Raw genomic sequence first — 55455 nt, 5'->3', positions numbered from 1 at the left:
CACTCGACGAACAGCACGGCCGTCTCGTCGGCGAAAGCGGCGCTCCGCAGCGGGTCGAACCCGGCGCGCTCGAGCGCGCCCTCGACGCCCGCCAGCGACTTCTCGAGCTGGGGGTACAGCTGGTCCTCGACGACGTCGGGCGTCTCGAAGCGCACCGCGACGGGCGTCGTTTCGCGGGCCGCGACCGCCTCCCGGACCGCCTCGGCGGACATCGGGTCCGGGTCGCGCGGCTCGAAGAGTTCGACGCGGGGGTCCGCCAGCAGTTCGCGGGCGTAGTGGACCACCCGACCGACGTTGCGGGCCGAGCAGACTGCCGCGACGTTGCGCTCCGGGTCGGTCGGGTCGATCACGACCAGGGGGTCGCTGAAGGACTCCTGACCGTGGTCCTCGGGGTCGAACCTCACGGGCGGCTGCCAGTCCGCGACGGCCTCGACGAACTCCCGGAACCCCCCGTACTCGAGGACGAGCAGTTCGGTCAGGAAGCCCGAGAACCCCTTCGTCCGGAGGTCGCTGCCGTAGGCGCCGATGCCCGAGAGGAACGCCTTCGCCAGCCGGACGTCGTCGGCCAGCGGCTCGATACGGCCCTCGAGGTAGTCGGTGTGGAACGGCGTTCGGTCGACCGCAGAGCGGATCTCCGTCGCGTCCTCGACGGCGTAGCAGGGGACGCAGTCGACGTCGAAGCCGCGGTACTCCCCCTTCACATAGGGGTGTTCGGCGAACTCCTCGTGGCCCTCCGGGAGGACCGCGTGGCCGACCTCGAGCCCGTAGCGCTCCAGTTCCTCGCGGGCGAGGTCGGTCGGGAACCGGACGAAGAGGTCCACGTCGCGGTCGCCCACGAGCCAGGTGCCGCGGGCGGTCGACCCGACGAGCAGCACGTCGGCGTTGACGGGCAGGTCCGCGACGGCCGCCTCGGCGCGGTCGGTGAGGTCGGCGACGACCGACTCCAAGTCGGCGACCTCCGCGGGGTCGGGGACGACCCGGTCGCGAACCTCCTTTTCGACCGACTCGAACGACATACTCGCGGTTGCGCCGTCGACTGGTAAAGCATGTCGGTGCGTGGCGGCAGGTGACGGCGGCCGTCCGGGGGTGTGGGACCAACGGACAGCGGAGGGGCGAAAGCGAAAGTCATATGAACCAATTCCGGTTAGGCATGAGTGCAGTGGGCCGCCGTAGCTCAGCTGGTAGAGCACCTCGCTGTTAAGGTCTCACAGTTCTCTGTGGACCGCAGACACGAGGTTGTCCCAGGTTCGAGCCCTGGCGGCGGCGTACTTCTTCCGAGAGTCACCCCGGACAGCGAGAGCTGTGTTCGTCCTACCGGGCGTGAATCGTCTCCCCGCTCGCCGGTAAGCTCCGAATACGGGGACTGGTTCGAGAGAGATGGGTTTGGTTGGACGTTAACTAAGGGGCAGCCGGCAGTAGGCTACCCTGGGGTTCGCCCCCAGCCGTGCTGGGTGGAGACCGTCCACCCTTTCGATGCGGAGAACCCACACCCGCCAGCGGCAGCGTCGTCCGGCCCGTCTCTCTCCTACCTCGAGACCGACCGCGGGTCGCTGTGCCAGCAGTCCTTTCCCGTCGGCTCCCGACGGTCGCGTCATGGCCACCGAGGCGACCTTCACGGTCCCGTCCGACCAGTTCCCACTGGGGACGATATTCGAACAGCTACCCGGCGTGACCGTCGAGCTCGAGCGGATCATCCCCGCGCGGGACGTGGTGATCCCCTACTTCTGGGTCCGGGGGACGGAGGTCGACGACGTCGAGGGGGCGTTCTCGGAGCACCCGGGCGTGAAGGCCATCCAGTTCGTCGACTCCGTCGACGGCGAGCATCTGCTCCGCGTCGAGTGGGCGCTGGACTACGACGACGTCCTCACGACGCTGACGGAGACGGATGTCGCGCTCATCGAGGCCGTCGGCACGAACCGGCAGTGGACCTTCGACATCCGGGGTGAGAACCGCCGGAACATCGCGGCCTTCCAGCAGCGCTGCCGGGAGCTCGATATCCCGATTACGCTCACCAAACTGCACGCGCTGACGCCCATCGAGTCGGCGACCGAGGCCGCACTCACCGATACCCAGCAGGCGACGCTCCAGCTCGCCTACGAGCGGGGCTACTTCAACACGCCGCGGGACGTGACGATGGCCGAACTGGGCGAGGAACTCGGCGTCTCACAGCAGGCCGTGGCGTCCCGTCTCCGGCGCGGAATCGAGACGATCATCGCCAGCACACTCGCGGAGTCGTCCGCGAGCCGATAACCCTACTTATAAATGGATTGTATAGTCAACAACAGCCGGCAACCGTCTTGGAGCCTACTTCCCGGTATGGTTGGGACCCAGATAGATTTCGACACCCTACTCGCCCTCTGTCGGGACGAACACAGACGGATCGTCCTCGGGACGCTCCTCGACGAACGGCGGGCGCTGACGATGCGGGACCTCTCGGAGGCGATCGTCGAGTACAACCACCACGCGCCGCTCCAGGAGGTCTCCGGCGAGACGATGACGCGAATCCGGATCGAGCTTCACCACGTCCACGTCCCGAAGTTGGTGGCGGCAGGCCTCGTCGAGTACGACGACGACCGGGAGTTGGTGGAGCCGACGGCGGACCTCCAGAGCGTGGCACCCCGCCTGACGGAGATCCTGCGGGCCGACCCCGAGTTCGAGGCACCGCTCAACGCGTAGCGTGCACCATCTCGGCCGCCGGCGCCGTCCGCCCACTTCTCGCGACGATCCTTCGACCCGAGTCCTCTGGCTCAGCTCCCGCTGGGTTCGGCCGGCGTGACGTCGGGTTGCTCGCGGACCAGCCCCAGCGCCCGCCCGACGTCGGCGGGGGTGGGTGCGTCACGCGACTGGACGTCCTCGAGGGTCTCGTTGGCCGACTCCTGTTTCCCGCGTGCGCGTACGATGTTGCCGTCGGCCCGCGCCTCGGCGGCCGCCCGCATGTCCTCGGCGACCTGGACCAGCATGTCGGTCAGCGTCCGCGTCGTCTCGAAGTAGTCGGCGAGGCGCGCGCGGTCCACCGTCTCCGGCCGGTCCATCCCCTCGAATGCGGTGGCCGCGTCTTCGGCGGTCGCCACGTGGTCGTGGATCGAGCGGTAGTGGTCCGCGGCGCGGGCGAACGGCTCGACGGCCTGCTCGTAGTCGCCGTCGTTCCAGTACTGGATGCCCTCGTTGTAGGTCCGGGTGCCCTCGTTGCGGGCGTCCCAGCCGGCCTGGAAGGCCTCCAGCACCGCGACCCGGGTCTCGTACTCCGGGAGGCGGTCCTGGATGCGGTTGGACATGATGTACGCCGGCTCGTCGGCGTGGCCGAGGCCGAGCATGTGGCCGAGTTCGTGCTGGGTCGTCGCCAGCACCTCCCCGTAGGGGCGGTCGGTGGCGACGACCTCGGCGACCGCGGGCCGGTCGATGCGGTTGTGCTCGCGGATGAGCGGCGCGCAGCCGAGGACGTTCTCGGAGCTGTGCTCCTGGCAGCCGTCCAGCTCCGAGCGGTCGTTCAGGAACTCGATCTCGACGTCCGGCGACGCGTCGCGGTCGACCCGGTCGAACGCCACCTCGAAGCCGGCGTACCGCGGGGCGCTCTCGTTCCAGAAGGCCAGCGCCTCGTCGGTCAGCGCCGCGAGGTCGTGGGTGGCCCGGCTCCGGTTCACCACCGCGACCGTCGTCTCGCCGGCGAGCGGGTGGCCGAGCGGCGCGTTGTCCTCGACGAACTCGCGGGCGTCCGCACAGCCCGCCAGCGCGACCGCCGCGCCGGCCAGCAGTTCCCGCCGTCTCACAGCCATACCACCCGTTGCCGCCGCCCGTTTGTATACTATCTGGCTACCACGCGTCCCGAAGCACGCCCTCGATGTCGCCGACCGAGGGGTCCAGTCCTTCCGGGCAGTACGGCATCAGGCCGTCGCCGTGGACGTCCTCGGCGACGTCGGGCAGGTCCGACTCGGCCATGTCGTCGATCTCGCGGAGCCGCGTCGGCAACCCGAGGGCGTCGCGGACGCGCTCGACCTCGCGGACGACGGCATCGGCGGTCTCCTCCGGCGTCCCCGGAGCGACCCCGAAGCCCTCCGCCAGCAACGCCCGGCTGCCGTCGACCTCCGAGAAGAGGTACCGGAGGGCGTGCGGCGCGATGATGCCGTGGGCGCCGCCCTGCTGGACGTCGTACCCGCGGGCGATGCCGTGGCCGAAGGCGTGGATCAGCGACAGCGTCAGGCCGTCGGTCCGCGAGCAGCCATACTGTGCGAGGATCGTCCCGACGACCGCGTCGTGCATCGTCTCGTCGCTCCGGTTGCCGTCGCCGAGCGCCGGCAACCCCCGCGAGAGCAGCCGGAGCGCCCGGACCGCCGTCCCGTCGGTGATCGGCGTCGCGGTGCTGGCGTACAGCGTCTCGACGGCCTTGTCGAAGCCGTTCATCGCCGACGCGCAGAGCACGCCGTGCGGCGTCGTCCGGAACAGCTCCGGGTCGTAGAACAGCGCGGCGGGCAGCAGCCGCTCGTCGTAGGCGCCGCCGCGGACGAGGTCGCCGTCCTCCGTCGCGGTGACGCCGCCGATCATCGAGAGGTCCGCGCCGGCGAGCGTCGTCGGCACCGCCACGACCGGCCGTAACTCGCCGTCGGGGACATCCACGGAGCTGGTCTCCTCGAACGTCTCGCGGATCTCGCTCCGGGAGTCGTCCGATGCCGCGATGGCGGCGGCGACCTTGGCGATATCGAGGCTGCTCCCGCCGCCGACCGCCACCAGCGCGTCGGCGTCGACCTCGTCGGCCAGCGCCGCGGCCCGGAATGCCGTCGAAATCCGCTTCTCGGGGGTCGTCTCCGCGAAGGTCTCCACGAGGCGGTCGCCCAGTCCCTTGCGGAGCGGGTCCATCACCGCGTCGGTCTCTCCGACGGTCCGGCCGGTGATCACGAGCGCGCGCTTGGCGCCGAGGGTATCGAGCTCCTCGCCGAGGTCGGCGACGCAGTCCGCCCCGTACCGGATCGTCCCCGGCTGGTAGTCGAACCTGAACATAGTGGGTGGTCGGCCGGGAGCGGTTTGGGTCTTGGTGTCGCGATCGAGTCTCCGTACCCGCGCCGATTCTCCGTTCCTCCGAACGAGGTCCCGATCGCTGCCACGCCGAACTGCGCTCCGATTCCATAACCGGGTACGGTGGTATTACCGTCGAATTACAGGTATAGGGGCGTTCTATACGACTTCCATAATCGGGCGGGTATCCGGAAGAATGGTCACTGTCGCCTCGCGAACCGCGGCTAGGAAAATATCGCGCAACTAGGTGAATCACAGAACCGTGACTAGAGGCCTGCTATCCGTGGAATCTCCACCTCTCGGGCTATCGTTCGCGGTTCGCTATACCCACGAAAATCCCATAATCGGTTGCCGTCCTGCGGTTTTGATTTCGCCGACTGTTCCGGTGTCGATGGTGGCCACCAGGACCGATGCTGAAGTCCCGCTCTCACCCATCTCGGTGGCTTCTATGCCGACAATCGAATCTCCTCCTATACCCTGCTTACTGGATTGATACTCGAATTCACACGCCGGTGTCACCGTTACTTGCGGACCTGAATCCGAGTCTGGAGAGTGAATTGCTTGATCCGTGGGCCGGAACTGTCCCTCTCCGGACGTGCTACGCCACGGTGGGTTCTGTGGGGCACCCCGATGGGTGCGGTGCCTCGAGATACGCGGTCACAGACGAGCATTGATTGCAGAAGACGCGGGCAAAGAGGGGTGAGCCACGATGGGTAAATTCTACGGCAATCAGCATACGGAGTCGGAGTACGATGAATACACCTACGAGGAACTGGTGGACGATGTCGCGCAGTTGGCCGAGGAACTCGGTGAGGCGCCGACGACGAGAGATGCGGAAGCAGACGACCGATTACCGTGTCTGAGTCGAATGTACGATATCATCGAGGAGGACTGGGCGACCGTACTGGCGGATGCTGGACTCGAATCGAACGAGCTCCAAGTTGGCGAGTACGACTCCAACAATCATGACGAGATGCTCGCGGACCTACGACGGGTCAACAAAAAGACGGCGGGTGAGAATCTAACCATGCGCGAATATGACGATTACGGCGAGTTCGCCACGAGTACTGTGAAGAAGCACCTCGGGTCTTGGGCTGAGGCATGTGAGGCTGCCGGTATTGACTGTGGCCAACGACATGGCGAACAGTGCCTCGGTCCGAACGGCAACAACCTCGACAGTCGCCATGAACTGGCTATCGCACGATATTTGGACGATCTCGGATACGACTATGAGACCCATGTACGATTGGGTGTGACCCTCTGGACTTGCGACTTCCACGTTCCGAGCATTGACCTGTGGATCGAAGTCGATGGCTACGTTGAAGATGGACGACCAAACGAACGGTCCTTCACACAGAAACTCGGCTACTACGCGTTCCGAAGCATGGACTACGCGGTCGTGACGACACCTGCTGAGTTGGAAGCTGAACTACGGGAGAGGGACGTACTGTCGGCATAGTTCTCCCGGCAAACTAAAGAGGGGGCAGTGGATATTCCCAGGTAGAAGGGCCCTTAGCTCAGTCTGGTCTTACAGCACCCGGCTCATATTTCCGACAGTAATAATCGGGGGTTGTCCCCGCGGAATGGGACACCGGGCGATCGCTGGTTCAAATCCGGCAGGGCCCATCCACAAGCTGCACGATTGTGAGCCAAGGGCATCAGCGGATACAAGCCCTCTTTCTAGAAACTCTCAGTTCACGCCAGATCGAGGTCTCGACGCGGTGGCCCCTTACGCCGTGGTCACCGTCCTCGTCGCCAGCCGATCGCCGTGCCGGACAGCAGGAGCGCCAGCGGGACGACCGACCCGCCGGCCTGCAGCGGGAGCAGCGAGGAAATCCGGTCGGCGGCGCCCGTCAATAGGGAAACGACCGTGTCGGTCATCCCGAGCGAGGCGGCCCCGCTGTTACCGGCCGGGCCGTCGCAGGTCTCGACAGTGTCCTCCTGTGGGAAGGTACCATCGGGCGAGTAGTCGTACGTGCACATGTCGCCGCCGGCGCCCACGACGACGCCGGTGACGTTGTAGGTCTCGGAGGTCCAGACGGCGGTGACCGGTTCGTCCTCGTCGTCTTTGAACTCGGTCGCGGTCACGGTCGTCCCCTGGGGGTCGTCCTCCGCAGCGAACGAGTTCCCCTTCCGCTCATACCTGACGAACGGCTCGCCGTCGGGACACTGGTCGGCGCCCGCCCCTCCGGAACCGATTCGTTCAGCACCGTCGTCGTTCGTACAGAGGAGAACGTAGCTGATCGCGCCACGCTTATCGGGCGTCTCGGCTGGTGTGTCAGTTGGTGTTGCCGTCGGTGTTTCTGTGGGCGTTTCAGTGGGGGTGTCAGTCGGTGTGTCGGCCGGTGTTCCTGGGGGCGTCTCGGTCGGTGTCTCAGTTGGCGTTTCTGTTGGCGTATCTGTCGGCGTCTCGGTTGGTGTCTCCGTTGGGGTATCTGTCGGTGTTTCTGTCGGCGTATCTGTCGGTGTCTGAGTCTCGGCCGGAGTCTCGGTTGGGGTGCCAGACGGTGTTGGTGTCGGTGTATCCTTTTCTTTGTCCTGGTCTGACTGCGTTGGCGTCGGCGTGTCCTTATCTTTGTCCTGGTCCGACGGTGTTGGCGTCGGTGTGTCCTTCTCCTTTTCTTGCTCACAGACCGTCGGAGTCGGTGTCTCCTTCTCCTTGTCCTGATCTGCAGCAGTTGGTGTCTCCGTCGGCGTCTGCGTCGATGCCTCCAGAGACTCGTTGGAATCGGTTGGCGTCGGCGTCGTCTGGTCGCCGGTCGCGGACATCGGCGCCTCGTCGCCGAAGACCCCGATGAGTCCGGTACCGAGCACCCCGACCGCGAGCGCTATCGTAAAAACCCCGAAGGGCGATCGCGAGTGTCCCTGTCGTGCCTCCCCTGGTGCAGCTGCGGAACCTGTGGCCCATGCCCGCGTTTCGACTATCTCCTATATCGTTATGGATTTGTACACGATAGTTAAACGATTAGATATGGTTAGAGAGACGATGATTTGGTCTCTATACTGGTGACAGACCGCCACCGGGGAAATCCGTCGTAGCGACACGCTGGCTGGCTGTGAGAATCCCACCAGGAAGGTGGGATTAGCTATCTATACTAGGCGATATGGACGAACTACCTATCATTTCGTTGCACTATCGGGTGAACGAACCGCTGGCTGGTCTCTCAGGTGTCGTCTAACTGCCACGAATCTAGACACCGGAGGAATCGGGTCTGTACGGCCTGCTGAGTCTTTCTAGTGGGTGCATAAGGAAATAGAAAATAGGGATAGCAGATATATATTATTGTAGTCGTGTGGGGTCAGATATATTCGCATGCGTACTGTCATCCCCGCTGCCGGACGAGGAAGCCGCCTCGGTCCCCGCACGGCGAACAAGCCGAAGCTCTTCCTCCAACTCAACGGCAAGACCCTCTACGAGTACCAGCGCAACGTCATCGACGAGTACACTGACGACGTCACGGTCGTCCTCGGGCACGGCTTCGAGGACGCGAACGGCCAGATCGACGAGGCCGTCGACCTCGGGACCGACGTCGACTCCCGGGGGCTCTACCTCGAGAACTGGCAGGACGTCGAGAACGCGGCCTCCCTGGAGCGGGCGCTCCGGGCCTTCGAGGCCGAGGGGTGCGACGAGCACGTCCTCGTGGTCTGCGGGGACGTCCTGTTCTCGGCGGACGCGCTGGGGAAGATCGTCCAGCGCTTCCGGGCCCGGTACCGCCACGAGGGGTACAACGCCGTCGGCTGCATCGAGGGCGTCCAGGACGAGATGACCGCGGTCCGGTACGACGACGAGGGTGTCATCACGGACTACGGGGCGATCGCGGGCCACCAGGAGGTCGGCCTGTTCGTCCTCCACAACGACAACGTCCCCGTGGCCCTCGAGACCCTCCAGGAGAACCCCGACGACTGGTTCCCCATCGTGTTCACCGAGACCCCCTCGAAGCGCGTGACGGTGCCGGCCGACGAACGCCACGAGATCAACACGCCCGAGCACCTCGCCGAGGTCGAATCGGGCACCGCCCTCCAGTAGGATGGCCCGTAATCGGGCACTCGCGGTCGCGACGACGATCCTCACCCGCCTCTGCACCCTCGCGGCGTACGGCGCCTCGTCGCTCGCCCCCTCCCGAGCGGGACGCTGGGTCTACGGCGCCGACGGCGGGGATCGCTTCGTCGGCAACCCGAAGTACGCGTTCCTCCACGCGGCGACCGAGCGGGACGACGTCCGCGCTATCTGGCTCTCGACGGACGGCGACGTCGTCGAGACGCTGCGCGAGGCCGGCTACGAGGCCTACGACGCCGGAAGTGCCCGCGGCCTCCTGCACACGCTCCTCGCCGAGTACGTCTTCGTGTCCCACGGACCCGCGGACGTGACGTGGTGGGCGACCGGCGGCGCCGACGTCGTCCAGCTCTGGCACGGCGTCCCCATCAAGACGGTCGGCGACCACCTCGACCGCGAGTGGTCCCTCGTCGGGCGGTTCTTCTTCCGGCTCACGGGCTCGAACTGGGCGTACCACGTCACGACGGGGGAGGCGGTGGGCCCCGTCGTCCAGGAGGCGTACAGGCAGCCCGAGGAGTCGGTCCTTCCCGTCGGCTATCCCCGGAACGACGTCCTCCGCGGTGAGGTCGAAGACGCCGACCTCGGGGTCGACGACGCGGTCCTCCGGCGCGTCCGCGACCTCGGCCGCGACCACCCCGTCGCGTTCTACATGCCGACGTGGCGAGAGTGGAGCGACGACGTCGACCACGGCGGCGTCCCGCTCGACGACGCCGTCGACTTCCGGGCCCTCGACGAGTCGTTCGCGGCCCGCGACGCGTACCTCATCGTCAAGCTCCACCCCCGGGAACGGCTCGCCGTCGACCTCGACGAACTCGAGCACGTCGTCGAACTCCCCGCGGACACCGACCCGTACCCGCTCTTGGAGCACGTCGACGCCCTGGTCACCGACTACTCGTCGATCTACGTCGACTTCCTCGTCACCGACGACCCGGTCGTGTTCTACCCCTACGACCTCCCCAGCTACCGGGACCACCCCGGCTTCGAGTTCGACTACGGCGAGGTCACCCCGGGTCCGACCCCCACCGACTTCGCGGCGTTCCAGGGCGCGCTCCTGGAGGCCATCGACGGCACCGACGAGTACGCCGCCGACCGCGCCCGCGTGCGCGACCGCTTCGTCGACCACCCCGACGGATCCGCCGCTGCGCGACTCGCGCGCCGACTCCTGGACGAACCGCCGACGAGCACGACGGAGAACCAGCATCGTCCCGCTACCTGAACTTGAGGGTCCGCCGTCCTCGCCCCAGAGGAAAAATCAGCAGCAGTTTCGATTTGAAGCCCGCTACTGCTCGGCCGGGGGAGTCTCCGCGGCGCCGGTCAGTTCGAACCCGTCGTAGTCGTCCTCGGCGACGCGGTCGCAGATGTCGCGGTACATCTCGAGGCCGCCGGGGAACGGCGTGAAGATGTTCGGCTTGCCGGGAACGTTCTCGCCGCGGTACCACGACTCGGCCTCCGAGAACAGCATGTTGTCGGCGAGCATGTTGGTCTGGGAGACCCACTGCGATTCGGACTCCTCGGTGGGTTCGATGGTCCGGTAGCCGCGCTCGTCCATGTAGGCGATGCAGTCGGCGATCCACTCGACGTGCTGTTCGATGGACATCGGCATGTTCGTGAGGACGGAGGGGCTCTGCGGCCCGGTGATGGTGAACATGTTGGGGAAGCCGTGGACCCCGAGGCCGAGGTAGGTCTTCGGCCCGTCGGCCCACTTCTCGGCCAGCGACAGGCCGTCGCGGCCGGTGACGTCGAACGCCAGCAGCGCGCCGGTCATCGCGTCGAAGCCGGTGGCGAAGACGAAGACGTCGAGGTCGTAGTGGTCGTCAGCCGTCCGGACGCCGTCCGGGGTGAACTCGGTTATCGGGTTCGCGTCGACGTCGACGAGCCGGACGTCGTCGCGGTTGTACGTCTCGTAGTAGCCGCCGTAGTCCATCGGCGGGCGCTTCGAGCCGTAGGGGTGGTCGGTCGGGGCGAGCGTCTCGGCGGTCTCGGGGTCGTCGACCCGCTCGCGGATCTTCGAGCGGATGAACTCCGAGATCGTCTCGTTCGTATCGGCGTCCGAGAGGACGTGGCCGGGCTGGAACGTGTGGAGGAACCGGAAGCCGCCCTGCTGCCAGCGCTTCTCCAGTAGCGCCTCGATCTCGTCGTCGTCGAGCGTCCGCGCGGAGTTCTCCTCGGTGTCGAACGGCATCCCCAGCCGGGAGTTGCGCGCCTTCGTCCAGATCTCGTCGTAGTTCTCGCGGATCTCCGCGTACTCCTCGTCGTCGAGCGGGCGGTTCCGCGCCGGGACGGCGTAGTTCGGCGTCCGCTGGAAGACCGTGAGGTGGCCGGCGCGGTCGGCGACCTCCGGGATGAGCTGGATGCCGGTCGAGCCGGTGCCGACGACGCCGACGCGCTCGCCGTCGAGGTCGACGCCGTCGTGGGGCCACCGGGCCGTGTGGTACCACTCACCCTCGAAGCGCTCGAGGCCGTCGAAGTCCGGCCGGAACGGCTCCGAGAGGCAGCCGACGGCGCTGATGAAGAACCGGCTGGTCACGCGCTCCCCGTCGTCGGTGCCGATCGTCCAGGTCGCGGTGTCGTCGTCGTAGGCCGCCTCGGTCACGGCCGTCTCGAACTCGATGTCGCGACGCAGGTCCAGGTGGTCGGCGGCGAACCGGAGGTACTCGAGGATCTCCGGTTGCTCGGGGTACCGCTCGCTCCACTCCCAGGACTCGAGCAGTTCGTCGTCGAACGAGTAACAGTAGATGTGGCTCTCGCTGTCGCAGCGGGCGCCCGGGTAGCGGTTCCAGTACCACGTCCCGCCGACGTCGTCGGCCTTCTCGTAGACGCGGACCGAGAGCCCCTGCTCCCGGAGCCGGTGGAGCATGTAGAGTCCCGAGAAGCCCGCGCCGACGACGACGGCGTCGACGGCCGCCGCGTCGCGTTCGCCCGTCCCCGCGTGGGTATCGTCATCGGTTACCATCGGTCACGGTTCAACCTGCGGCGGTATCCCAATAGGTCTGCTACCTGTCCTCCCAGGCTGTTTAAAGTGGTCGCCCTCGCTCGCCAGTCTCCTCCGGGTCACCGCACCCGGGTCGACGGCCGTGACGACCTGCCGCTGCGTTCACCCGGCGAACTCGTCGAGGCCCGTCTGTTCGCCGACGTCGACGGGTTCGATGACCGACGGCGAGTCGTTCTCCGGGTTGTTGACGGTCTGCGAGACGGGGTAGGTCCGCAGGTCGTCGCCGTCGTAGGGGTCGAGCACCGACCTGGGCTCGTCGCCCGCGAGCCACGTCGCCTCCTCGTCGGGGTCCAGCATCACGGGCATCCGGTCGTGGATCGGCGCCATCCGCTCGCTGGCGTCGGTCGTCAGGATGGTGACCGTCTCCAGGGACGAACCGTCGCCCTCCCAGTGCTCCCAGAGACCCGCGAACGCGAACAGTTCGTCGTCCTCGAGGCAGATGCGGTAGGGCTGTTTGGCGGCGCCCGTCCGTTCCTGCCACTCGTAGAAGCCGCTGGAGAGGACGAGACATCTGCGCTCCTCGAAGGCGTCGCGGAACGGCGCCTTCTCGGCGACCGTCTCCGCGCGGGCGTTGATCGGCCGCGGGGCGTCCGCGGGGTCGTCGGCCCACCCGGGGAGCAGCCCCCACTCCAGTCGGTCGATGACGCCGGGGTCGTCGTTCCGGACGACCGCGAGGTCCTCGCCGGGAGCGATGTTGTACCGCGGGCGGACGGGGTGCCGTGCCGTCGCGTCGAAGCGCTCCTCCAGGTCCGCCTGCGGCGCGAACAGCGAGTTCCGGCCACACATACCAGTGCCGACGTGGTGGAGACGCTTGAATCAACCGCGAGCCGTGCCTGCGGTCGCGTCGCTACGCGTCGTCGGATCGGTTCGGTAGAATACGGCGGTGGACGCGGGCCGTCACTCCTCGGGGAACCCGAAGTCGGAGCTCTCGCAGTCGGGGCAGGCGTCCCAGCGCTTCGGCACGGGCTCGGCGGGCGCCGCCGCCTCGAGCACGAACCCGCAGACCCGGCACTCGATGTAGTGGGACACCGCGGTCAGGACTCGAGTTCGTCGAGTGCGACCCGGCCGTCGGTGTCCACGTGCACGCGGTAGCCGTGGTAGGCGAACTCCAGTTTCGCGCCGGGACGGTCGCCGGAGTAGAGGGAATTCAGGGCGTCCGGGTCGACGACGGTCGCGAGGGGCTCGAGCTGGAGGGGCGAGACTCCCTCCTCGTCGGCGACAGCGTGAACGACGGCTTCGGTGACCGCTTCGGACCGGGACGTGGAACGGGCTGCTGTCTGAATGGGGGATGTCTTGCTCACATTTGTACGAACACATCTACGCGTATAAACCCTTGCATGAAAATTCGATAGTCCACGTGCCAGGCGATTCAACGTGGAATATCGAGGTAAAATCTCAAAATAGTGTGGAATATCCTCTCGATGGCAACTAGCACTTATAAGGGGCTGCCGAGTGATTCGAATCTCTAACGCCGAAGAGAAATTGTTGGAAATATCGAGAACGAGTGGGATTGGGTCTCGAATTTCGGTACTCTCTTGGCTCTCCCCCGCCAACCCGGAGTATGAGTACCTACGAGCTGGACGACGTCGACCGGCAGTTGCTCAACCTGCTGCAGCGCGACGCCCGGTACTCGGCCATCGAACTCGCCGAGCAGATCGGCGTCTCCGACAACACCGTCCACAACCGGATGGACCGCCTCCAGGAGGCCGGCGTCCTCACCGGCTACACGACCTCCCTCGACCTCGACCGGGTGGGACTGCGACTGTACTTCCACTTCACGTGCACCGCCAGCATCAGCGAGCGCTCGACGGTCGCCGAGCAGGCCATGGAGCTCCCGCAGGTCCTCGAGGTCACGGAGCTGATGACCGGCCAGGAGAACCTCCAGATAAAGGCCGTCGGCGTCCAGGACGACGACATCACCCACGTCGCCGAGCAGCTCGACGACCTCGACCTCACCATCAACGACGAGAACCTCATCCGCGAGGAGCACGTCCAACCCATCGACCTCGTCGAACTGGGCGAGATGCTCGACCGGGTGGAGTAGCACTGCCGCACGGCGGCCCGTCCCGGTTCGGCGCCGAGGTCGGCCCGCGCGGCACACCGCGTCGCTCGAGAGACGACGAGATGCCAGGGCTTTCATCAATGGAACTAGAAGAAGGGTGCAATGACGAACCCGGCCGACGAGGGCCCGGCCGACGGGGACGCCAACGGCGACGGTAACGCCGTCTCCGGCGAGGTGGCCGACCCTGACCCCAACCCCGACGGCGACCACGACCAGCAGTTCCGCGCCCTCATCCAGGCCGTCGAGGAGTACGCCATCTTCCGGCTGGACCCCGACGGGACCGTCGCGAGCTGGAACCTCGGGGCCGAGCGCATCAAGGGCTACTCGGCCTCGGAGATCGTCGGCCGGAACTTCTCGACGTTCTACACGGAGGCCGACCGCGCCGCCGACGTCCCCGAGCGGAACCTCGCGGCGGCCCTCCAGCAGGGCGCCGTCGAGGACGAGGGCTGGCGCGTCCGGAAGGACGGCTCCCGGTTCTGGGCGAACGTGACCATCACGGCCATCCGGGACGACGACGGCGACCTCGAGGGGTTCGCGAAGGTCACCCGCGACATGACCGACCGGAAGCGCGCCCGCGAGGAGCACCAGCTCCACATGAAGGTGAGCCAGTCCGTCGCGGAGGCGGCGTCGCTGGAGGCCGGCCTGCAGGCGGCCCTCGACGAGGTCTGCGGCTGGACCGACTGGGTGGTCGGCCAGGCGTGGGCGCCGACCGACGACGGCGCCGTCGAGCGGCTCCCGGTGTCGTACGTCCAGCGCGACGAGTTCGTCCCCTTCGAGGCGGCCTCCCGGGAGTTCACCTTCCGCGCCGGCGAGGGGCTCCCGGGGCAGGTACTCGAATCCGGCGAGCCGGTCTGGTTCCCGGACGTCACCGCGGTCTCCGAGGACGTCTTCCCCCGCTCGAGGCTGGCGACCGAGACCGATTTGAAGGCGGCGCTGGGTGTCCCGGTCGTCCACGATGGTGAACTCGCCGTCGTCCTCGAGTTCTACATGGCCGAACAGCGGGAGGTCGACGAGCACCTGGTGGAGGTCGTCACCTCCATCGCGGCGGACCTCGGGAGCCTGGTCGCCAGGAAGCAGGTCGAAGACGAGCTCGACCGGCAGCGCGAGCTGCTCGCGGAGATGATGGCGGCCGCACCGGTCGGCATCTCCGTCGAGACGCCCGACGGCGACATCGAACGGATCAACGCGCGTGCGAGGGCGCTCCACGGCATCCCGGCGGACGCCGACCACGTCGAAGCCACCGACCGGACGTACTACGACGAGGACGGCGACGAGATACCGATGGACGCCCGTCCCTGCGCGCAGGTGACGCGGACCGGCGAGCCCGTCCACGACTGGACGGCCCGGGTCGACGTCTCGGACGGCGGCCGGAAGTGGGTCCGGGTCGACGCCGCGCCGATCGTCGGCGAGGACGGCGACCTCGACCGGGTCGTGATCGTCGAGGAGGACGTCAGCGAACTCCGGGAGGAGTACCGGGCGATCACGGAGGCGATCAACGACGTCATCGTCACCATCGACGAGGACAGCGTCGTCCGGTCGGTGAACCCGGCCGTCGAGGACATGTTCGGGTACGCCCCGGAGGACCTGATCGGCGAGTCGCTGACCGCGCTGATGCCGGACGGGTACGCCGACCAGCACCGGGCCGCCATCTCGCGGTACCTCGAGACCGGCGAGCGGCACATCGACTGGGACTACGTCGAGTTGCCGGGCGAGCGCGCCGACGGCGCCGAGGTGCCGCTGGCCGTCTCCTTCAGCGAGATCGAGTACCGCGGCGACCACTTCTTCACCGGCGTGCTCCGCGACATCTCCGAGCGGAAGGCCTACCAGCGGCAGCTCGAGACGTCCAACGAGCGCCTCGAGCAGTTCGCCTACGCGGCCTCCCACGACCTCCAGGAGCCGCTCCGGATGGTCTCGAGCTACCTCCAGTTGCTCGAGCGGCGGTACGGCGACGACCTCGACGCCGAGGCCGAGGAGTTCATCGACTACGCCGTCGACGGCGCCGAGCGGATGCGCGACATGATCGACGGCCTCTTGGAATACTCCCGGGTGGAGACCCGCGGCGATTCCTTCGAGCCCGTCGACCTCGACGCCATCCTCGCGGACGTCCGGCAGGACCTGGAGCTGCGCATCCGGGAGACCGACGCCGAGATCACCGCCGAGGCCCTCCCGACGGTCCAGGGAGACCGCGACCAGCTCCGGCAGGTGTTCCAGAACCTGCTGAAGAACGCTATCGAGTACAGCGGCGACGCACCGCCGGAGATCCGCGTCGACGCCGAGCGGTCCGGCGAGGAGTGGGTCGTCTCGGTCGCCGACGAGGGCGTCGGCATCGACCCCGACGACCAGGAGCGGATCTTCGAGGTGTTCCAGCGGCTCCACTCCCACGAGGACCACGCCGGGACCGGCATCGGGCTGGCGCTCTGCGAGCGCATCGTCGAGCGCCACGGCGGCGACATCTGGGTCGAATCGGCGCCTGGCGAGGGGGCGACCTTCTACGTCACGCTCCCAGCCGCCGACGAGGCCTGACGGCTCTTCGGCCGCTGTCGACCCTCCGAGTCGCTCGCGCCCACCAGGTGGACAGAGCAGGGCGTGAATCCACTGTGGACGCTGACCCGATGCCCGTCCCTCCGTCGGTTTTCTCCCCACGATAATACTTATCCTTCCTACCGTCGTCGTCTGGAACCATGCATCACCGTCACGACCGCGTCGCCGCCGCCGGGGGCTAGCGCCGGATGGCTGCCATCGAGATCGTCGGCCTGACGAAGCGGTTCGGCGACGTGGTCGCGGTCAACGACCTGGAGCTCACCGTCCAGGAGGGGGAGATCTTCGGGTTCCTCGGGCCGAACGGCGCCGGGAAGTCGACGACGATCGACATCCTGCTGGACTTCGTCCGGCCGACCTCGGGGACGGTCCGCGTCCTCGGCCACGACGCCCAGGCCGAGGGCGAGGCGGTCCGCCGGAAGACGGGCGTGCTGCCGGACGCCTACCACGTCTACGACCGGCTGTCGGGGCGGCGGCACCTCGAGTTCGTCGTCGAGATGAAGGACGCCGACGAGGACCCCGAGGCGCTGCTCGAACGGGTGCGGATCGCGGACGCGGCCGACCGGAAGGCCGGCGGCTACTCGAAGGGGATGCGCCAGCGGCTCGTCCTCGCGATGGCGCTGGTCGGCGACCCCGACCTGTTGGTCCTCGACGAGCCCTCGACGGGGCTGGACCCCAACGGGGCCCGCGAGATGCGCGAGATCATCCGCGAGGAGAACGACCGCGGGACGACGGTGTTCTTCTCGAGCCACGTCATGGAGCAGGTCGAGGCCGTCTGCGACCGCGTCGCCATCGTCGACCGGGGGGAGCTGGTCGCCGTCGACACCATCGAGGGGCTGCGCGACGCCACCGACACCGGGGAGGTCCTCTATGTCTACGTCGAAGACCTCGACGACTCGGTCGTCGAGCAGGTCGCCCGCATCGACGGCGTCCGGAGCGCCGCGAGGGAGGACGGCCGCCTCCGGGTGTCGGTCGTCGACGCCTCGAAGTTCGCGGTACTGCACGCCATCGACGCCGAGGTGACGCCGGTCCGCGACTTCTCGGTGCTGGAGTCCTCGCTGGAGGACCTGTTCGTCAGGTACACGAACGACGTCCAGGAGGTCCGGGAATGACCTGGTCCGTCGTCGCGAAGAAGGACTTCCGCGACGCGGTCCAGTCGCGGGCGCTGTGGGCGCTCGTCGCCGTCTTCGTCCTCCTGTCGGTCCTCTCCACGTACGCGTACGTGGCGGTCCCCGAGATGTTCGGCGAGCCGGGCGGGGCGACCTTCGGCGGCCTGCTGTTCTTCACGGTCGGGTTGACTGGCCTGTTCGTCCCGCTGGCGGCAATCGTCGTCTGCTACAAGTCGCTGGCCGGCGAGCGTGAACTCGGCAGCATCAAGCTGCTGCTCTCGCTGCCGACCAACCGCCTCCACGTCTTCGCCGGGAAGGTCGTCGGGCGGGCCGCCGTGCTGATGGTCGGCCTGGGCGTCGGCCTCGCCGTCGGCCTCGGGTTCGGGTCGGCGCTGCTCGGGACGTTCGACGCGGCCGCCGCGCTGGCGTTCGTGGCCGTGACGCTTTGTTTCGCCGCGGTGTACGCCGCGATCGTCGTGGGACTGTCGGCGACGACCGGGTCCACCTCCCGGGCGACGACGCTCGCCCTCGGTTTCTTCGTCGTCTTCGAGCTGTTCTGGGACGTCGTGCCCGTGGCGGTCGTCTACGTCACCTCGGGGTTCTCGCTGCCGTCGTCGATGCCCGACTGGGTGTACCTCGTCGGGCAGCTGTCGCCGTCGACGGCGTACTTCTCCGCGATCGTCGCGCTGCTGCCCGGCATCGCCGACACGGCCGGCGCGGCCGCCGACCCCTCGGGGGTGGGCGTCGAGGGTGCGCCGGTCGAGGCCGACCCCTTCTACGTCACCCCGGAGGTCGGCTTCGTGGTGCTGGCGCTGTGGCTCGTCGTCCCGTTCCTCGTCGGCTACTACCGGTTCGACGGCGCCGACCTTTGAGGCCGACGGGCTCGCCCGTGGCCCGTCGCCGCACCCGTTGACCGTCTTCGCCGTGAGCTGACAGGTACTATAATAACCGTCCGCCAGAGTGGGGACGTATGGAGCTCGAGTGGCTGGGAATCGGGGCAGTCGCCCTCGTCGTTCTCGCGGTTCTGGTGGTGGCGCTGCGGCGTCGGTCGTCGGACGAGCGGGCGTCGAGGCGGGCCCACGAGGCGGCCCAGAAGCGCGAGCCGCCGGTCGCCATCGGCGGCACGTACGAACTCGGCGTCACGGAGTTCACCGACCACCACTCCGGGTCGCGGGTAGCGGTCGGGAAGGTCGAGGGGTTCGTGGTGTTCACCGAGGACGTCCCGGCGTCCGTCGACGTCGGCGACGCCATCCGCGTCCGGGTGACGTCGTTCAACCGCGGGGAGACCTCGGCGGACGCGACGTTCCTCGAGACGCTCTGAGGCGGTCGCCGGAAAATAGCGGTTCTCGTCCGCCCGATCCGCGAGATGCGCCCGGAACCCGATCAGGCCGACGCCATGTCGCGGCAGGTTTCGGCGCACTCGCGGACGACGTCGGCGCAGGTCTGGCAGTGGTCGGCGTCGTGCTGTTCGCACTCGTCGGCGCAGGCCTCGCAGAGTTCCGCACAGGTCTCGGCGAGGTCGGAACTGTAGTCGGAGTCCCGCGCCATCATCCGAGCGTGCAGGGTGGTGGTGTCGGCGACGTCCCGACACAGTTCGATACAGCGGGCCATGTCCTCGTCGCCTTCGCGGATGCAGGCCGTCGCACACCACTCGCAGGCCTGGGCCGCCTCGAAGCAGTTGTCGATGCACTCGGCCATCTCGTCGTTCTCGCTGACGGGGTCGATCTGCTGTAGAGCCATTGCAGGCGAATAGAGGGTCTTCGCCCCCTTCGTTAGCCGCTGGGCTCTCGCGAGCGCCATCCAGTGAGGTGGTCGTAAGAGGTCGAATCCGCGTCGGAGACAACGGGTGAGATGGCCTCCTGAAGCGGCTCAACCTCCCGAGTCGACGGACATCCGCCGCGGGTCCGGAAGCCAACCGGCAACCGTTCGATAAACCAGATGGCGGCAGCCGTGCGACGGTCTAAGGGCCAGGATACGGTATCCTTACCATGGTCGATGCGACGCTGCAGACGCTCGGCGTGATCTTCGCCATCATCGCCGGGACCTGCGCGGGCGTGCTGTCGATCCAGTTCTGGCGCCGGGTCCGCGGGTCGCCCTTCGGGGCAGTCGTGGCGCTGCTCTCGGTGACGATGTGTGGCGTCATCGCCTACCACGTCGTCGCGTTCTTCTTCCAGCCCGACTCCCTGCTGCTGGACGTCTCCCGGAGCGTCCTCCAGACCGGCGCCGCGCTGTTCGTGTGGCTCGTGATCGCGACCCACCGGCGGTTCGAACGCGACCTGGAGGGGCGGTGAGCGACCGTGGAAGGCGCCCCTTTCATCGTCTATAACCTCGGCGTAGGGCTCCTCACCGGCCTGGGCGTCGTCTACTTCCTCGCGCTCGAGCGGACCGAGGTCGGCTTCCGCCGCTCCCTGTTCGTCACCACGGCGGGGCTCGTCCTCTTCCTCGTCGGGGGGCCGGTCGCCGAGGTGCTCGCCCCGCGGTTCGTCCACTGGGTCCACGGAACCGCGGCGGTGCTCGTGGTCGTCGGCCTGTACGACCCCCTCGAGCGCGACCTGCGCCGGGAGGTGTGGTCGGAGCTGCTGCTCGACGAGCCGGCCCGGATCAGACAGCCGCCGGAGTGGATGCTGCCGATCGACGACGCCATCCTCCAGCTGTTCCACACCTCGGAGCTGGTGCTCACGCCGTCCATCGTGGCCTACAACATCGAGTACAGCCGCGAGGAGGTGAACCGCCGCCTCGCCGAACTCGAGGAGCGCGGCTACGTCGAGCGCGTCGAGCGCGGGAAGTACCGGGTGACGGCGCTGGGCAGGCAGTACATCGAGTCGCCGGTCTCCTACGGGCTCACCGGGCGGCTCCGGTCCCTCTGGAGGCCGCGGACGTAGCGACCTCCGAGCCGGACTCCCTTCTGATCGGTCGACCGATTCGCATTCGACCCGAACGCCTACGGGACCCGCAACCGAAGCCACGACCGTCCCAGCCGTGGTCGACCTCACGTCGACGGCGCTCCGCCTGATCGCCCTCTACGGCCCGCTCGCCGTCGCGCTGTTCACCTTCCTGGAGTCCTCGATGCTGTTCCCGTTCCTCCCCAGCGAGGTGGTCGTCCCGGCGGCGGCCGCGCTGCTGGTCTCCGACGCGGCGTCGTTCGCGACCTTCGTCGGGGCCGCCGGCTGTGGGGGGACTCTCGGCGCGCTCGTCCTGTTCTACGCGTTCTACGGCCCGGACGGTCGCCGGGTCGACCGGCTCCGGGAGTGGCTCCGCCTGTCGGAGGACCACCTGGAGCGCTCCCGGCGGTGGTACCTCCGGTGGGGCGCCTCCTCGGTCCTCTGGGGCCGGTTCCTCCCCGGCCTCCGGTCGGTCGTCTCCATCCCGGCGGGGCTCTTCGGGATGAACCCCGCCTGGTTCACCGTCTACACGGCCCTGGGGACGGTGGGGTTCTACGCGGCCGTCGCCGCCGCCGTGTACGGCCTCCGGCAGCGGTCGCTGTTCGCGGCCCTCCGCTCGCTCGCCGTCGGTCGACCCGTGGCGAGCCTCCTCGCCGCGACGGCCGGGCTGGCGGCGATCGCCCTGGCGACGCTCCTCTACCGGCGGATCGGCGCCGGCTGATCCGACTCGTGGGCGCGCCAGTTCCCGTCCGGCGGCTCACGGCTTTCCCTCGGTCGAGGGGTCGTCGGGTTCCGCGTCGACGAGGTTCGAGAGGGGCGCCTCGCCGAAGCGGACGACCAAGCCGGCTCCCAGGAGGTCGAAGCCGACGTCTACGACGGTGTCGAAGCGGCCGTAGTGGACCAGCAGCGGTTCGAACCCCCGGCGCTCGGCGACGGCGTGGACGCCGTACTCGAGCAGCTCCCAGAGGAGTCCGAACCCGACCGTGACGCCCGCGATCCACGTCGCCCGGCCGTCGAACGGCGACGGCGCCCGCTCCCAGAGGGTCGGTCGCGACCGGAAGCCGACGTCGGCGGCGCCGGCGACGACGACCCCGGTGAGCGTGTGCGTCAGGTGGTCCCACCACCAGACCCGGTCGTAGGGTCCGAGCATCCCCAGCGTGTGGACGAGCCCCGCCGCCGAGACCCACAGCCGCTGCCACGGACGGAACCGGACGCCGCGGGCCGACTCGATGCGACGCGGGAGCGCCGCGAAGGCGAGCGACACGGCGCCGTTGGTGACGACGCTCGGGTCGCGTCGCCGGACGCCGTCGAGGAGCGCGCCGACGATGGCGACCTGGAACAGGCGGTTCACCAGGTGCTGGACCCGCTCCGGCCAACTCCGTTCGTCGCGTGAGGCTGTCGTCGAGGTCACCGGGAGTCGGTCGTCGTCGTCGCTCGAGTTCGTGTCGATGCAGTCGGCGGGCCGTCAGATCGGCACGCTGGCGTCGGTGAACACCAGCAGGTAGACGACGGCGGCCACGAGCGTCAGGAAGACTATCGCCATCAGGTAGTCGAACGACCCCTCCGGCGTGTAGATCGATCCGGGCGTCATCGTCCGGCGGTACGGCGTCCCGCGGCGTAAAGCTTGGTTCCTCGGGCGGGTCAGGCCCGGGCGGCGTCCCGCTCGATCGCCCGCGCGGCGTAGTAGGTCGCGACCGCCAGCAGCACCAGCGGGAACAGCGTCAGCACGTACATGAAGAACACCGCCAGCGGGCGGAACTCCCACGGCGAACCGACGCCGTGGAGGACCGTGAAGTAGCCGAGGATGAACACCGGGACCGCGTTGATCGAGACGTCGACCACGGTCTCGCGCGTCAGCCAGTCCAGCACGGTCGACGGTTCGACCGCATGAACGATAAAGTGTTTCCTCCGCGGTCGGGGCGTCCCCGCACGCCGGCCGGAGGCGCCCGGTCCCGTCGATTTCGAGCGGATTGCAAACGCTTATGGAACGTGTCGGTGTAGCTGAACGAGAATGAGGAGCGTGCGCCGCGCCTCCGTCGTGACCGCGCTGTTAGCGCTGTTCGCGCTGGCGACCGGTCCGTCGGTCGTTGCTGCGAGCTCAGTCACCGAGCAGCTCATCAGCCGGCTCAACCGGCAGCTGCTCTACATGGCCGTCCCCATCGCCGTCCTCGTCGAGGTCATCCTCCTGTACACGGTCTGGCGGTTCCACGACAACGACGAGCCGTCGCCGACCCGCGAGAACCGCCAGCTGGAGATCACCTGGACGATCGCGACCGCGCTCGTCCTGCTGTTCGTCGGGACGGCGTCGTTCCACGTGCTCGCCCACCCGATGGTGACGTCGACCCCGGAGACCGCCCACGGCGACTACCAGCCCGGGGAGGCCCCCGACGACGCCGTCGAGGTCCAGGTCACCACCGAACAGTGGGCGTACACGTTCGACTACCCGGACGCCAACGTGACGACCAGCGAGGAACTGGTCATCCCGGCCAACCGGACCGTCTACTTGTACGTGACCTCGGAGGACGTGATCCACTCCGTCCACGTCCCGGAGCTCGGACTGAAACAGGACGCCTTCCCCGACCAGTACCAGCTGATCCGGACGCAGACGACCGGGACCGGCGAGTACCGCATGTACTGCGCGGAGCTGTGTGGCACCGGCCACGCCGAGATGCTGTCGACGGTCCGCGTCGTCGAGCAGCAGGAGTACGAGGCGTGGCTCGAGCAGGGCGGCTCGAACGCGACGGCCAACGGGACGGCGTCCGGTGACACGGCACCGTCCGGCTCGAACTCGACCGACGGGACGCCGACCGGCGACTCGAACGCCACGAACGCGACGGCGACCGCCGAACCGACGGCGGGTGGTGACGCGTGAACCGGATCTCCAGCGCCGTCGCCGGCGGCATCGCCGGGACCGCCGTCATGACGCTGATGCTGCTCCTGCTGGAGGTCGAGACCCGCTCGGCGATGGACGTCTTCTACGTCATCGCCCTGTTCGTGGGGACGCCCGAGGACCCGGCGACCGGGTTCGCGCTGTTCGTCGGCGCCGGCATCGTCGCCTGGCCGCTGCTGTTCATCGCCCTGGAGCCGTACCTCCCCCGGGGGCCGGACCCCGCGGCCCGCGGCGTCGTGTTCGCGGCCGTCCTCTGGGTCCCCTTCGTGATCCTCGGCCGTGGCGACATCGCCGGCCCGCTGCTGATCTTCTACGTCGCGTACACGCTGTTCGCCCACGTGGCCTACGGCTTCACCCTCGGCGCGGTGTACGGACGGCTGTTCGACCAGCTGCGCCAGCGGGGGTACAGATGACGGCCGTCGCCCCGCGCCGCTCGAGGACCGCCCGCCGACCGACGACGGAACGAGACGCCGCCGGAATCGCGGCGACCCGCCCCTAACACGATGTTCGAGACAATCCCCGGAATCGCGATCTCTGCGGCCGTACTGCTCCTCCTGGTAGCGTTCTTCCGACTGCGCGGCGACGCCCCGGCGGAGTCGGTCTCCGACGGCGGGTACGTCCCCGCCCGCGCGGGACTGACCACCCACGGCAAGCCCACCGGCCTCACGCGCTGGCTGACGACCGTCGACCACAAGGACATCGGCCTGCTGTACATCCTGTTCGGGACGGGGGCCGCGCTGTGGGGTGCGACCGACGCGATGATGATCCGGACCGAGCTGATCGTCCCGGAGACGGCGATCTGGGGGCTCGAGACGTACAACGCGGTGTTCACGACCCACGGGTTCACGATGCTGTTCTTCTTCGTGACGCCCGTCTTCACCGGCATCGCCAACTACGTGCTCCCGATGCTGCTGGGCGCCGACGACCTCGCGTTCCCGCGGGTCAACGCCATCGCGTTCTGGCTGCTCCCGCCGTCGCTCCTGCTGGTCCGCGGCGGGCTCATCACCGAGGTCGCCGGCAAAGTGCTGGCGGTGCTCCCGGTGCCCGTGGGCGCGCTGCTGGCCCTCGAGCCGGTCGGCGTTGGCTGGACGATGTACACGCCGCTGTCGACGGCGACGGCGAACCAGCAGATCGACGTCGCGCTGCTCGGCCTCCACCTCAGCGGCATCGCGACCACGATGGCGGCGCTGAACTTCATCGTCACCATCTTCACCGAGCGGGCGGACGACATCGGCTGGAACAAGCTCGACATCTTCTCGTGGAACATCCTCGTGATGAGCGGGCTCGTCATCTTCGCGTTCCCGCTGCTCGGCAGCGCGCTCGTCCTGCTGTTGCTCGACCGGAACTTCGGGACGACGTTCTTCGCCGTGGAGGGCGGCGGCCCCATCCTCTGGCAGCACCTCTTCTGGTTCTTCGGCCACCCCGAGGTGTACATCCTCGTGCTGCCGGCGTTCGGGCTGACGAGCTTCATGCTCCCGAAGCTGGTCGGCCGGCGGCTGTTCGGCTTCCGCTTCATCGTCTACTCGACGATCGCCATCGGCGTCCTCTCCTTCGGCGTCTGGGCCCACCACATGTTCACGACGGGGATGGACCCCCGGATGCGCGCGAGCTTCATGGCCATCTCGCTGGCCATCGCCATCCCCAGCGCCATCAAGGAGTTCAACTGGATCGCGACGATGTGGAACGGGCGGTTGCGGCTCACGGCGCCGCTGCTCTGCATCCTCGGGATCATGAGCACCTTCGTCATCGGCGGCATCACCGGCGTCTTCCTCGCGGCCGTCCCGGTGGACTTCGTCCTCCACGACACCCACTACGTCGTCGGCCACTTCCACCTCATCGTCGTCGGCGTCATCCCGCTGTCGATGGTCGCGGCGAGCTACTACTGGTTCCCGATCATCACCGGCCGGATGTTCAACCGCCGGCTGGCGAAGGCCCAGGCGCTCCTGCTGGCCGTCGGGACCGTCTTCACGTTCGTCCCGCTTTTGATCCTCGGGTACCTGGGCATGCCGCGCCGCTACGGCGTCTACCCCGCGGAGTTCACCACGCTCAACCAGGCCGCCTCGCTGGGCGCGTTCGTCCTCGCGCTCAGCGTCGTCCTCTGGCTGGTGAACATGGTCCAGTCGGCCCGCGTCGGCCCCGTCGTCGAGGACGCCGACGTCTGGAACCTCAAGGAGACCGGCCAGTTCACCCGCGAGTGGCAGTGGTTCGAGGAGCAACTCGAGGACCGGCAGGCGGAGCTCTCCCGCGGGACCGACGGGTCGGCGACCTCCGATTGAGGGATCGGGACGGAGCGGCGCTCAGTTCTCGCGGCTCGCGGCGACGCGCCCCTCAGATCGTGTGCTGGGAGATGTGCGCGAAGTGGTCTGTCACCCGTCCGAGCACGTAGCCGTAGGCCCAGTGGGCGGCCAGCGAGACGCCAAGGAAGATGACGCCGGCGTACTCGCCGGGCCAGAAGGCGATGACGAACCCGGTCCACATGATCGTCGCGAAGGTGATGCCGCGGGCGTACCGCGGCTCCCGCGGCGGGAGGAAGGCGGCGGCGACGACGAACAGCAGCGGCAGCGCGACGACGCCGCCGAGGGCGAAGACCACCGCGCCGAGCGCGAGGCTCGGCTCGACGCCGAGGACGCGCCCGAGTTCAGCGACCTCGACGAGCGGCTCGGCCCGGAACAGCCCGAGCAGCGCCGGCAGCGCGAACAGCACCGGCACCATCGCCAGCAGCCCCGCGGCCCCGCCGAGGAACGACACCAGCACGACTCGCGGGGTGATGTCCAGCCGGGCGTCGAGGTCGGCGTCGCGCTCCGTCGGCGAGTTCGCGACCGCACCGTCGTTCTCGCTCATTGCCGGCGGTACGGCCGGCCGAGTAATAACTGTCGGGCACTCGCCGGCGTCGGTCCGGGACGGATCGGGGTCGGAGGCGACCCACGCGTCGATATTTGTCACTCGGGGCGGGCTTTTTGCGACAGGGGGTCGAACCGCCACCTATGGGCTCCGCTGGCGAGACGAGCGAGGGAGGCGAACAGCACCACGGGGGACCGACCCCCGAGGACTGGCCCCGCGGGTTCGGCGAGGCGACCTGGTGGCCCGTCGTCACCGCCGTCGGCGCCGCGGGCCTCTACCTCGGCGTCGCCCTGGTGATGATCTCCCGCGGCGCCGAATCGCTCTTCGTCGGCCCACTCCCGCCGGTGGTGATCGCCGGCGGCGTCGGCGTCTTCCTCGCCGGCCTCTACGGCTGGACCTACCACGGCTTCGTCGGCCACTACTGGAACCAGCCGTCCGAGGGCGAGGGCCTCGACCTCCGCTGGGGGATGGTCCTGTTCCTCGTCACCGACGTCATGACGTTCAGCGCCGGCTTCGTCTACTACTTCTTCGTCCGGACCGGCTCGTGGCCGCCCGGCGAGCTCCCGCACCTGCTGTCCTCGCTCGTGCTCGTGAACACCGCCCTGCTGGTCCTCAGCAGCGTGACGCTGCACTTCGCCCACGAGGCGATCCGCGAGGACCACCGCCGCCGCTTCCTCGCCCTCCTCGGCGTGACCGTCCTGCTCGGGGTCGTCTTCGTCGGCGGACAGCTCCTGGAGTACTACGAACTGCTCGTCGTGGAGGGGACGTCGTTCAACAGCGTCTTCGGCAGCGCCTTCTTCGCGCTGACGGGCCTCCACGGCCTCCACGTCGCCCTGGGCGTGCTACTGTTGGGGATCGTCCTCGCCCGCGCGCTCTCCGGCCAGTTCACCGCCGAGCGCCACGTCGGCGTCGCGACCGTCTCGATGTACTGGCACTTCGTCGACGTCGTCTGGATCTTCCTCGTCGTGACGCTGTACGTCGGCGCGGTGCTGTAGGCGACGCAACCGCGTCGCCGGCCCGGGGAATTTTGACCGTGGCGTCCGAACGGGATACCATGGGAACGCGTGACGCGATCCGGCAGAACCCGGTCGTGACGTTCGGCCTGCTGTTCGTCGTCGGGTGGACCGCGCTGGTCGCGCTGGGCGTGGCGGCCGGCGCGAAGTTTCCGGAGTACGGCGACTGGGTCGGCCGCCACGGCGTCGGCGGCATCGTCGGCCTCGCCGTCCTCGCCACGTTCCTGATACTCGCCATCGCGGTCCTGGGCGAACTCGGCGAGACCGGACCGGCGCCGGAGGAGTGGCCGCCGGAATGACGTACTACGAGTGCGACGGCTGCGGCCGGATCGACCGCCTCGGCGGCGCCGCGGGGGAGACGACCTACCGCCCCTGCGCCGCCTGCGAGGCGCGGACCCGCTGGACGCTCGCCTTCGCGGGCGACGGCATCTCGCCGTGAGGCTCTCGTTCGCGGACGGCGACCCTCCCGCCGACCGGACCGGTCGACGCTCCGGCGCCGCGGCGGCGTCCGCCGCCAGACCTTTGGTCGTGTCAACCGAACACACGACCGTGCACGACTCCGACTGGCGACCGTCGCCCGGGCTGGACAGCAAGCGGGAGCGGGAGGTCTGGGACCACCGCGGCCCCCACGAGATCAACGACGCGGAGGTCGACGGCGAGATCGACTTCGACGACGAGGTCCTCGAGGGGTTCGTCGACGACGACTGAGGCGGCGAACCGGCCCGGCGCCGGTCAGGCCATCTGCGTGGCGACCTCCTCCTCGAAGGCGACGTACCCCTCCAGGAGCCACGCGACCGCCTCGTAGAACGCCTCGTCGGTCTCCTCGCGGACGTCGGCCGCGAAGTCGTCGATCCACGCCGAGAGGTGCTCCTCGTGGAAGACGCGCTGGAACCCGAAGGCCTCCTCCCGGCCGGCCCGCTGCTCGCCGACGAGGTGCCGGAGGAAGGCCAACTCGACGGCGACGTAGTCGTTCTCCTCGGGGTAGTCCTCCGGGGGCGTCCACCCGGCGGCGCCGTAGCTGGCCTCGACCTCCGCGAGGCCGGCCCCCCGGAAGTCGCTGTCGTCGAGGTAGTAGGTCTCGTGGGCGAGGATGCGGGGTCGCGGTCCCACGAACAGCCTGGTGAACTCCCGCTCGAGTTCCTCCTGGACCGCCTCGGGGTCCCGGGTCCGGGCCTCGGCCAGGAACGTCTCCACGCCGTCGAACCCCCGGTCCAGCGGCTCGTTCACCTCGCCGTCGGGCAGCTGTACGTCGCCGTCGAGGAGCCCGGCGACGAACTCGGCGTCGGGGACGTCGGCGAACGCCGCGACGAGGAAGTCGACGAGTTCGAGCCGAGCGTCGTAGAGGGCCTGCTGGTCCAGCGTCATGGGTCCTCCCGGTCGTAGAGGGGGTGCGCTCGGCGAGCGGTTTCGCGGGTGGCGACACAGGAGGCGACGGGACTCCCAGCGTTCATCGGGCCGTGATACGCCTCGACGTGCCAATAGCGTTGTCCCTGCGACCACAGGAACGGGGGTGGGCGACACCCGGGAGCCGCGGCTACCTCCAGCAGTCCCGGGCCGGTGGCGGCGAACGGGGGCGGGGACCACCGTCGTGCCAGGGTATCACAAACAAATGTCAAAAGGGCGGAAACTATCTTCTTTGTCAAATCGGGCGAACTCGCGACGTATGCGAACCGCGTGGTCGCCGCACCACGGAGCTGGTCGGCATGAGTGAGTCGGACCCGGTGAGAATCGACCTCGACCGCCGTTCCTTCATGAAGGCGAGCACGCTGGCCGGCGGCGTCGTCTTCGGTGGCGGAGTCACCGGCCACGTCCTGGGCGACTCGGAGCGACAGGCCGACGCCGGCGGCGACTCCGCCGAGACGTCGAAGGTCATCTGCAACTACTGCGCCGTCGGCTGCGGGTTCAAGGCCGTCAAGGAGGGCAACGCCTTCGTCGGGCAGGAGCCGTGGTTCGAGAACCCCATCAACAACGGGGCGCTCTGCTCGAAGGGCGCCGGCATCCTGGAGACCGAACACTCCCCGAAGCGGCTCCGCCACCCGATGAAGAAGGAGGACGGTGAGTGGCGGAAGATCACCTGGGACGAGGCCTACCGGGAGATCGCCGAGACCTGGGAGGAGACCGTCGAGGAGTACAGCCGCGAGAGCACGATGCTGCTCGGGTCGGCCCACCACGCCAACGAGACGGCCTACGTCTCCCGGAAGTTCGGCGCGTTCATGGGCACGAACAACGTCGACCACCAGGCGCGCATCTGTCACTCGCCGACGGTGACGGGGCTGGCGAACACCTGGGGGTTCGGCGCGATGACCAACACCATCAACGACTACCGGAACTTCGACCTGCTGCTCATCATCGGGCAGAACCCCGCCGAGTCCCACCCGATCGCGATGCAGCACATCCTGGAGGGCCAGAAGCGCGGCGGCACCATCGTCTCGATCGACCCGCGGTACACGAAGACGTCCGCGCACGCGGACTACTACTACCGGATGCGGCCGGGGACCGACGTCGCGACGATGATGGGGCTGCTGAAGTACCTCCGCGACCGGGGCGAACTCGACGACGAGTTCCTCGATGGGCGGACGATGGGGTGGCCGGACGTCGACGCGGAACTGGACCAGTACGACCTCGAGACGGTCGCCGACATCACCTGGCTCTCGGAGTCAGACCTCCGGGACATCGGCGACCTCATCGCCGAGCACTCGCCGCAGATCCAGATCGAGTGGGCGATGGGCGGCACCCAGCACAACAACGGCACCCAGAACATCCGCGCGTACGCGCTGTTCAGCCTCGCGACGGGCAGCGCCGCGCGGTCGGGCGGCGGCCTCCAGGTGATGCGCGGCCACGCGAACGTCCAGGGCGCGACGGACATGGGCGTCGACGCCAGCATCCTGCCCGGGTACTACAGCGTGAGTTCACCGGGCTCCTGGGAGCACTGGGCCGACGTCTGGGACCAGAGCCCCTGGACCAGCGGCAGCACCTCGTTCCGGGAGCTGTACGACCGCTTCGAGATGATGCCCCAGCCGATGTGGGAGGGGCTCGGCTCGCCCGCGGCGGTCGAGACGGGGAGCCCCGACGAGGGCGAAGACGGAGACGAGGGCGGCGGCGGAGAGGAGTCCCCGGAGGGGGAGGGCCAGCAGGGCGAGGGGTCCGAGGGCCTCGAGGAGCAGGCCCCGCTCGAGGACCCCGACCCCCGGTCGATGATGTTCCAGAAGGGGCTGACCGTCGCCCGGTGGTACGAGGCGGCCCTCCAGCGGGAGGACCGCCTCCTGGAGTCGGAGCTCTACCAGCCCGACCCCCTGAAACTCGTCTTCTTCTGGGGGCACTCGGCGAACTCCATCAGCGAGATGGAGAAGATGAAGCGGGCGATGGAGGCGCTGGACCTCCTGGTCGTCGTCGACGTCTTCCCGGCGGTCGCGGGGACCCTGCCCGACGACGCGAACGTCATCCTGCTGCCGGCCTCCAGCCAGTACGAGCACGTCCGGTCGGTGACGAACTCCCACCGCTCGGTGCAGTGGTCCGAGCGGGCCGCCACGCCGGCGCACAACTCCCGGCCGGACCTCCGCATCTTCCAGGAGCTGGCCCACCACCTGGGCTTCGGCGAGCACTTCGACTGGGGGAGCGGCGAGGGCATCCACAACGACCGCTCCTCCTACGAGGACGTCCTGCGGGAGATCGCCCTCGGCACGCGCTCGATCGGCTACCAGCACACCCCGGAGCGGCTCCAGGAGCACCTGGAGTACGACTACCTGTTCAGCACGGACACCCTCCAGGCGGACGCGCCGGGGACTCCCGTCGACGGCGACTACTGGATGCTGCCGTGGCCCTACTGGGGCGAGGACCACCCCGGCTCGCCCATCATCTGGACCAAGGAGGCCGACCCCCGGGAGGGCGGCCACGACTTCCGGGAGAACTGGGGCGAGCAGGCGCCGACGCCGGAGGAGTGGGCGGAGATGGACGTCGACAAGCCGTACCCGATGCAGGAGACCTACGAGCAGGAGGGCGAGGCGGGTCTGGACCTGATCGCCGACGAGTTCGAGGCGCCCTGGTGGGACGACCAGCTCGTCCGGGGCGTCCCGTCGTACCCGGCGTACTCGACGCTGCTCCCCGACGACCTCACCGACCCGTCCGCCCAGACGCTGCCCGTCCGGTCCGCGCTCCAGGAGGACGTCTCGGTGTACGACGCCGCGGTGGCCGTCGACGAGCAGTACGGCGACGAGGTCGACGTCGACCCGGCGGACTACGAGCAGTACGACTACCCCCAGCCGGACCCGCCGACGGGTCGGGGGAAGGCCCGGGCGGTCGTCTGGAGCTTCCTCGATACGGTCCCCGTCCACCGCGAGCCCATCGAGAGCCCGCGGCCCGACCTCGTCGAGGAGTGGCCGGCCAACGGCCAGCAGCAGAACACCTGGCGGCTCGACCAGAACAACGCCGCCGTCCAGGAGGAGGCGACCCGCGCCGTCCACACGGAACTCGGCGGCGACACCGACCAGGAGGGCCGGACGGTCATCCTGACGTCCGGCCGGCAGGTCGAACACCAGGGCGGCGGCGCCGAGACGCGGAACAACGAGTACACCGCCGACCGCCAGCCGCACATGTACGCCGAGATCAACCCGGAGGTCGCCGAGGCCCTCGACGTTCGGGGCGGCGAGGACCACGTCGTCGTCACGTCGGCGGACAAGGGCTCGATCCTCGTGAAGGCGAACGTGACCGAGCGGACGTCCCCCGAGGAGATCTTCCTGCCGTACCACTGGGGCGGCGTCTTCAAGGGCCAGGACCGGACCGACGACTGGCCCGACGGCCTGGAGCCGCTGGCCATCGGCGACAGCGTCAACGTCGTCACCCCGAGCGGGTTCGACGCCGAGACCCAGATGCAGGAGACGAAGTCCGGCGTCGTCTACCTCCAGAAGGCCACCGAGTCGCTGCTCGAGGAACTGAACATGGAGTTCATCGACTACCCCCAGGACGACAACGGACTCGGGACGCAGAAACGCTACGACGTGCGGGACTGGGACATGATGGAGAGCCACTGACGGAGACCCACCGATGTCAGAACACACCACCGACGCGAACGTGATGAGCGAGGGCGTGATGGGCACCGGCGAGGGGACGCGGATCTTCCCCGACGTCGAGGCCTGCATCGACTGCGGCGGCTGCGTGGTCGCCTGCAAGCGCACCTGGGACGTCCCCCGGGACGACCAGCGCATCGACATCATGACCATGATGGAGGGCCAGTCCGGCCCGCAGGGCGACAACGAGGCGAAGGTCCAGAACCTCCAGGGCGACGAGGCGCCCGGGGAGACCCACATCCCGATGCAGTGCTACCACTGCGACAACGCCCCCTGCGTGTCGGTCTGTCCGACCGACGCCCTCCAGAAGGAAGAGGACCGGTTCGTACGGGTCCACGACGACCTCTGTGTCGGCTGCCAGTACTGCCTGTCGGGCTGTCCGTTCGGCGCCCCGCAGTTCCCGGACGGCGACGACGGGAAGGCCGCCGTCGCCGGGACCGGCGGCATCATGGACAAGTGCACCGGCTGTCACGAGCGCCAGCTCGCCGACAAGGGGCCGGCCTGCGCCGAGGAGTGCGCGACGGACGCCATCCTCGTCGGCTCCACCGGCGACATCGCCGACGAACTCGCGAGTCGGGACACGGGCTCGTTCTTCAACGACGAGGCCCTCGAGATAATCTTCGGCGAGGAGGCCCGCCACTTCCAGTGACGATGACGGGGCGAGACTCACCCGCAGACGGCGGGGACGCGACGGTCGCGGACGGCGGCTCGACGGAGGAGAGCACCCACAGCGCCGCCCCGCCCGAGGACCCCGACGGCGGCGACGGGAGCCCTGGCGACGCCGACGCCGGCCCGGCGGACGACCACGACCGAGACCCCGAGCGGCGGACCGACGACGGCGGTGGCCTCTCCGACGGCATCGCACTCGCGGTCAGCCTGCTGTTCGGGTTCGCGCTGGCCGTCGGCTCCATCCTCCTCGTGACGTGGCTGGACCCCGCCTTCGAGGGGCTGTTGCGCATCCACCCGACGGACGCGGGCGGCGGCGTCGGCGCCGGCTGGGCGGCCGGCAACGCCGACTTCTGGCTCGACCTGCTGATAACGCTGGTCCACCTCGCCGACGTCGTGATGGGCATCTTCATCCTCCTGATGGTGTTCGTCCACTGGGCGGCGTTCCGGCGGCTGGCCGCGCGGATGCAGCCGCCCGGCGGACGCCCCCGCGACCGCCGTACGCCAGCGACCGACGGCGGAAGCCCCGACGTATCGGGAGCCGACGGCCCGACCGGAACCGGCGACGCCTCGCCGACCGGCGAGGACGACGGAGGTGGCGGCGGGTGACGAACCTCGACCACGGGAAGTTCTCGCGGGCGACGACGCTGTTCCACTCGCTGCTGGCGCTGACGGTGTTCATGCTGTTCTTCACCGGTTACTCGGTGGCCTTCCACGACGAGCTGTGGTGGCTCGTCTCGCTGATGGGCGGCACCCGCGGGGTGCTCGCGGTCCACCGCCTCGCCGGCTTCACGCTCATCGTGCTCACCGGCGTCTGGGTGCCGTACATGCTGCTGCGGTCGGCGAGCCGGTCGAACTTCACCGATATCCTGCCGGCCGTTGACGACGTCTGGGCGTTCGTCCAGGACGTCAAGTTCGCGCTCGGGTGGGCCGACGAGCGCCACTCCGCCGCCAAGCAGTTCGCCGGCAACAAGGCCGGGGAGACGCCGCTGGTCTCCTACATCGGCAAGGGCGTCATCTGGATATTCACCGTCGAACTCGTCCTGCTGATGGTCACGGGCGTACTCATCTGGCGGAAACCCCTGCTCATCGGCTACTTCAACTCCCCGTCGGCCGCGATGGCGTTCGTGGCCTTCCACGGACTGCTCGGCGTCATCATGCTGATGGGCGTGATGTTCCACACGTTCGAGCACGGGTTCCACCCCGCCTTCTACCCCGTCGAGATGAAGGCGTTCGTCCCGAAGGACCGGATGCCGAACTTCCACGGCGACCCCGACGAGTACGACACCACCGGCATCGAGCGGCTCCGCCTGAAGCCGTCGTGGCGGTGGGCGACGAACGTCTTCGCCATCATGGTCGTCGTCGGCATCGCCAGCGTGCTCCTCGCGAGCATCGACTACGGCGGCTATCCGGTCCCGGCGTTCCTGCAGTTCAACGAGGGCAGCCTCCTGCGGACCGTCGGCATCAACATCGGCATGCTGGTATTGCTCGTCGGACTTCTGCTGTCGGTGTACGGGAACGTGCTCCGCACGCGCTACCGCCGGCAACGGGAGCGCGCCGACGAAGCGACCGCGACGGACGGCGGGTCGCCGGAGCTGGCCGACGGAGGGAGTCGCGACGCGACCGAGGGGGCCGACGGCGGCCACGGCGGGGCGGGTGATCCGCCGTGACGAACCTGCTGTACTCGGTCTACGCGGTGGCGGTCGTCGTCGTCGCCGTCGGCGGGATGCTCGCGGTGGTCTTCGGGACCCCGGACGTCAGCGAGGGGGCGGACCGTCGCTACCAGGTCCTCGCAGTCCTCGCCGCGATGTTCCTCGTCGCGTTCGCCCTCCTCGAGTACGTCCTGTAGCGGTCTCTCGAACCGTTCGTTCACACCACCTCGTCGCTCCGGACGAGGTCGAACTCGGGTTCGATGTCGCCCAGGACCAGCAGGGCGTAGTACCGGAGGTACGTCAGGATGGGCACCTGGACCAGCGCCGTGACGACGAGCATGGCGACCACGAAGACGACCGCGAGGACTCCCACGACGAGGAGGCCAGCGGTCGTCGAGAACCCGACCGCGAAGTACGCGACCGCGGCGAGGATTCCGAGCGGAATCAGCAACGCGACGGCGGCGATGCCGACGGCGATCGACGCGACCAGCCCCGTCCCGATGGTCAGGCCGAGCCAGGCGACGGCGAAGCCGAGGTACTGCTTCCACTCGGCCTTCACCGACGGCCAGAGCCGTCGCCAGCCCGCGAGAACGCCCGAGTCGTCGCGGATCATCAGGGGGACGACGAAGACGGTGGTGAAGGTGTTCACCGCGCCGTAGACGAGTCCGGCGAGGAACACGACCGGGATGCCCAGCAGGAAGAAGCCGACCGGGAGGATCGGGTCGTCGCCGAGGAGGAGCGGGACCAGCAGGATCGCCATCCAGCCGAGGACGAGCAGGAGGAACGGGAGGCCGAGGACGAACCGGAAGCCGAAGAGCCGGAGGCCCTGGCCCCACCGCCGGCTCCAGTAGCGCCGGACCGAGACCGTCCCGGACAGGAGCGACTCGACGAAGACGAACTCCATGACGGCGCCGACGACGGCGAAGACGAGCCCCAGCAACAGGAGCCCCGCGACGATGGCGGCGACGATCAGGAGCAGGTCGTCCGGCAGGGTCGAGGGGAGGTCCGGTACCTGCCCGGGCGTCTCGTCGGGGGGTGCCCCGCCGGTGTCGAACTGTCCGGTGGGGAACCCGGCGCTGCTGCCGCCGAGGAAGAACGCGACGACGGCGAGTTTCAGCCACCGCCGGAGGTCGAAGGGGAACAGGAACTCGCGGGCGAGGTCGACGGCGTCGCCGATCTCTTGCAGTGCGTGGAGGGCCATGGCGGCGATACCGACACGACTCGCTTAGAACTTTGGGTGACGAGGGCTGGAATTTTCTCGAAGAGTGGCGCTCCCGGCGCTCACGAAGCGGATTCGCCAGGACCGCGACCGGTCCGCGGTGTTTGCCAACTCGTCCCAAGATTTTTGTCAGACGCCGTCGACTATCCGTGTATCTGGGCGTCGCCCGTTCGTTCTCGCCGCCCCGTTCGCCCGCTGGCCGCCGGAGCCGTCTCCTCGTCTGCGCGATTCGGCGGACGGCACCGGCGAGAGACCGCGCGTGCCCGGCCGGTGACAACCATGCCCACGGAGACCGACCTCCCCTGTTCGGACTGCGGTGGATCGCTCCTCGAACGAGACGTGTCGCCGCGCGACCTCCCGATCGGCGTCGAGGCGGCGACGACGGTCGTCGTCGCGGAGTGTGCCGACTGCGGCGCCAGGTACTACCCGGAGGGGACGCTGCAGCGGCTGTTCGACGGGTCCGAACCGCCCGCCACCGCCGGCGGACGCTGACGGCGGCCCCCGCACACGGGACGCGACCAGGTCCGCGACGCCACCGTCAGCCGGAGGCCTGCGACCGCTCGCCGGTGGGCGGGGCGTCGGGGCCGACGAGTCGCACGACGTTGCCGCGGCCGACGCGGATCTTCTCGACGCGGCCCTCGTCTTCGAGGGTCGACAGCAGGCGGCTGACCGTGGCCTTCGACCACTCGGTCTCGTCGACGAGGTCGGTCTGTCGCATCTGGCCGTCGTGCTCGCGGAGGATCTGGAGGATCTCCCCTTCCTTGGTGTCTACGAACCTGTCGGGATCGGCGGACCCGTCGGTGGCGACCGTCCGCGACCCGGCGGGTGGCGGGCCATCGGGCTCGGTCCGGAGTCGTCGACGGAGCGCGACGCCCGCCGCCGCCAGTCCGACGGCTCCGAGGAGGCCGGCGGCGACGGCCGCGTGGACGACGTAGGGGACGGTCGGCGGCAGGCGGAGGCTGGCCACGGTCCCGTCGTCGACGCCGTCGCCGGTCGAGTCCGCCGCCGTCGGGTCGCTGTCGTACCGGTAGACCTCGGCGCGGTCGGAGACGCCGTCGCCGTCGGTGTCCTGCCGGGTGAAGTCGGTGCCGACCGCGACCTCCCGGGCGTTCGCGAGGCCGTCGCCGTCGAGGTCGCCCTGCTTGGTGATGACCGTCACCTGGGCCTCGTGGGTGTCCCGGAGCACCGTCTCGGTCCCGCTGCCGTCCTCGCCCGCCGTCCGGTGGACCTCTTCCTGCAGTTCGATGCGGACGTACTGGGTGCCCCTGGCCTCGGCGGGCCACCCGGCGAACTCGATTCTGGCCCACCGCTGGCGGGTCGTCGAGTTCCAGGCGTGACAGCCGACGGACTCGATGGGCCCTCCGTCCTCGTCGAGGAGGTACCCGCAGGCCCGTTTGGTGCGGCCGTTCGGCTGCGTGTGGACGGTCGGCCGCAGGACGAGCGACTCGCTCGCCCAGACGTACGTCGGCCCGGGGTGGTCCTCGTCGAGGGCCTTCTGGTCGGAGACGTACCCGCGCCCGGCCACGCTGAAGTAGGCGATCCGGGCGTCGTCCGCCGACCGGTTCGCCTCGTCGGGGCCGGACTCCGGCATCGACTGGGCGGCGCCGGTCGTCGCCAACCCGACCGCGCCGACCAGAGCCAGCGCTGCCGAGACGGCCACGGCGCTCACGAGCAGGAACGTCAGGACGGTCCGTCTCATCGGTCTCCGGGTATGCCCGACGGTCGCGAGGCTGGGGCCATGGGGAACTACCCGGGACTCACGTGAGACCGACTATCAATCTGCTGTCGGTCCTATCCGGTCGTTTATATCTACGAGGATTCGTCGTCCCGCCCGAGCAGCCACACGAGCAGCGCCGCGAGCGTCCCGGCGCCCACGCCCTCGGCGATTCTGTTCCGCCAGGCGAACGCCGCCGCGACGGCGCCGCCCGCCAGTCCCGCCAGCGCGAGTCGCACGGCTCGTCCGGCGGCCGGCGCCGCGTCCGGGCCGTCGTCGAGGTACGGCTCGAGGGCCTCGATCTCCGGCGTCGCCGTCACGCGACCCCGGTCCCGGTCGTACTCGACGACGTCCGCCGCGGCGAGCTGCGGGAGGTGGGCGTGGTCGAGCGCGATCTCGACGCGCTCGCGGACCGACGCGTCGAGCCCCTCCGAGGGGGTCTCGTGCTCCCGGCGTGCGATGGCGGTCGCGAGCGCGTCCACCGGCATCGGCTCGCCGACGAACTCGAGGAGGTGCCGGACCACGCGCCGCCGCCGCCCGGACTGCAGCAGGGCGAACAGCTCGTCCCGGTCGAGGGGGGCGTCGACGGCGGTGCGTTCGCGGTCGGAGTCGGTCGGGTCTGTCGGTGCCTGCATGGGTCGGCGAAGGCCAGCGTATCTAATAAACCGAGAAGCTAGTTGTAAACTCTTTCAGGTCATTCGACCGTTACGAACGTTTCTCGTCACCGCGTACGACATATACGGAGAGCTAAACTGGTCTCACAGTGCGGGTTACGCCGGCGCTGAAATGGTCCTGAACGGCGTCAGACGGGGTGATCCCGCACCCGGATCCGCGGTGTCTCGTGGTAACGTAGCTGCAACCGCCGCTCGTTGGCCCCGGCGCGTCTCCCCGGCGCCTGCCGAACCACCGTCCGGGGGCTCCGACCGGCGGGGGTCGACCCGCGGGTTTCGCGCCACTGTGGCGGGGTGTACCACGGTGTTACCGCCGGCGGGCGCGTCGATACCGTCTCCGTGCCGATCCGACGGCGGTTGCCTCCGAGTTGGTTGCACAGTTGACTAGAAGCGCCTTTCCGAATCTGTAAACGAGTTGGACGTTCATAACGAATGTGCTGGAGTAACGAGGGGCACACGATGCGTCGGAGACAGATCGACAGAACCCAGCTCAGCGCGGTCCTGCTGAGCATCGCACTGACGGTATCGATCGTGGGCGTGGTCGCGCTCGCGCCAGTCGCGGCCGACTCGCACACGAAATCGGAGGCCCCCGACATGACGGAGGAGGCGAACTTCCGCATCTCCGCCGTCTCGCAGGACGACCACTACCCGGGCGACCAGAACCAGGGCGGCGGTAGCATGCGGTACTCCGCCTCCGGAGCGGAGGCCTTCTCCGCCCAGGGCGCCGAGGATGGCCTCTACATCGACTACATCATCATCGACGCCGACTGGATCGACTACTCGGAGTGTACCACCGAGAACACGGCGGCGTTCGGTATCGACCGCGGCGACGACGACGAGGGCACCAACTACGACGAGGACCTCGTCCAGAAGCAGAAGCAGGCCACCTTCCGCGACGACGGTATCACCGTGGAGTTCTACAACTGGGACGACCTCGGCGGCGACCCGCCGTACATGGCCCCCGAGGACGCCATCGTCGCCCAGCAGGGCGAGGGCTCGGCCGGCGGCGAGTGCATGACGATGACCAGCGAGCCCGGCTGGTACCGGATCGACGGCTTCCTGAACGGCACCGTCGCCGACAACGGCCAGGGCGAGCAGCCCTCGGAGAACGCCGAGCAGGTCGGCGTCAACACCAAGTCGAACTACTTCTACATCTGTGAGTGCGACAGCGAGGAGGAAGCTCGCGAGCAGCTCGGCCCGCCGCCGAACGAGGAGGGCAGCGGCGAGACGAGCAGCTCCGGCGGCGAGAGCACGCCGACACCGACGCCGTCGGGCGAGGGGACGAGCGGCGAGTCGACCGCGTCCGAAGGCGGTGAGTCGACCGCCGAGGAGGGATCCTCCGGCACCGAGTCGGGCGGTAGCGAAGGCGGCGAATCGACCGCCGAGGAGGGATCGCCCGGTACCGAGTCGGGCGGTAGCGAAGGCGGCGAGTCGACCGAAGGAGGCACCTCCGGCAGCGGGTCCAGCGCCGGCGGCGCCAACGAGTCCGGTGCGGGCAACGGGTCCGGTGCCAGCGCGAGCAACGGTTCGAACGCCGGCGCGGGCAACGGCTCCGACGTCGGCGGCGCCCAGGCCGGCGAGGGCGACGGCGAACAGACCCCGTCAGCCAACGACGGCCCCGGGTTCGGCGCGCTGGTCGCCATCCTCGCGGTCTTCGGGAGCGCGCTACTGTTGACCCGTCGCCGATAGCACCGTCCACCGACCGCCGATTTCTTTCGACGCCGCACGGACAGCCGCGGCGCTCGGGTCCGCGAGCTACGGCGAATGATGGGAAAATCGGCCTGAACCGTCAGAAGAACTCGACGGGCCGCCTACTGGACGAGACTGTCGGGGGCCGTCCCCTTCGACCCCGCGGCCGTCTCGATCTGGTCGACGACCTCCAGGACCCGGAGGGCGGCCTCGCCGGTGACCTCGGGCTCGGTGCCGTCCGTCGCTGCGTCGACGAACGACCGGAGCTGGGCCTTCAGGGGCTCGGTGCTGTCGACGGCGACCTCCTCGACGACGCCCTCGTGGTGGTAGCGGACGTCGCCGTCCTCCTCGACGAACTCCGGCCGGGAGCGGCGCCGGATGCGGACCGACTGGTCGATGTAGTCGACCTTGATGCGCCGGGACTCGGTCCCGACGGTCAGCTGCCGGACCTTCTCCTGGGTGATGCGGCTGGCGGTCAGCCGACCGACGCAGCCGCCGTCGAACTCGAGGGTGGCGGTCGTGTACTGGCCGTCGTGGTTGGTGACCGCGCTGGCGTCCAGGACGTCCTGGTCGAGCAACGACAGCACGACGTCGACGTCGTGGATCATCAGGTCCTTCGTCACCGGGTCGGAGACGTCCCGGTCCAGCGGCGGCCCGAGCCGCTCGGCCGAGATCGTCAGCACCGCCTCGTCGTCGTCCAGGACGTCCCCGAGGGCGCGGATCGCCGGGTTGAACCGCTCGATGTGGCCGACCTGGAGGCGGACGTCCGCCGCCTCGGCGCGCCGGACCAGCTCGCGGCCCTTCTCGAAGTCGGCGACGAACGGCTTCTCCACCAGCAGGTCGACGCCGGCGTCGATGGCCTTCTCGGCCATCTCGTAGTGGTACTCCGTCGGGACGGCGATGGAGACCACGTCGACCTTCGACAGCAGCTCGTCGACGCCGAGAGGCTCGGCGTCGTACGCTTCGGCGACGCTGACGGCGTTCTCGGGGTTCGCGTCGCTGACGCCGACGAGGTCGACGCCGAGCAGTTCGCTGTACACCCTGGCGTGGTGCCGGCCCATGCTCCCGACGCCGATGACGCCCGCGCGGACGTCGCTCATGCGGTCACCTCCAGGGTCTCGGCGACGGTGGGAGTGATCCGGCCGGCGTCGCAGTACGCCGCGAAGGCAGTCTCGGAGACGCCGACCTGGTCGCCCGCGGTCGGGTCGTCGGACGCCAGGACGTCGTCGACCCGGGCGCGTTCCGCGTCGCCGACTGTCGGGGACGCGATGGCGATATCGTCTGTCGGCTCGCCGTCGCCGACGGTCCAGGGTGACTGTTCGGGCCGTGTCATTGCCCCGACGGAGGCCACCTAGCGGCATTATTATCTGCCGGATAAGCGGGTCGGGCGTCTCGGAACGGTCACCTAAACCGCTCCGAGCCGCCGTTTAGAACCCAGATAAGACGGTGAATCACGCTGAACGGACGGATAGGTTTTGAGGTGCAGGCCAGAACCGACGACTCATGGCAGCGACTCGTGACTCCTGGTGGGTGGACCTGCTGCTCGTCGGGGTGGCGGCGACCGTGCCGGCCGCGCTGGTCTACGGCGGCGTCGAGCAGACGAGTCTGCGGGTGGCCGCGGGCCTCCCGCTGGCGATCTTCCTGCCCGGGTACGCGCTCGTGTCCGCGATGTACCCCGAGGCGCGGGAGGACCTCGACCCGCCGATGACGCGGGAGACCGGCGAGGGCATCGACAGGGCGATGCGGACGCGGCTCCGCGGGCTGACCGGCATCGACCGCCTCGGCCTCGCCGTCGCGCTGAGCGCCGCGCTGACGCCCGCCGTCGCCCTGCTCCACTACGTCGCGAGCGGCTCGTTCGCGGCCCCGGAGCTCGCCGCCGGCCTCGGGGTGCTCACCTGGGGTTTCGTCTTCATCGGGCTCGCCCGGCGGCTCCGGCTGTCGGCGCCCCAGCGGTTCGGCGTCGACCTCGGGTGGCCCTCGACCGTCTACGAGCGATACTTCGTCGCGGACGGATCGCGCATGGGCAGTTCGCACCCGCTCGAGGCGAGGAGCGTCTCGGACGTCGCGCTCAACGTCCTCCTCGCCTGCGTCCTCCTCGTCGCGCTGACGAGCGCCACCTACGCGTTCACGCAGCCGCCGCCGGGCCAGGACTTCGACGAGCTGGCGGTCGTGACGCAGAACGACTCCGGCGAGTACGTCGCGGGGAACTACCCGGACGACCTCTCGGGGAGCGACCCCCTCTACGTCGGCGTCACCAACCAGCGGGACGGCCAGCAGACGTACGCCCTCCGCGGGACCCTCGAGGTGGTCGACGCGGAGGGGAACGTCATCGAGAGCGACGAGCAGCTCAGCCGCGAGGTCCAACTGGCGCCGGGCGAGCGAACGTACGTCGAGCACGACCCCGAACCGACCCTCGATGGCGAGCGGCTGCGGCTCAGCTACACGCTCGATCGGACCGGCGGCGACGACGGTCCCGACCGGCGCGTCCACGTCTGGATCTCCGGCGCGCCCGAGGGTTCGACCGACGGTGGCGAGGGCGCGACCCCCACCGCGACACAGGGTGACACGGGAACACCTACCCCGCAGGGCGGCGACACGCCGACACCCGACGGTTCGGGAGTGCCTACTCAGACTGATTCCGGCGCACAGTCGCCGACGCCCACGTCGACGCCGACCGAGACGGACGACGGCATCAGCATCGACATCTGAGATGGTTAGCGGTTAGATTTCGATTTCGTTAGTAGTTCCGCGTTCCAAACGTTACGAAACCCGCTTATAGATTATATAGCTATACTCCCCTCTCCAGTAGCGGGTGACGAATGTCTGACGGAGACCTCATACCAACGCGACGATCGTATCTGAAGTTCACCTCTGCAGCGGTGTCCGCGGCCGCCGTCGGGGCGGGCGCCTCGGGGACGGCCGGAGCAGCGAGCTCCTGTACCGCCGACTCGAGTACCGAGGAATCGGGAAGCTACACCGGCTCGGTCGAGGAGGACGAAAGCACCACCGACGACGAGGAGGAGACGGAGGCCGAAGAGACCGACGACGCCGACGACGAGGACTACGCGCGGGTCGTCGACGTCGTCGAGGCCGGCGCCGACCCGAACGGCGGGGCGTCGATCACGCCGGTCCTCGAGGAGAACCTCGCCGACGACACCCTGTTCCGGTTCCCGGAGGGCCGCTACTACATGGACGACATGGTCCGCTGGACCGGCTTCGATAACGTCGGCTTCGAGGGCGACGACGCGACCATCGTGCCCGCGTCGTACCACGACTTCCAGGGGAGCAACATCTGCTTCAAGCTCGGCACCGCCAGCAGCCCGGGCGACTCGCTGCACTTCTCGGGGATCGACTTCGACCTGACCGCCTCGGACACGGGCGCCCGCGCGATCCAGGCACAGGTCGCCGACGACCTCGTCGTCCGCAACGTCACGGTCGAGGGCGAACACGACAGCGGCACCTTCGGGCCGTTCCTCTTCGACGTCACCTCCTCGAGCGGCGAGGGGACGATCGAGAACGTCCAGATCCCCGACGGCGGGGAGTACTCCCGGTACACGCCCGGGAGCATCCAGACCGGTCCGACGGGCATCCTCGTCAGCGAGAGCCACCAGGGCCACCTCCGCTTCCAGGACTGCGTCGTCGGCCCCTTCCCCGACAACGGCCTGTACGCGGCCAACGGCGACAAGGTGTCCGTCATCGGCGGGGAGTACCGCAACAGCAACGTCGCGAGCATCCGCCTCGGCGGCGACGGCAGCAACGTCCAGGACGCCACCGTCGTGGTCGACCAGAACCGCGACGACGACGAGACCCAGATGGGGATCCGACTGGACAACGGCGAGGACCTCCACGTGGAGAACACGACCATAGAGCTCCAGCAGCCCAACGGTAACGCGATCCGCGTGCTCAACGGCGTCGGCTCCGCGGCCATCTCCGACACCACCATCAGCGTCGAGAACCGGCCGGAGAACGCCGTCCACGTGAGTCCGAGCGCGGGGTCGACCCACATCCACGGGACCGACATCCGCCAGGACACCAGCGCCTACGCCATCGTCCTCACGGAGCAGAGCAGCGGCGGCGGCGAGGCCCTCGTCGAGGACGTCGACGTCACCGGCGACGGCGACGGGAGCAACTACCGGTACACAATCTACTGCGGCCGCGACGGCACCGAGTTCCGCTCGGTGTCCGTCGAGCAGCAGGGCGGCGACTGGCGGCGCTGCCTGCTCGTCGACGCCGACGACTGCCTCGTCTACGGCGGCGACTACTACTCGGAACACCACCCGGTCGTCAACGACGGCTCCGGGAACCGCTACGTCGAGATCGACGACGCCCAGGCCGCCAACGGCTCGGAGGGGCTCATGCTCAGGGGTGGCCACAGCAACATCGACGTCATCGACAACGTCATCCACAACGGCCTCCGCGACAAGGGGACCAGCAACCTCACGACCAGCGGCAACGAGTTCCCGTAACGTCGCACAGGCACGTCGCCGAACGTCTGTCACACGCGCGGACATTCTTTCGACGATACCCGTCTACTAGTGGAGCTTCCGACGGTACCCGTCTACTGCCGGAGTCGCCGACCGACGCCGACCGTCGTGGCGGCCAGCAGCCCCGGATACTGCGTCGTCGCTGGCGCCGCCGAGCGGGCGTACTTCAGCCCCGTCGCGAGGTCGCCCTCGGCGAGGTACTCCTTCGCCAGGATGAGGTTGTGGCCGGCGACGACGTCCTCGCCCTGCTCCTCGAGCAGTTCGATGTGGTCGCCGAACGACTCCCGGACGCGCTCGAGGGCCCGCTCGGTCACCTCCGGCGACGGGTGCCCCGAGGGGTCCCGGAGGACGAGCTCCTCGGGGAGGTAGGCGAGCTTCCCCTGCTCGAGGACGCGGACGAGGAACTCGGTGTCCTGGAACCGCTCGAAGGACTCGTCGAAGCCGCCGATCTCGACGGTGACGTCGCGCTCGACGAGCAGCGTCGACCCGGCGCTGGTGTGGAGTCTGTCGGTGAGGACCTCCGCGATCAGCACGTCGCCGCCCTCGCGCCGCCGCGGCGGCTCGCTGCCGAGGACGGAGCCGAGCGCCCACTCGATGTGGCTGGTGTCGCCGTCGCTCGGCGGCTTGACGTCGCAGTAGGCGGCGATCCAATCGTTGCCCCGTGACTGGAGCAAGGAGAGCTGCCGGTCGAGCTTCTGGGGGAGCCACTCGTCGTCGGAGTCCAGGAACGCGACGTACTCCCCTTCCGACGCCTCGATGCCGGTGTTCCGCGCGGCGCTACCGCCCCGGTTCTCCTCGTGGCGGATGTACTCGACCCGCGGATCGTCGTAGGATTCGACGACCGACCGGCTGTCGTCCGTCGAGGCGTCGTCGACGACCAGCAGCTCCAGTTCCTCGTGGGTCTGTGCGAGGACGCTCTCGATGGTGTCCGGCAATGCCTCGGCGCGGTTGTACGTCGGGACGATCACGCTGACGAGGGTCACCGCCGGTCACCTCCGCTCGCGGTCCACGTGCGTTCGACGGTTGGGTCGTTCATTGCTAGGTGGGTATCGGTCCAGGAGGATAATTATCCGACACCTAAGCGACCGCGTCGGGCGGTGAACGGCCCGTTCGTCGCTCGAACGCTACTCGAGGTAGCCGAGGTCGGCGAGGCGGTCCTGGACGCCGTCGTCCGGGCCCTCCTCGGACTTCGCCGACACGCTGCGGCGGTCGTACTCGCGGGCTTCGACCTCGTCGACGACCGGGAGGATCGACCCGTCCATCCGGTCGCTGACGGGGACGCCGAAGGTCGCCAGCACCGTGGGGGCGAGGTCGTACAGCCGCGGGGCGCCCAGGTCGACGTCGTCGTCGAGGGCCCGCCCGGAGGCCGCGACGACGCCGTCGAACTTGTGGTCCCAGGTCCCGGTCCGGTCGGCGAACTGCTCGCCGGGGAGCGTCGCCGACAGCAGGTGGTCGTAGTCGGCCGGCACCGTCACGACGTCGACGGCTTCCGTGGTCATCGGGCCCTCGAAGTACTCCTCGCGGGGACCGACCTCCTCGAAGACGGGCTCGCCGTCCGGCGTCTCCGCCGCCGAGAGGTACTCGATGAGCTCCTCCCGGACGGCGTCGTACTCCGCCTGCGGGACGACGCCCTCGGGTTCGCGGCCCTCGAGGTTGACCCGCACGCCCAGTTCCACGCGCGTCCGCATGTACGCGGTGGAGTTGGCGAAGTCGACGTGCGTCTGCCCTGCCCGCTTGACGCTGTCCGGGACGTACGGCGCGACGACGTCGGCGACCCCGAGGGTGTCGAGCACGTCGTTGACCCGGCGGGTGGTGAGGCCGGCGGCCGCGGCCGCGGCGGCGACGCGCGGCAGGACGCCGGGGCCGCCGTCGTCGCCGGTCTCGTCGGTCCCCTCCCGGAGCTGGCTTCGCATCGGGTTCCACGACGGCATCCCGCGAGGGTCCTGTGTGGGCTCGATGTAGCCGCCCTCACGGAGGTACTCGTTGACCCGGAATTCGTAGCCCTCGTAGGGGCCGATGCCGTGGTCGCTGACGACGAACACCGCGTCGGGGTCGGTCGCCTCGAGGGTCGCCTCGATCTCCTCGTCGACCGTTCGGAACAGCTCCTCGATGCGGTCGGTCTCGGTCGGGAACTTGTGGAAGATGGTGTCGGTGCGCTGGAACTGGACGAACCCGAAGTCGGGGTCGAACCGGTCGGCGAGGTACCGCGTCGCCTCGCCGCGCATCCGGGTGACGTCCAGCCAGTTCGCGAAGACCTCGTCGTCGGGCGCGTCGGTCGTCCGGTCCTCCTCCGGGTAGACCCGGTAGCCGCTACAGGCCTCGCGGACGTCCTCGAGGAGCCCCTCCGGGTGACAGGTCGGCTCCTCGGGGCCGAGGAAGCCCGGCAGGACGGCGCCGTCGATCGGCGTCGGCGGGTGGGTCACCGGCACGTTCACGACGACGCTGCTGTAGCCGTGCTGGTCCAGTAGCTCCCAGATGGCCGGCTCGCGGATCTGGTCGGCGGAGACGACGTCCCAGTCGTAGCCCTCGTAGGAGACGAAGCCGAAGGACCCGTGCTTCCCGGGGTTCGTCCCCGTGTAGATGGACGGCCACGCCGCGGGCGTCCACGGCGGGACGTGCGACTCCATCGGCGCGGACGTGCCGGACTCGAAGAGCCCCTCCAGGGTCGGGACGACGTCCCGCTCGAAGAGTGGTTCCAGGACCGGCATGCACGCGGCATCCAGACCGACGACGAGCGCCTTCATCGCCGCGACCCCCCGGCGCGGTGATGGGCTGCTCGCCTTGTTTCGGCGCTGCGATCGATATCACCCGTGTACATTTCACGAGGGGCTACGACCTCCACCCACGTTATTATCCAGCTACTATCCAGTCGTGGGCGGTCCTTTCGACCCGCGCCGACCGGGGTTCCAGTCCGGTTCCGGTGACCCTTCTGCGGCGGAACGCGTTTATCGGCCCCATAATAATCATCCCCTCGCCGGTAGGGACGGACGCCTCCGCACGGAGGCTAGGCATCCACCGACGCGCTGGCCCGACGCAGACATCACCGCACTGCTGGTTCACCCCCCCATCCGCAACCCGTTCCCTGCGCGGTGTCTGTACCAGCTCGTCACCCGCTTTCCCCCCTCTTCCCCTCGACCACGATAACCGAGAGCTGCGGTGTTCCCGACTGGAGATCACGTAGCGACCCCCAACTTCGCGAACCGAGCGAACGGATCACGGAGGCCGATTTCCGCTCCTCGCGTCATCGACCCCGAGTGTAGTCCTCCAACGTCCCCCTCGAAGCGACACCGGAACGACCGGTGCGGCACCGACGCTGCCCTTACGCACGCGTGGGTACGTATTACGGACGGTACGACTGTAGCTCCAACATCGATTCTTCGACTTCGCCACTCCGGCTCCTCCGGGGCTGGCTCTCGTTCGTCGCTCCACGCTTGAGGGGTCCCGCAACCGAGGACACCCCCGAAGAGCACGCCACACCACCGCCGTATGCGGATTTTAGCGGTGCATAAACGATCGTAAACGGAACGAAACGCCTGAGGCGGGCGATATCGGCGGGTGGAGATGCCCGGACGCTCCCGCCACCGGCGCGCAAGGCGGCCATTAGTGGGCTCATAGTAACCGGGTACTGGCTCCGAGTGGAATGTAACGGCCACGCGGCCGAACTGGCACCATGTACGCAAACGAAATCGGACATCGGTCGACGAGTGTAGTCTTCGGGAAGGGAACAGGTGGGGGTGAGCCGATCGCGGAGCCGTTCCACCTGGACAGGGTGGGGCGTCTCCCCCGTCCGGCCGCACGCGAGGAGGTGACCGTCTGTGTCTGAGAGCCGGACGGTCAGGTCTCTCTACGACGCCGACGCGGACGCGACGGCGCTGGACGCGGCCTTCCGCTCTGGGGAGGTTCCGGTCGCCGTCTACGGGCTCGGCAAGATGGGGCTCCCGCTAGCCGCCGTCTACGCCGACGTGACCGGCAACGTCGCGGGCGTCGATATCGACCCAGAGGTCGTCTCGGCGATCCAGGCCGGCGACTGCCCCGTCGAGGGCGAACCGGGCCTCCCGGACCTCGTCGCCGACCTCGTCGACGACGGCGCGCTCCGCGCGGTCGAGTCGGGCCGCGAGGCGGCCCCCTCGACGGTCCACGTGCTGATCGTCCCGACGCTCGTCGACGACGGCGAGCCTGACCTCTCGGCGCTGCTGGCGGCCGTCGACGACGTCGCCGCGACGCTGTCGGCCGGCGACCTGGTGATCGTCGAGTCGACGGTCCCGCCGCGCACCTGCGAGGACGTCGTCCTGCCGCGGCTCCTCGAGGGCAGCGACCTGGACCGCGGCGAGTTCGGGCTCGCCTTCTGTCCGGAGCGGACCCTCTCCGGGCGCGCGCTCGAAGACATCCGCGGCGGCCACCCCAAGGTGATCGGCGGCGTGGACGAGGCGAGCGCGGCGGCCGCCGAGGTCGTCTACGACGCCGTCCACGGCGGCGAGATCCTCACCGCCTCGGACGCAACGACAGCGGAGGCGGTGAAGGTCTTCGAGGGCGTCTACCGCGACACGAACATCGCCCTCGCCAACGAGCTCGCGAAGCACGCCCCCGAACTCGGCGTCGACGTCACGGAAGCCATCGACATCGCCAACTCCCAGCCGTTCTGCGAGATCCACGACCCCGGCGCGGGCGTCGGCGGCCACTGCATCCCCCTCTACCCCTACTTCCTCACGGAACCGTTCGACGCCCCCTCGCCGCTCATGGAGACGGCGCGGGCGGTCAACGACTCGATGCCGTCGTACACGGCCGACGCCGTCGAGCGGAACCTCCGCGACGAGGGCGTCGACCCCGCCGACGCGCGGGTGCTCGTCCTCGGCGCGACCTACCGGCCCGGCGTCGACGAGATCCGCAAGACGCCGGCGCTGCCGCTCGTCGAGGAACTGGCCGACGCCGGCGCGGACGTCGACGTCGTCGACCCGGTCTGCACCTCGCCGGGTCCCTTCGAGGACCGCGGCGCCACCGTCCGGACCCTCGAGGACGTCGAGGCCGACGCCGGTTACGACGCCGCGGTCATGGTGACGCCCCAGCCCGCGTTCGACGATCTCGAGGTCGCGACCCTCGGCGGCGAGGGGCGCCTCGTGGTCGTCGACGGCCGGCAGGCGCTGACCGAACTGCGCGGCGACGACCGGGTGCGGTACACGGGGGTCGGTATCGATGCCTGAGACGGTCGCCATCGTCGGGCTCGGCTACGTCGGCCTGCCGCTGGCCGTCGCCTTCGACGAGGCCGGCTACCACGTCGTCGGCTTCGACGTCGACGAGGACCGCGTCGGGAGCCTCGACTCCGGCATGGACCCGACCGACGAGGTCGGCGACGAGGCGGTCGCAGGGGGCGACGTCCTGTTCACGACGGACCCCGTCCAGCTCTCGGACGCCGACTACGTCATCGTCACCGTCCCGACGCCGGTCGACGACCGCGGCAACCCGAACCTCGGGGCCGTCGAGGCGGCCGCCAAGACCATCGGGGAGCACCTCTCGACCGGGACGACCGTCGTCCTCGAGTCGACGGTCTATCCCGGCGCGACACGGGAGATCCTCATCCCGGCCCTCGAGGAGGGCTCCGGGTTCACACGCGGCGAGGAGTTCCACGTCGGCTACTCCCCCGAGCGGCTCGCCCCCGGGACGGACCGCGGGCTCCGCGACGTCGTGAAGATCGTCGGCGCCGACGATACCGAGGTCCGCGACGACCTCGCCGAACTGTACGAGTCCGTCGTCGACGCCGGCGTCCACCGCGCCGACAGCATCGAGGTCGCCGAGACCGCGAAGGTCATCGAGAACGTCCAGCGCGACATCAACATCGCGCTCATCAACGAGCTCGCGATCATCTGCTCGCGGCTGGGCGTCGACACCGACGCGGTCCTGGAGGCCGCCGGGACGAAGTGGAACTTCCACGACTACGAACCCGGCCTCGTCGGCGGCCACTGCATCCCGGTGGACCCCCACTACCTCGCGTACCGCTCGGAGGCCGAGGGGTTCTCGCCGAAGCTGCTGTTGACTGGCCGCGAGATCAACAAGCAGGTCCCGAAGTACGCCGCCGAGCGGGCGGTCAAGGGACTCAACGAGTGCGGGAAGGTCCTCCAGGACTGCCGTCTCCTCGTGCTGGGGCTGGCCTACAAGCCCAACGTCGGCGACATCCGGACCTCCGCCGTCGGCGGCATGATCGCCGAACTCGAGGAGTTCGGCATCTCCGTGACGGGCCACGACCCCCACGCCGCCGACGACGCGATGCGCGACGAGTTCGGCATCGACATCACCTCGGAGGTCGACTGCGAGGGCTTCGACGGTATCGTCGTCGCGACGGGCCACGACGAGTACTCGGACCTCGACCTCGACGACCTCCACGACCAGCTCGGGGTCGATCCGCTGCTGATGGACATCGACGGCGTCTTCGACGAGGAGGCGGCGACCGACCGCGGCTTCAACTACCGGAGGCTGTGAGCATGTACCGGAACCACAGCGTCGGCGTCGTCGTCCCCGCGTACAACGAGGAGGGCTTCGTCGGCGAGGTCGTCGACACGCTGCCGTCGTTCGTCGACCGCGCCTACGTCGTCGACGACCGCTCGACCGACGGCACCTGGGCGGAGATCCTCGAGCGGGTCGAGGACTCCCCCGACGAGACCGGCGATGCGGGTCCGGCATCCACAGACGGAACGCGGGCGGACGGCGGTGAGGCGGTCGCCGCCGGCGCGTCGACCGGCAGTGCCGGCACGGGCGCGTCGGCGCCGACCCTCGCCGGCGACGCGGCCACCGAGGTCGTCGCGATCCGCCACGAGGAGAACCGCGGCGTCGGCGGCGCCATCAAGACCGGCTACCTGCGGGCCGTCGAGGACGGCGTCGACCTCGTCACGGTGATGGGCGGCGACGGCCAGATGGACCCCGACCAGCTGGACGCGCTGCTGGACCCCCTCGTCGACGGGCGGGCCGACTACGCGAAGGGCAACCGGCTCCGGTCGCCCGGCCACTGGCAGGGCATGTCCCGGTTCCGGCTGTTCGGCAACGCCGTGCTCACGCTGCTGACGAAGGTATCCAGCGGCTACTGGGAGCTGCTCGACCCCCAGAACGGGTACGCGGCGATCACCCGCGAGGCCCTCGAGACGGTCGACGTCGCGGAGATGTACGAGGACTACGGCTACTGCAACGACCTGCTCGCGCGGCTGAACCGCCACGACTGCCGCGTCGCCCACGTCGACATCCCCGCGGAGTACGGCGACGAGGAGAGCTCCATCAGTTACCCCTCCTACATCAAGAACGTCTCCGGGCTCCTGCTGGGGAACTTCCTGTGGCGGATGAAGCACTCCTACGCGGTCGGGTCGTTCCACCCGCTGGTCCTCTCGTACCTCTTCGGGACCGGTCTGGCGCTGCTCGGCGCGGTCGCGACCGTCGGGACGCTCGTCGGGGTCGGCCTCGGCGCGGTCGGTCCGGCCGCGGTGCTCGTCGCGGCGCTGCTCGGCGCCGTCGGCGTCCAGACGCTGCTGTCAGCGATGCACGCCGACGCCGACGAGAACGACGGCCTGGAGGTGCAGATCACGTGACTACCGTCGTCACCATCCAGCACCCGGCGCACGTGCACTTCTTCCGGCACGCCATCGGGGAGCTCGCCGCCGCCGGCGAGGACGTCCACGTGTTCGTCCGCCGGAAGGCCCCCGCCGTCGAGCTGCTGCGGTACTACGACATCGAGCACACCGTGATCGCCGAGGAGAGCGACTCGGTGCTCACGCTGCCGCTGACGCAGTTCGGTTACGAGTACCGGCTCTACCGCGCGGTCCGGAGCCTCGACCCCGACCTGTTCCTCGGGGTCGGCGGCGTCGCGGCCGCCCACGTCGCGCGGCTCTGCGGGGCCGACAGCGTCGTCTTCACCGACACCGAGCACGCGAGCCTCACGAACGCCCTCGCGATCCCGCTCGCCTCGTCGGTGTACACGCCGTCGTGCTACGACGGTCGCGAGGGCGACGACCACGTCTACTACCCCGGCTACCACGAGCTTGCGTACCTCCACCCGAACCGCTTCGAGCCGGCGTCGTCGTCGAGCATCCGCTCGGCCCTCGACGTCGAGGCGGACGACGACCTGGTCATCCTCCGGCTGAGCAACTGGGACGCCTCCCACGACGTCGGCGCCGAGGGCCTCTCCGACGTCTCCGAGGCCGTCGAGTCCCTCGAGGCCGCCGGCGGCACCGTCCGGATCACCGCCGAGCGAACCCTCGGCGAGGAGCTGGAACCGTACCGGGTGTCGGTCCCGCCGCACCTGATCCACGACGTGCTCGCCGAGGCCGAACTGTTCGTCGGCGAGGGCGCGACGATGGCCGCTGAGAGCGCTGTCCTCGGGACGCCCTCGGTGTACATCAACAGCCTCGAGCTCGGCTACATGACCGAGCTCGCCGACCGCTACGGCCTGGCGTACACGTTCCACGGCTCCCGCCGGCACGACCGCGGCATCGAGACGGCGACGGCGCTGCTCGCCGACCTCGACGACCGGTGGCGGCGCCGCCGGCAGGCGATGCTGGCCGACAAGACCGACACGACCGAGGTCATCATGCGCGCGGCGAACCGCTACCTCCCCAGGCGCGTCGCCGCGGAGGCGACCGTATGAGGGTCCTGCAGCTCGTGACGACGGAGCGGTCGTTCTTCCGCGAGCAGGTCTCCGCCCTGGAGGCCAGGGGGATCGACTGCACGACGGTGTCGGTCCCCGGCCGCGGGAACGAGCGCAACCCGGCCGACTTCGCGCGGTTCTACGCCCGCGTCCTGCGAGCGGTCCGGAACGACGAGTTCGACCTCGTCCACGCGAACTACGGGCTGACCGTGCCGTTCGCGCTCGCCCAGCCGACCCGGCCGGTCGTCGCGACGCTGTGGGGCTCCGACGTGATGAGCGACATCGACTGGCTCGTCGGCCTCACCGAGCGGACCGCCCCGCGGTGCGACGCGGTCATCGCCCCCTCCGAACGGCTCTCGCGGGCCTACCCCGGCGAGGACGTCGTCGTCCCCTTCGGCGTCGACACCGAGCGGTTCCGGCCCATCGACCGGGCCACCGCCCGGGAGCGCGTCGGCTGGGACGACGACGAGGCGGTCGTCCTGTTCCCCTACCGGACCGACCGTCCCGAGAAGAACTACGAACTCGCGGAGACGGTCGTCGACCGCGTCGACGCCGACGTCGACCTCCGGACCCTGACCGGGGCCCCCCACGAGGAGATGCCGTACTACTACAACGCGAGCGACGCGGTCCTGCTCACCTCCCGCTACGAGAGCGGCCCGATGGTCGTCAAGGAGGCCGCGGCCTGCAACGTCCCGGTCGTCGCCACCGACGTCGGGTTCGTCCCGGAGGTCCTCTCGGACGTCGAGAACTCGGCGGTCTGTGCGGACGCCGACGAACTCGTCGCCGGGCTCGAGGCCGTCCTGGCCTCCGACGGCCGGTCAGACGCCAGGGAGGCCGTCCGCGACGAACTCTCCCTCGACCTGATGGGCGAGGCGATCGAACGAGTGTACGACGACGTACTGACCCAGAAGATCCATGTCTGAAACCGAACCGGGGCTTCTGAGCCTCGACCGTCTCGACCGACTCGCGGCTGTCGTGGGACTGGTGCTGGCGGTGCTGCTGTTCCCGCTGCGGTTCTTCGCCAGCCAAATCTACATCGTGACGCTGCCGATCGTCCTGGGGATCGCCTGCATCCTGTACCTCCTGGCGGACCGCCGGGAGTCCACCCCGGGCCTCCCGACCTTCTCCCGGGGGCTCAGCCGGCTGCTCCCGGTGGTCGTCCTGGCGGCGACGGCGCTGCTGCCGATGCTCGCCCTGCAGGCGGGCCACAGGACGGACGTGTTCTACGTGATCGCGGCGGGGACGGCGACCGTGCTGCTGTTCCAGGTGTTCTTCACGCCGGACGGCGAGCTGTCGCCGTCGCTCGTGCTCACGGAGGCGCTGCTGTTCGGCCTCGTCGTTCGGTTCGCCGGCCTCACGACTACCCCCGGCTACATCGGGATCGACGTCTGGACCCACATGCGGTTCGTCGACCAGGTCTTGGCGGCCGGCTCCCTGGACCCCATCTCCCACCGGAAGTACTACGCCGCGCCGCTGTACCACCTGATGGCCGCCAGCGGGACGATGCTGTTCGAGAGCACCTCGCGGACGGCGATGTACGCGACCGTGGGGCTCGTGACGCTCCTGCCGACCGTGCTGGTGTACTCGCTGGGTCGGCTCATGCTCGTCCGACGGTGGGCGCTGGCGGCGGCCATCATCTACTCGATGGGCGACCACTTCCTCCGCTGGGGTCTCCACATCATCCCGACGAACCTCGGGCTCGTGTTCTTCTGTGCGTTCCTGGTGTTCTTCGGCCGGGTCGTCCACACGCAGTTCCGACCGCGCGACTACGTGCTGCTGGTCGGGTTCAGCATCGCCATCGTCCTCACCCACCAGATATCCACCTTCATCACGTTGCTGGTGCTGTTCGTCGGGATGGTGGGGCGGACGGCGATCACGCTCGTACCGGTCTTCGAGCGCCAGAACTCCCTCGACCGGGTGCTCTCGGTCCCGGACCCGCCGAAGCAGGCGGGGCTGTTCCTCTTCAACCTCGGGTTCGCGACGTTCACGTGGTCGCTGACGCCGTACCGCGGGGACACGTTCCTGTCGACGATGACGAGCTTCCTCGTCGACACCGTCACGAGTTCGGCGGGGTTCCTGGAGCTCGCCGGCGGCAACGAGCCCAGCGGCGGCGGCGGCCTCGCCGACCAGGCCCCCCAGCACCTCGTCCAGCTTGTGACCTACGTCGACGAGGCCGGGTTCCTGCTGTTGCTGTTGCTCGGGGTCGTCGGCTGCCTCTACGTAATCCACGCCTCCCGGGCGACGCACCTCACGGTGACGCTGTTCGGCAGCGTCGTGGTGATGCTCGTG

At 69.0% G+C, this 55455-nt stretch carries 56 protein-coding genes and 2 tRNA genes (2 of these 58 only partly in view); 37 read left to right on the top strand and 21 right to left on the bottom strand.

Features of this window, described 5'->3' with window-relative positions; genetic code table 11:
* Positions 1-1016 carry the 5' portion of a CCA tRNA nucleotidyltransferase gene (gene cca, locus HWV07_RS10690; protein WP_178334287.1) on the bottom strand. It extends 331 nt beyond the left edge of the window, so 1016 of the gene's 1347 nt are visible here — the first part of the coding sequence; the start codon lies at positions 1014-1016; its stop codon lies off the left edge, out of view.
* A gap of 147 nt (positions 1017-1163) precedes the next feature.
* On the opposite strand from cca, the gene HWV07_RS10685 reads away from it, so the two are divergent.
* The 3 genes from HWV07_RS10685 (at position 1164) to HWV07_RS10675 (ending at position 2676) form a co-directional block, all read left to right on the top strand.
* Positions 1164-1266: transfer RNA gene (locus tag HWV07_RS10685), tRNA-Asn, on the top strand.
* Positions 1267-1593: 327 nt separating this feature from the next.
* Complete coding sequence (locus tag HWV07_RS10680; RefSeq protein ID WP_178334286.1) at positions 1594-2250, top strand: helix-turn-helix domain-containing protein; 657 nt, start codon at positions 1594-1596, stop codon at positions 2248-2250.
* A gap of 66 nt (positions 2251-2316) precedes the next feature.
* Positions 2317-2676 carry a DUF7344 domain-containing protein gene (locus tag HWV07_RS10675; protein WP_178334285.1) on the top strand — a complete coding sequence of 120 codons (360 nt, stop codon included), beginning with the start codon at positions 2317-2319 and terminating at the stop codon, positions 2674-2676.
* 71 nt (positions 2677-2747) lie between these two features.
* Here the strand turns inward: HWV07_RS10675 and HWV07_RS10670 are convergent, their stop codons facing one another.
* Both HWV07_RS10670 and HWV07_RS10665 read right to left on the bottom strand, forming a co-directional pair.
* Positions 2748-3773 (bottom strand): matrixin family metalloprotease, encoded by a 1026-nt coding sequence (locus HWV07_RS10670; RefSeq protein WP_178334284.1) that lies wholly within the window; start codon positions 3771-3773, stop codon positions 2748-2750.
* 37 nt (positions 3774-3810) lie between these two features.
* Positions 3811-4992 (bottom strand): iron-containing alcohol dehydrogenase family protein, encoded by a 1182-nt coding sequence (locus tag HWV07_RS10665; protein WP_178334283.1) that lies wholly within the window; start codon positions 4990-4992, stop codon positions 3811-3813.
* A 724-nt stretch (positions 4993-5716) separates the two neighbouring features.
* Here HWV07_RS10665 and HWV07_RS10660 point away from each other — a divergent pair.
* Both HWV07_RS10660 and HWV07_RS10655 read left to right on the top strand, forming a co-directional pair.
* On the top strand, positions 5717-6466 hold the full coding sequence (locus HWV07_RS10660; RefSeq protein ID WP_178334282.1) for a homing endonuclease associated repeat-containing protein: 750 nt from the start codon (positions 5717-5719) through the stop codon (positions 6464-6466).
* Between the two features lie 47 nt (positions 6467-6513).
* Positions 6514-6633: transfer RNA gene (locus HWV07_RS10655), tRNA-Ile, on the top strand.
* A 114-nt stretch (positions 6634-6747) separates the two neighbouring features.
* On the opposite strand, the gene HWV07_RS10650 is transcribed toward HWV07_RS10655, so the two are convergent.
* Positions 6748-7095 carry a hypothetical protein gene (locus HWV07_RS10650; RefSeq protein ID WP_178334281.1) on the bottom strand — a complete coding sequence of 116 codons (348 nt, stop codon included), beginning with the start codon at positions 7093-7095 and terminating at the stop codon, positions 6748-6750.
* A gap of 1225 nt (positions 7096-8320) precedes the next feature.
* Between HWV07_RS10650 and HWV07_RS10645 the strand changes: the two genes are divergently transcribed.
* Both HWV07_RS10645 and HWV07_RS10640 read left to right on the top strand, forming a co-directional pair.
* Positions 8321-9034: an NTP transferase domain-containing protein gene (locus tag HWV07_RS10645; protein ID WP_178334280.1), complete on the top strand. Its 714-nt coding sequence runs from the start codon at positions 8321-8323 to the stop codon at positions 9032-9034.
* Position 9035: 1 nt separating this feature from the next.
* Positions 9036-10277 carry a CDP-glycerol glycerophosphotransferase family protein gene (locus tag HWV07_RS10640; protein WP_178334279.1) on the top strand — a complete coding sequence of 414 codons (1242 nt, stop codon included), beginning with the start codon at positions 9036-9038 and terminating at the stop codon, positions 10275-10277.
* Between the two features lie 63 nt (positions 10278-10340).
* Here the strand turns inward: HWV07_RS10640 and HWV07_RS10635 are convergent, their stop codons facing one another.
* From HWV07_RS10635 to ddfA, 4 genes are all read right to left on the bottom strand, one after another.
* Positions 10341-12014: a flavin-containing monooxygenase gene (locus HWV07_RS10635; protein ID WP_178334278.1), complete on the bottom strand. Its 1674-nt coding sequence runs from the start codon at positions 12012-12014 to the stop codon at positions 10341-10343.
* Positions 12015-12155: 141 nt separating this feature from the next.
* Positions 12156-12839, bottom strand: a complete 684-nt coding sequence (locus HWV07_RS10630; protein ID WP_178334277.1) for an SOS response-associated peptidase — start codon at positions 12837-12839, stop codon at positions 12156-12158.
* 111 nt (positions 12840-12950) lie between these two features.
* Positions 12951-13082 carry a hypothetical protein gene (locus tag HWV07_RS19925; RefSeq protein WP_281362293.1) on the bottom strand — a complete coding sequence of 44 codons (132 nt, stop codon included), beginning with the start codon at positions 13080-13082 and terminating at the stop codon, positions 12951-12953.
* A 5-nt stretch (positions 13083-13087) separates the two neighbouring features.
* On the bottom strand, positions 13088-13354 hold the full coding sequence (gene ddfA / locus HWV07_RS10625; protein WP_211694106.1) for a DdfA family disk-determining factor: 267 nt from the start codon (positions 13352-13354) through the stop codon (positions 13088-13090).
* Between the two features lie 260 nt (positions 13355-13614).
* Here ddfA and HWV07_RS10620 point away from each other — a divergent pair, with 260 nt between their 5' ends.
* The 5 genes from HWV07_RS10620 to HWV07_RS10600 all read left to right on the top strand — a co-directional run bounded on the left by HWV07_RS10620 (position 13615) and on the right by HWV07_RS10600 (position 19083).
* Entirely contained in the window at positions 13615-14097 is a 483-nt protein-coding gene (locus tag HWV07_RS10620; protein ID WP_178334276.1) for an Lrp/AsnC family transcriptional regulator, read from the top strand.
* 120 nt (positions 14098-14217) lie between these two features.
* Positions 14218-16638 carry a PAS domain S-box protein gene (locus HWV07_RS10615; RefSeq protein ID WP_178334275.1) on the top strand — a complete coding sequence of 807 codons (2421 nt, stop codon included), beginning with the start codon at positions 14218-14220 and terminating at the stop codon, positions 16636-16638.
* Between the two features lie 206 nt (positions 16639-16844).
* Positions 16845-17765: an ABC transporter ATP-binding protein gene (locus HWV07_RS10610; RefSeq protein WP_178334274.1), complete on the top strand. Its 921-nt coding sequence runs from the start codon at positions 16845-16847 to the stop codon at positions 17763-17765.
* Positions 17762-18634 (top strand): ABC transporter permease subunit, encoded by an 873-nt coding sequence (locus HWV07_RS10605; RefSeq protein ID WP_178334273.1) that lies wholly within the window; start codon positions 17762-17764, stop codon positions 18632-18634. The genes HWV07_RS10610 and HWV07_RS10605 overlap by 4 nt, the downstream gene beginning before the upstream one ends.
* A gap of 98 nt (positions 18635-18732) precedes the next feature.
* Complete coding sequence (locus HWV07_RS10600; protein WP_178334272.1) at positions 18733-19083, top strand: TRAM domain-containing protein; 351 nt, start codon at positions 18733-18735, stop codon at positions 19081-19083.
* A gap of 62 nt (positions 19084-19145) precedes the next feature.
* Here HWV07_RS10600 and HWV07_RS10595 read toward each other — a convergent pair whose 3' ends face one another.
* Positions 19146-19502 carry a four-helix bundle copper-binding protein gene (locus tag HWV07_RS10595; RefSeq protein WP_178334271.1) on the bottom strand — a complete coding sequence of 119 codons (357 nt, stop codon included), beginning with the start codon at positions 19500-19502 and terminating at the stop codon, positions 19146-19148.
* 248 nt (positions 19503-19750) lie between these two features.
* Here HWV07_RS10595 and HWV07_RS10590 point away from each other — a divergent pair, with 248 nt between their 5' ends.
* The 3 genes from HWV07_RS10590 (at position 19751) to HWV07_RS10580 (ending at position 21365) form a co-directional block, all read left to right on the top strand.
* On the top strand, positions 19751-20053 hold the full coding sequence (locus HWV07_RS10590) for a hypothetical protein (protein WP_178334270.1): 303 nt from the start codon (positions 19751-19753) through the stop codon (positions 20051-20053).
* Positions 20054-20059: 6 nt separating this feature from the next.
* Positions 20060-20644: an IclR family transcriptional regulator gene (locus tag HWV07_RS19785; protein ID WP_178334269.1), complete on the top strand. Its 585-nt coding sequence runs from the start codon at positions 20060-20062 to the stop codon at positions 20642-20644.
* Between the two features lie 97 nt (positions 20645-20741).
* A complete protein-coding gene (locus HWV07_RS10580; protein WP_178334268.1) occupies positions 20742-21365 on the top strand; it encodes a DedA family protein in 624 nt (207 codons plus the stop codon).
* A gap of 36 nt (positions 21366-21401) precedes the next feature.
* Here HWV07_RS10580 and HWV07_RS10575 read toward each other — a convergent pair whose 3' ends face one another.
* From HWV07_RS10575 to HWV07_RS10570, 3 genes are read right to left on the bottom strand one after another with little or no spacing between them, the layout of a single operon-like run.
* Entirely contained in the window at positions 21402-22055 is a 654-nt protein-coding gene (locus HWV07_RS10575) for a DUF2238 domain-containing protein (RefSeq protein ID WP_211694104.1), read from the bottom strand.
* 54 nt (positions 22056-22109) lie between these two features.
* Complete coding sequence (locus tag HWV07_RS19920; protein WP_281362292.1) at positions 22110-22235, bottom strand: hypothetical protein; 126 nt, start codon at positions 22233-22235, stop codon at positions 22110-22112.
* Between the two features lie 50 nt (positions 22236-22285).
* Positions 22286-22513, bottom strand: coding sequence for a DUF6684 family protein (locus tag HWV07_RS10570; protein ID WP_178334267.1), 228 nt, complete (start codon positions 22511-22513; stop codon positions 22286-22288).
* 142 nt (positions 22514-22655) lie between these two features.
* Between HWV07_RS10570 and coxB the strand changes: the two genes are divergently transcribed.
* From coxB to HWV07_RS10555, 3 genes are all read left to right on the top strand, one after another.
* Complete coding sequence (gene coxB / locus HWV07_RS10565) at positions 22656-23516, top strand: cytochrome c oxidase subunit II (RefSeq protein ID WP_178334266.1); 861 nt, start codon at positions 22656-22658, stop codon at positions 23514-23516.
* A complete protein-coding gene (locus HWV07_RS10560; RefSeq protein ID WP_178334265.1) occupies positions 23513-23947 on the top strand; it encodes a DUF6789 family protein in 435 nt (144 codons plus the stop codon). Before coxB ends, HWV07_RS10560 begins: the two co-directional genes overlap by 4 nt.
* A 90-nt stretch (positions 23948-24037) precedes the next feature.
* The gene (locus HWV07_RS10555; protein WP_178334264.1) at positions 24038-25810 is read left to right on the top strand and encodes a cbb3-type cytochrome c oxidase subunit I; all 1773 of its coding nucleotides are present in this window, start codon (positions 24038-24040) and stop codon (positions 25808-25810) included.
* A 52-nt stretch (positions 25811-25862) separates the two neighbouring features.
* Here HWV07_RS10555 and HWV07_RS10550 read toward each other — a convergent pair whose 3' ends face one another.
* A complete protein-coding gene (locus tag HWV07_RS10550) occupies positions 25863-26375 on the bottom strand; it encodes a DUF6789 family protein (RefSeq protein ID WP_178334263.1) in 513 nt (170 codons plus the stop codon).
* 143 nt (positions 26376-26518) lie between these two features.
* On the opposite strand from HWV07_RS10550, the gene HWV07_RS10545 reads away from it, so the two are divergent.
* From HWV07_RS10545 to HWV07_RS10530, 4 genes are all read left to right on the top strand, one after another.
* Positions 26519-27370, top strand: coding sequence for a cytochrome c oxidase subunit 3 (locus tag HWV07_RS10545; RefSeq protein WP_178334262.1), 852 nt, complete (start codon positions 26519-26521; stop codon positions 27368-27370).
* Between the two features lie 59 nt (positions 27371-27429).
* The gene (locus HWV07_RS10540) at positions 27430-27687 is read left to right on the top strand and encodes a hypothetical protein (RefSeq protein ID WP_178334261.1); all 258 of its coding nucleotides are present in this window, start codon (positions 27430-27432) and stop codon (positions 27685-27687) included.
* Entirely contained in the window at positions 27684-27827 is a 144-nt protein-coding gene (locus tag HWV07_RS10535) for a hypothetical protein (RefSeq protein ID WP_178334260.1), read from the top strand. Before HWV07_RS10540 ends, HWV07_RS10535 begins: the two co-directional genes overlap by 4 nt.
* A gap of 110 nt (positions 27828-27937) precedes the next feature.
* Positions 27938-28096 carry a hypothetical protein gene (locus tag HWV07_RS10530; protein WP_178334259.1) on the top strand — a complete coding sequence of 53 codons (159 nt, stop codon included), beginning with the start codon at positions 27938-27940 and terminating at the stop codon, positions 28094-28096.
* 24 nt (positions 28097-28120) lie between these two features.
* On the opposite strand, the gene HWV07_RS10525 is transcribed toward HWV07_RS10530, so the two are convergent.
* Positions 28121-28753, bottom strand: a complete 633-nt coding sequence (locus HWV07_RS10525; protein ID WP_178334258.1) for a TorD/DmsD family molecular chaperone — start codon at positions 28751-28753, stop codon at positions 28121-28123.
* 338 nt (positions 28754-29091) lie between these two features.
* On the opposite strand from HWV07_RS10525, the gene HWV07_RS10520 reads away from it, so the two are divergent.
* From HWV07_RS10520 to HWV07_RS10500, 5 genes are read left to right on the top strand one after another with little or no spacing between them, the layout of a single operon-like run.
* A complete protein-coding gene (locus tag HWV07_RS10520) occupies positions 29092-32415 on the top strand; it encodes a molybdopterin-dependent oxidoreductase (protein ID WP_178334257.1) in 3324 nt (1107 codons plus the stop codon).
* A gap of 43 nt (positions 32416-32458) precedes the next feature.
* Entirely contained in the window at positions 32459-33100 is a 642-nt protein-coding gene (locus HWV07_RS10515) for a 4Fe-4S dicluster domain-containing protein (protein ID WP_178336046.1), read from the top strand.
* A 2-nt stretch (positions 33101-33102) separates the two neighbouring features.
* Entirely contained in the window at positions 33103-33726 is a 624-nt protein-coding gene (locus HWV07_RS10510; RefSeq protein ID WP_178334256.1) for a hypothetical protein, read from the top strand.
* Positions 33723-34787 carry a cytochrome b/b6 domain-containing protein gene (locus HWV07_RS10505; protein WP_178334255.1) on the top strand — a complete coding sequence of 355 codons (1065 nt, stop codon included), beginning with the start codon at positions 33723-33725 and terminating at the stop codon, positions 34785-34787. The genes HWV07_RS10510 and HWV07_RS10505 overlap by 4 nt, the downstream gene beginning before the upstream one ends.
* Positions 34784-34966 carry a hypothetical protein gene (locus HWV07_RS10500; protein WP_178334254.1) on the top strand — a complete coding sequence of 61 codons (183 nt, stop codon included), beginning with the start codon at positions 34784-34786 and terminating at the stop codon, positions 34964-34966. The genes HWV07_RS10505 and HWV07_RS10500 overlap by 4 nt, the downstream gene beginning before the upstream one ends.
* 20 nt (positions 34967-34986) lie before the next feature.
* Here HWV07_RS10500 and HWV07_RS10495 read toward each other — a convergent pair whose 3' ends face one another.
* Positions 34987-35970 (bottom strand): DUF7544 domain-containing protein, encoded by a 984-nt coding sequence (locus tag HWV07_RS10495; RefSeq protein ID WP_178334253.1) that lies wholly within the window; start codon positions 35968-35970, stop codon positions 34987-34989.
* Between the two features lie 297 nt (positions 35971-36267).
* Between HWV07_RS10495 and HWV07_RS10490 the strand changes: the two genes are divergently transcribed.
* Positions 36268-36480: a hypothetical protein gene (locus HWV07_RS10490; protein WP_178334252.1), complete on the top strand. Its 213-nt coding sequence runs from the start codon at positions 36268-36270 to the stop codon at positions 36478-36480.
* A gap of 46 nt (positions 36481-36526) precedes the next feature.
* Here the strand turns inward: HWV07_RS10490 and HWV07_RS10485 are convergent, their stop codons facing one another.
* Positions 36527-37687: a helix-turn-helix transcriptional regulator gene (locus HWV07_RS10485; protein ID WP_178334251.1), complete on the bottom strand. Its 1161-nt coding sequence runs from the start codon at positions 37685-37687 to the stop codon at positions 36527-36529.
* A 110-nt stretch (positions 37688-37797) separates the two neighbouring features.
* Complete coding sequence (locus HWV07_RS10480) at positions 37798-38337, bottom strand: DUF7344 domain-containing protein (protein WP_178334250.1); 540 nt, start codon at positions 38335-38337, stop codon at positions 37798-37800.
* A 495-nt stretch (positions 38338-38832) separates the two neighbouring features.
* On the opposite strand from HWV07_RS10480, the gene HWV07_RS19915 reads away from it, so the two are divergent.
* Positions 38833-40062 carry a PGF-CTERM sorting domain-containing protein gene (locus tag HWV07_RS19915; protein ID WP_178334249.1) on the top strand — a complete coding sequence of 410 codons (1230 nt, stop codon included), beginning with the start codon at positions 38833-38835 and terminating at the stop codon, positions 40060-40062.
* 122 nt (positions 40063-40184) lie between these two features.
* Here HWV07_RS19915 and HWV07_RS10470 read toward each other — a convergent pair whose 3' ends face one another.
* Together HWV07_RS10470 and HWV07_RS19770 are read right to left on the bottom strand one after the other, a co-directional pair.
* Positions 40185-41162 (bottom strand): Gfo/Idh/MocA family protein, encoded by a 978-nt coding sequence (locus HWV07_RS10470; RefSeq protein ID WP_246279745.1) that lies wholly within the window; start codon positions 41160-41162, stop codon positions 40185-40187.
* A complete protein-coding gene (locus tag HWV07_RS19770; protein ID WP_246279744.1) occupies positions 41159-41395 on the bottom strand; it encodes a hypothetical protein in 237 nt (78 codons plus the stop codon). The genes HWV07_RS10470 and HWV07_RS19770 overlap by 4 nt, the downstream gene beginning before the upstream one ends.
* A 170-nt stretch (positions 41396-41565) precedes the next feature.
* On the opposite strand from HWV07_RS19770, the gene HWV07_RS10465 reads away from it, so the two are divergent.
* Both HWV07_RS10465 and HWV07_RS10460 read left to right on the top strand, forming a co-directional pair.
* Complete coding sequence (locus tag HWV07_RS10465; RefSeq protein ID WP_178334247.1) at positions 41566-42771, top strand: DUF1616 domain-containing protein; 1206 nt, start codon at positions 41566-41568, stop codon at positions 42769-42771.
* 110 nt (positions 42772-42881) lie between these two features.
* The gene (locus tag HWV07_RS10460; protein WP_178334246.1) at positions 42882-44528 is read left to right on the top strand and encodes a hypothetical protein; all 1647 of its coding nucleotides are present in this window, start codon (positions 42882-42884) and stop codon (positions 44526-44528) included.
* A 92-nt stretch (positions 44529-44620) separates the two neighbouring features.
* On the opposite strand, the gene HWV07_RS10455 is transcribed toward HWV07_RS10460, so the two are convergent.
* Together HWV07_RS10455 and HWV07_RS10450 are read right to left on the bottom strand one after the other, a co-directional pair.
* The gene (locus HWV07_RS10455; RefSeq protein ID WP_178334245.1) at positions 44621-45529 is read right to left on the bottom strand and encodes a glycosyltransferase family 2 protein; all 909 of its coding nucleotides are present in this window, start codon (positions 45527-45529) and stop codon (positions 44621-44623) included.
* A 141-nt stretch (positions 45530-45670) separates the two neighbouring features.
* The gene (locus tag HWV07_RS10450; protein ID WP_178334244.1) at positions 45671-47290 is read right to left on the bottom strand and encodes an alkaline phosphatase family protein; all 1620 of its coding nucleotides are present in this window, start codon (positions 47288-47290) and stop codon (positions 45671-45673) included.
* Positions 47291-48361: 1071 nt separating this feature from the next.
* Between HWV07_RS10450 and HWV07_RS10445 the strand changes: the two genes are divergently transcribed.
* The 6 genes in view from HWV07_RS10445 to HWV07_RS10420 are tightly spaced (at most 2 nt apart) and all read left to right on the top strand, a layout consistent with a single transcriptional unit that may run on beyond the window.
* Positions 48362-49744, top strand: coding sequence for a nucleotide sugar dehydrogenase (locus HWV07_RS10445; RefSeq protein ID WP_178334243.1), 1383 nt, complete (start codon positions 48362-48364; stop codon positions 49742-49744).
* Complete coding sequence (locus HWV07_RS10440) at positions 49737-51017, top strand: nucleotide sugar dehydrogenase (protein ID WP_178334242.1); 1281 nt, start codon at positions 49737-49739, stop codon at positions 51015-51017. Before HWV07_RS10445 ends, HWV07_RS10440 begins: the two co-directional genes overlap by 8 nt.
* Positions 51018-51019: 2 nt before the next feature.
* Positions 51020-52111: a glycosyltransferase family 2 protein gene (locus HWV07_RS10435; protein ID WP_178334241.1), complete on the top strand. Its 1092-nt coding sequence runs from the start codon at positions 51020-51022 to the stop codon at positions 52109-52111.
* Positions 52108-53166, top strand: a complete 1059-nt coding sequence (locus HWV07_RS10430; protein WP_178334240.1) for a DUF354 domain-containing protein — start codon at positions 52108-52110, stop codon at positions 53164-53166. Before HWV07_RS10435 ends, HWV07_RS10430 begins: the two co-directional genes overlap by 4 nt.
* A complete protein-coding gene (locus HWV07_RS10425) occupies positions 53163-54089 on the top strand; it encodes a glycosyltransferase family 4 protein (RefSeq protein WP_178334239.1) in 927 nt (308 codons plus the stop codon). Before HWV07_RS10430 ends, HWV07_RS10425 begins: the two co-directional genes overlap by 4 nt.
* A protein-coding gene (locus tag HWV07_RS10420) for a hypothetical protein (protein ID WP_178334238.1) crosses the window boundary here: on the top strand, positions 54082-55455 show its 5' portion. The gene runs 564 nt beyond the window's last position; 1374 of the gene's 1938 nt are visible here — the first part of the coding sequence; the start codon lies at positions 54082-54084; its stop codon lies off the right edge, out of view. The genes HWV07_RS10425 and HWV07_RS10420 overlap by 8 nt, the downstream gene beginning before the upstream one ends.

Origin of the sequence: Natronomonas salina (assembly GCF_013391105.1) — an archaeon.
Classification (GTDB): domain Archaea; phylum Halobacteriota; class Halobacteria; order Halobacteriales; family Haloarculaceae; genus Natronomonas; species Natronomonas salina.
This window is presented reverse-complemented; position numbering and strand designations above follow the sequence as displayed.

Coding starts and splice junctions, on each gene's coding strand:
- HWV07_RS10680 (WP_178334286.1), top strand. CDS start 1,594: ATGGCCACCGAGGCGACCTTCACGGTCCCGTCCGACCAGTTCCCACTG.
- HWV07_RS10675 (WP_178334285.1), top strand. CDS start 2,317: ATGGTTGGGACCCAGATAGATTTCGACACCCTACTCGCCCTCTGTCGG.
- HWV07_RS10670 (WP_178334284.1), bottom strand. CDS start 3,773: ATGGCTGTGAGACGGCGGGAACTGCTGGCCGGCGCGGCGGTCGCGCTG.
- HWV07_RS10665 (WP_178334283.1), bottom strand. CDS start 4,992: ATGTTCAGGTTCGACTACCAGCCGGGGACGATCCGGTACGGGGCGGAC.
- HWV07_RS10660 (WP_178334282.1), top strand. CDS start 5,717: ATGGGTAAATTCTACGGCAATCAGCATACGGAGTCGGAGTACGATGAA.
- HWV07_RS10645 (WP_178334280.1), top strand. CDS start 8,321: ATGCGTACTGTCATCCCCGCTGCCGGACGAGGAAGCCGCCTCGGTCCC.
- HWV07_RS10640 (WP_178334279.1), top strand. CDS start 9,036: ATGGCCCGTAATCGGGCACTCGCGGTCGCGACGACGATCCTCACCCGC.
- HWV07_RS10635 (WP_178334278.1), bottom strand. CDS start 12,014: ATGGTAACCGATGACGATACCCACGCGGGGACGGGCGAACGCGACGCG.
- HWV07_RS10630 (WP_178334277.1), bottom strand. CDS start 12,839: ATGTGTGGCCGGAACTCGCTGTTCGCGCCGCAGGCGGACCTGGAGGAG.
- HWV07_RS10620 (WP_178334276.1), top strand. CDS start 13,615: ATGAGTACCTACGAGCTGGACGACGTCGACCGGCAGTTGCTCAACCTG.
- HWV07_RS10615 (WP_178334275.1), top strand. CDS start 14,218: ATGACGAACCCGGCCGACGAGGGCCCGGCCGACGGGGACGCCAACGGC.
- HWV07_RS10610 (WP_178334274.1), top strand. CDS start 16,845: ATGGCTGCCATCGAGATCGTCGGCCTGACGAAGCGGTTCGGCGACGTG.
- HWV07_RS10605 (WP_178334273.1), top strand. CDS start 17,762: ATGACCTGGTCCGTCGTCGCGAAGAAGGACTTCCGCGACGCGGTCCAG.
- HWV07_RS10600 (WP_178334272.1), top strand. CDS start 18,733: ATGGAGCTCGAGTGGCTGGGAATCGGGGCAGTCGCCCTCGTCGTTCTC.
- HWV07_RS10595 (WP_178334271.1), bottom strand. CDS start 19,502: ATGGCTCTACAGCAGATCGACCCCGTCAGCGAGAACGACGAGATGGCC.
- HWV07_RS10590 (WP_178334270.1), top strand. CDS start 19,751: ATGGTCGATGCGACGCTGCAGACGCTCGGCGTGATCTTCGCCATCATC.
- HWV07_RS19920 (WP_281362292.1), bottom strand. CDS start 22,235: ATGACGCCCGGATCGATCTACACGCCGGAGGGGTCGTTCGACTACCTG.
- coxB (WP_178334266.1), top strand. CDS start 22,656: ATGAGGAGCGTGCGCCGCGCCTCCGTCGTGACCGCGCTGTTAGCGCTG.
- HWV07_RS10555 (WP_178334264.1), top strand. CDS start 24,038: ATGTTCGAGACAATCCCCGGAATCGCGATCTCTGCGGCCGTACTGCTC.
- HWV07_RS10550 (WP_178334263.1), bottom strand. CDS start 26,375: ATGAGCGAGAACGACGGTGCGGTCGCGAACTCGCCGACGGAGCGCGAC.
- HWV07_RS10545 (WP_178334262.1), top strand. CDS start 26,519: ATGGGCTCCGCTGGCGAGACGAGCGAGGGAGGCGAACAGCACCACGGG.
- HWV07_RS10540 (WP_178334261.1), top strand. CDS start 27,430: ATGGGAACGCGTGACGCGATCCGGCAGAACCCGGTCGTGACGTTCGGC.
- HWV07_RS10535 (WP_178334260.1), top strand. CDS start 27,684: ATGACGTACTACGAGTGCGACGGCTGCGGCCGGATCGACCGCCTCGGC.
- HWV07_RS10525 (WP_178334258.1), bottom strand. CDS start 28,753: ATGACGCTGGACCAGCAGGCCCTCTACGACGCTCGGCTCGAACTCGTC.
- HWV07_RS10520 (WP_178334257.1), top strand. CDS start 29,092: ATGAGTGAGTCGGACCCGGTGAGAATCGACCTCGACCGCCGTTCCTTC.
- HWV07_RS10515 (WP_178336046.1), top strand. CDS start 32,459: ATGAGCGAGGGCGTGATGGGCACCGGCGAGGGGACGCGGATCTTCCCC.
- HWV07_RS10510 (WP_178334256.1), top strand. CDS start 33,103: ATGACGGGGCGAGACTCACCCGCAGACGGCGGGGACGCGACGGTCGCG.
- HWV07_RS10495 (WP_178334253.1), bottom strand. CDS start 35,970: ATGGCCCTCCACGCACTGCAAGAGATCGGCGACGCCGTCGACCTCGCC.
- HWV07_RS10490 (WP_178334252.1), top strand. CDS start 36,268: ATGCCCACGGAGACCGACCTCCCCTGTTCGGACTGCGGTGGATCGCTC.
- HWV07_RS10485 (WP_178334251.1), bottom strand. CDS start 37,687: ATGAGACGGACCGTCCTGACGTTCCTGCTCGTGAGCGCCGTGGCCGTC.
- HWV07_RS10480 (WP_178334250.1), bottom strand. CDS start 38,337: ATGCAGGCACCGACAGACCCGACCGACTCCGACCGCGAACGCACCGCC.
- HWV07_RS19915 (WP_178334249.1), top strand. CDS start 38,833: ATGCGTCGGAGACAGATCGACAGAACCCAGCTCAGCGCGGTCCTGCTG.
- HWV07_RS10470 (WP_246279745.1), bottom strand. CDS start 41,162: ATGAGCGACGTCCGCGCGGGCGTCATCGGCGTCGGGAGCATGGGCCGG.
- HWV07_RS19770 (WP_246279744.1), bottom strand. CDS start 41,395: ATGACACGGCCCGAACAGTCACCCTGGACCGTCGGCGACGGCGAGCCG.
- HWV07_RS10465 (WP_178334247.1), top strand. CDS start 41,566: ATGGCAGCGACTCGTGACTCCTGGTGGGTGGACCTGCTGCTCGTCGGG.
- HWV07_RS10460 (WP_178334246.1), top strand. CDS start 42,882: ATGTCTGACGGAGACCTCATACCAACGCGACGATCGTATCTGAAGTTC.
- HWV07_RS10450 (WP_178334244.1), bottom strand. CDS start 47,290: ATGAAGGCGCTCGTCGTCGGTCTGGATGCCGCGTGCATGCCGGTCCTG.
- HWV07_RS10440 (WP_178334242.1), top strand. CDS start 49,737: ATGCCTGAGACGGTCGCCATCGTCGGGCTCGGCTACGTCGGCCTGCCG.
- HWV07_RS10435 (WP_178334241.1), top strand. CDS start 51,020: ATGTACCGGAACCACAGCGTCGGCGTCGTCGTCCCCGCGTACAACGAG.
- HWV07_RS10425 (WP_178334239.1), top strand. CDS start 53,163: ATGAGGGTCCTGCAGCTCGTGACGACGGAGCGGTCGTTCTTCCGCGAG.